At 39.5% G+C, this 57,671-nt stretch carries 42 protein-coding genes (2 of these 42 cut by a window edge); 19 read left to right on the forward strand and 23 right to left on the reverse strand.

From position 1 onward, the window contains the following. The 6 genes from MB14_RS10545 to MB14_RS10570 form a co-directional block, all read right to left on the reverse strand. Positions 1–538 carry the beginning of an aminotransferase class V-fold PLP-dependent enzyme gene (locus tag MB14_RS10545; RefSeq protein ID WP_062591500.1) on the reverse strand. Its footprint begins 548 nt before the window's first position, so 538 of the gene's 1,086 nt are visible here — the first part of the coding sequence; it begins with the start codon at positions 536–538; its stop codon lies off the left edge, out of view. Beyond that, complete coding sequence (locus MB14_RS10550) at positions 531–1,718, reverse strand: MFS transporter (protein WP_260310691.1); 1,188 nt, start codon at positions 1,716–1,718, stop codon at positions 531–533. Before MB14_RS10550 ends, MB14_RS10545 begins: the two co-directional genes overlap by 8 nt. A 555-nt stretch (positions 1,719–2,273) precedes the next feature. Continuing rightward, on the reverse strand, positions 2,274–3,584 hold the full coding sequence (locus MB14_RS10555) for a hypothetical protein (protein ID WP_132644012.1): 1,311 nt from the start codon (positions 3,582–3,584) through the stop codon (positions 2,274–2,276). Between the two features lie 25 nt (positions 3,585–3,609). Next, the gene (locus MB14_RS10560) at positions 3,610–4,218 is read right to left on the reverse strand and encodes a hypothetical protein (RefSeq protein ID WP_062591503.1); all 609 of its coding nucleotides are present in this window, start codon (positions 4,216–4,218) and stop codon (positions 3,610–3,612) included. Between the two features lies 1 nt (position 4,219). Then, positions 4,220–4,993 carry an anti-sigma factor family protein gene (locus MB14_RS10565; protein WP_062591504.1) on the reverse strand — a complete coding sequence of 258 codons (774 nt, stop codon included), beginning with the start codon at positions 4,991–4,993 and terminating at the stop codon, positions 4,220–4,222. After that, positions 4,983–5,603: an RNA polymerase sigma factor gene (locus tag MB14_RS10570; protein WP_246032587.1), complete on the reverse strand. Its 621-nt coding sequence runs from the start codon at positions 5,601–5,603 to the stop codon at positions 4,983–4,985. The genes MB14_RS10565 and MB14_RS10570 overlap by 11 nt, the downstream gene beginning before the upstream one ends. Before the next feature lie 337 nt (positions 5,604–5,940). On the opposite strand from MB14_RS10570, the gene MB14_RS10575 reads away from it, so the two are divergent. The 3 genes from MB14_RS10575 to MB14_RS10585 are packed head-to-tail and all read left to right on the forward strand — an operon-like array spanning position 5,941 to position 8,336. Beyond that, on the forward strand, positions 5,941–6,471 hold the full coding sequence (locus tag MB14_RS10575; RefSeq protein WP_062591505.1) for a YceI family protein: 531 nt from the start codon (positions 5,941–5,943) through the stop codon (positions 6,469–6,471). A gap of 4 nt (positions 6,472–6,475) precedes the next feature. After that, the gene (locus tag MB14_RS10580) at positions 6,476–7,738 is read left to right on the forward strand and encodes a hypothetical protein (protein WP_062591506.1); all 1,263 of its coding nucleotides are present in this window, start codon (positions 6,476–6,478) and stop codon (positions 7,736–7,738) included. Positions 7,739–7,790: 52 nt separating this feature from the next. Beyond that, positions 7,791–8,336: a YceI family protein gene (locus tag MB14_RS10585; RefSeq protein WP_062591507.1), complete on the forward strand. Its 546-nt coding sequence runs from the start codon at positions 7,791–7,793 to the stop codon at positions 8,334–8,336. Positions 8,337–8,343: 7 nt separating this feature from the next. On the opposite strand, the gene MB14_RS10590 is transcribed toward MB14_RS10585, so the two are convergent. Genes MB14_RS10590 through smc form a run of 3 tightly spaced genes read right to left on the reverse strand, consistent with a single transcriptional unit; the run spans position 8,344 to position 13,464 of the window. Continuing rightward, on the reverse strand, positions 8,344–9,198 hold the full coding sequence (locus MB14_RS10590; RefSeq protein WP_062591508.1) for a cyanophycinase: 855 nt from the start codon (positions 9,196–9,198) through the stop codon (positions 8,344–8,346). After that, entirely contained in the window at positions 9,195–9,896 is a 702-nt protein-coding gene (locus MB14_RS10595; RefSeq protein ID WP_084376043.1) for an SGNH/GDSL hydrolase family protein, read from the reverse strand. The genes MB14_RS10590 and MB14_RS10595 overlap by 4 nt, the downstream gene beginning before the upstream one ends. A 37-nt stretch (positions 9,897–9,933) precedes the next feature. Beyond that, the gene (gene smc, locus MB14_RS10600) at positions 9,934–13,464 is read right to left on the reverse strand and encodes a chromosome segregation protein SMC (protein ID WP_062591510.1); all 3,531 of its coding nucleotides are present in this window, start codon (positions 13,462–13,464) and stop codon (positions 9,934–9,936) included. Between the two features lie 69 nt (positions 13,465–13,533). Between smc and MB14_RS10605 the strand changes: the two genes are divergently transcribed. Further along, positions 13,534–14,004: a hypothetical protein gene (locus tag MB14_RS10605; RefSeq protein WP_062591511.1), complete on the forward strand. Its 471-nt coding sequence runs from the start codon at positions 13,534–13,536 to the stop codon at positions 14,002–14,004. On the opposite strand, the gene MB14_RS10610 is transcribed toward MB14_RS10605, so the two are convergent. From MB14_RS10610 to MB14_RS10620, 3 genes are all read right to left on the reverse strand, one after another. After that, the gene (locus MB14_RS10610; protein WP_062591512.1) at positions 14,001–15,299 is read right to left on the reverse strand and encodes a M56 family metallopeptidase; all 1,299 of its coding nucleotides are present in this window, start codon (positions 15,297–15,299) and stop codon (positions 14,001–14,003) included. The genes MB14_RS10605 and MB14_RS10610 overlap by 4 nt on opposite strands. 10 nt (positions 15,300–15,309) lie before the next feature. After that, positions 15,310–15,678: a BlaI/MecI/CopY family transcriptional regulator gene (locus MB14_RS10615; protein ID WP_053224333.1), complete on the reverse strand. Its 369-nt coding sequence runs from the start codon at positions 15,676–15,678 to the stop codon at positions 15,310–15,312. Positions 15,679–15,788: 110 nt separating this feature from the next. Beyond that, positions 15,789–16,451 carry a DUF4159 domain-containing protein gene (locus MB14_RS10620; RefSeq protein ID WP_062591513.1) on the reverse strand — a complete coding sequence of 221 codons (663 nt, stop codon included), beginning with the start codon at positions 16,449–16,451 and terminating at the stop codon, positions 15,789–15,791. A 138-nt stretch (positions 16,452–16,589) separates the two neighbouring features. Here MB14_RS10620 and MB14_RS10625 point away from each other — a divergent pair, with 138 nt between their 5' ends. Then, entirely contained in the window at positions 16,590–17,249 is a 660-nt protein-coding gene (locus MB14_RS10625; protein ID WP_084376044.1) for an NUDIX hydrolase, read from the forward strand. A 10-nt stretch (positions 17,250–17,259) separates the two neighbouring features. Here MB14_RS10625 and MB14_RS10630 read toward each other — a convergent pair whose 3' ends face one another. Both MB14_RS10630 and MB14_RS10635 read right to left on the reverse strand, forming a co-directional pair. Further along, entirely contained in the window at positions 17,260–19,755 is a 2,496-nt protein-coding gene (locus tag MB14_RS10630; protein WP_062591515.1) for a hybrid sensor histidine kinase/response regulator, read from the reverse strand. Between the two features lie 148 nt (positions 19,756–19,903). Further along, positions 19,904–20,485, reverse strand: a complete 582-nt coding sequence (locus tag MB14_RS10635) for an LOG family protein (RefSeq protein WP_062591516.1) — start codon at positions 20,483–20,485, stop codon at positions 19,904–19,906. Between the two features lie 376 nt (positions 20,486–20,861). Here MB14_RS10635 and MB14_RS10640 point away from each other — a divergent pair, with 376 nt between their 5' ends. The 3 genes from MB14_RS10640 (at position 20,862) to MB14_RS10650 (ending at position 37,944) form a co-directional block, all read left to right on the forward strand. Then, positions 20,862–24,734, forward strand: a complete 3,873-nt coding sequence (locus MB14_RS10640) for an ATP-binding protein (RefSeq protein ID WP_084376045.1) — start codon at positions 20,862–20,864, stop codon at positions 24,732–24,734. Positions 24,735–24,944: 210 nt separating this feature from the next. Continuing rightward, entirely contained in the window at positions 24,945–36,647 is an 11,703-nt protein-coding gene (locus MB14_RS10645) for a LamG-like jellyroll fold domain-containing protein (protein WP_084376046.1), read from the forward strand. Between the two features lie 838 nt (positions 36,648–37,485). Beyond that, entirely contained in the window at positions 37,486–37,944 is a 459-nt protein-coding gene (locus MB14_RS10650) for a hypothetical protein (protein ID WP_062591519.1), read from the forward strand. Here MB14_RS10650 and MB14_RS10655 read toward each other — a convergent pair. Genes MB14_RS10655 through MB14_RS10665 form a run of 3 tightly spaced genes read right to left on the reverse strand, consistent with a single transcriptional unit; the run spans position 37,919 to position 39,895 of the window. Beyond that, entirely contained in the window at positions 37,919–38,581 is a 663-nt protein-coding gene (locus tag MB14_RS10655) for an SCO family protein (protein ID WP_062591520.1), read from the reverse strand. The genes MB14_RS10650 and MB14_RS10655 overlap by 26 nt on opposite strands. Then, entirely contained in the window at positions 38,547–39,143 is a 597-nt protein-coding gene (locus tag MB14_RS10660) for a toxin-antitoxin system YwqK family antitoxin (protein ID WP_062591521.1), read from the reverse strand. Before MB14_RS10660 ends, MB14_RS10655 begins: the two co-directional genes overlap by 35 nt. Positions 39,144–39,148: 5 nt before the next feature. Further along, on the reverse strand, positions 39,149–39,895 hold the full coding sequence (locus tag MB14_RS10665) for a YHYH protein (RefSeq protein ID WP_062591522.1): 747 nt from the start codon (positions 39,893–39,895) through the stop codon (positions 39,149–39,151). A 209-nt stretch (positions 39,896–40,104) separates the two neighbouring features. On the opposite strand from MB14_RS10665, the gene MB14_RS10670 reads away from it, so the two are divergent. The 5 genes from MB14_RS10670 (at position 40,105) to MB14_RS10690 (ending at position 44,627) form a co-directional block, all read left to right on the forward strand. Then, a complete protein-coding gene (locus MB14_RS10670; RefSeq protein WP_062591523.1) occupies positions 40,105–40,500 on the forward strand; it encodes a hypothetical protein in 396 nt (131 codons plus the stop codon). An 87-nt stretch (positions 40,501–40,587) separates the two neighbouring features. Next, positions 40,588–41,511 carry an SRPBCC family protein gene (locus MB14_RS10675; RefSeq protein ID WP_062591524.1) on the forward strand — a complete coding sequence of 308 codons (924 nt, stop codon included), beginning with the start codon at positions 40,588–40,590 and terminating at the stop codon, positions 41,509–41,511. Positions 41,512–41,726: 215 nt separating this feature from the next. Further along, a complete protein-coding gene (locus MB14_RS10680; RefSeq protein WP_062591525.1) occupies positions 41,727–43,043 on the forward strand; it encodes a hypothetical protein in 1,317 nt (438 codons plus the stop codon). 138 nt (positions 43,044–43,181) lie between these two features. Further along, on the forward strand, positions 43,182–44,231 hold the full coding sequence (locus MB14_RS10685; protein ID WP_062591526.1) for a hypothetical protein: 1,050 nt from the start codon (positions 43,182–43,184) through the stop codon (positions 44,229–44,231). Between the two features lie 75 nt (positions 44,232–44,306). Further along, positions 44,307–44,627 carry a hypothetical protein gene (locus MB14_RS10690; RefSeq protein WP_062591527.1) on the forward strand — a complete coding sequence of 107 codons (321 nt, stop codon included), beginning with the start codon at positions 44,307–44,309 and terminating at the stop codon, positions 44,625–44,627. Positions 44,628–44,702: 75 nt separating this feature from the next. Here the strand turns inward: MB14_RS10690 and MB14_RS10695 are convergent, their stop codons facing one another. Beyond that, positions 44,703–45,422, reverse strand: a complete 720-nt coding sequence (locus MB14_RS10695; protein WP_062591528.1) for a DUF4397 domain-containing protein — start codon at positions 45,420–45,422, stop codon at positions 44,703–44,705. A 377-nt stretch (positions 45,423–45,799) separates the two neighbouring features. Here MB14_RS10695 and MB14_RS10700 point away from each other — a divergent pair, with 377 nt between their 5' ends. From MB14_RS10700 to MB14_RS10715, 4 genes are all read left to right on the forward strand, one after another. After that, positions 45,800–46,702 (forward strand): hypothetical protein, encoded by a 903-nt coding sequence (locus MB14_RS10700; protein ID WP_132644011.1) that lies wholly within the window; start codon positions 45,800–45,802, stop codon positions 46,700–46,702. Positions 46,703–46,705: 3 nt separating this feature from the next. Further along, positions 46,706–47,041 (forward strand): hypothetical protein, encoded by a 336-nt coding sequence (locus tag MB14_RS10705; RefSeq protein ID WP_062591530.1) that lies wholly within the window; start codon positions 46,706–46,708, stop codon positions 47,039–47,041. A gap of 208 nt (positions 47,042–47,249) precedes the next feature. Then, entirely contained in the window at positions 47,250–47,558 is a 309-nt protein-coding gene (locus MB14_RS10710) for a helix-turn-helix domain-containing protein (RefSeq protein ID WP_062591531.1), read from the forward strand. A 2-nt stretch (positions 47,559–47,560) separates the two neighbouring features. After that, positions 47,561–48,856: a type II toxin-antitoxin system HipA family toxin gene (locus MB14_RS10715; protein ID WP_062591532.1), complete on the forward strand. Its 1,296-nt coding sequence runs from the start codon at positions 47,561–47,563 to the stop codon at positions 48,854–48,856. A gap of 3 nt (positions 48,857–48,859) precedes the next feature. Here the strand turns inward: MB14_RS10715 and MB14_RS10720 are convergent, their stop codons facing one another. The 3 genes from MB14_RS10720 to MB14_RS10730 form a co-directional block, all read right to left on the reverse strand. Continuing rightward, positions 48,860–49,243 carry a cupin domain-containing protein gene (locus tag MB14_RS10720; RefSeq protein ID WP_062591533.1) on the reverse strand — a complete coding sequence of 128 codons (384 nt, stop codon included), beginning with the start codon at positions 49,241–49,243 and terminating at the stop codon, positions 48,860–48,862. Positions 49,244–49,310: 67 nt separating this feature from the next. Next, positions 49,311–49,904 (reverse strand): aspartyl/asparaginyl beta-hydroxylase domain-containing protein, encoded by a 594-nt coding sequence (locus MB14_RS10725; protein WP_062591534.1) that lies wholly within the window; start codon positions 49,902–49,904, stop codon positions 49,311–49,313. Positions 49,905–50,057: 153 nt separating this feature from the next. Further along, a complete protein-coding gene (locus MB14_RS10730; protein WP_062591535.1) occupies positions 50,058–52,022 on the reverse strand; it encodes an LruC domain-containing protein in 1,965 nt (654 codons plus the stop codon). A gap of 334 nt (positions 52,023–52,356) precedes the next feature. Between MB14_RS10730 and pnuC the strand changes: the two genes are divergently transcribed. After that, positions 52,357–52,962 carry a nicotinamide riboside transporter PnuC gene (pnuC, locus tag MB14_RS10735; protein WP_062591536.1) on the forward strand — a complete coding sequence of 202 codons (606 nt, stop codon included), beginning with the start codon at positions 52,357–52,359 and terminating at the stop codon, positions 52,960–52,962. Continuing rightward, on the forward strand, positions 52,928–53,935 hold the full coding sequence (locus MB14_RS10740; protein WP_221405483.1) for an acyl-CoA dehydrogenase family protein: 1,008 nt from the start codon (positions 52,928–52,930) through the stop codon (positions 53,933–53,935). Before pnuC ends, MB14_RS10740 begins: the two co-directional genes overlap by 35 nt. A 313-nt stretch (positions 53,936–54,248) precedes the next feature. Here MB14_RS10740 and MB14_RS10745 read toward each other — a convergent pair whose 3' ends face one another. Both MB14_RS10745 and MB14_RS10750 read right to left on the reverse strand, forming a co-directional pair. Next, positions 54,249–54,608 (reverse strand): GxxExxY protein, encoded by a 360-nt coding sequence (locus MB14_RS10745; RefSeq protein ID WP_375596895.1) that lies wholly within the window; start codon positions 54,606–54,608, stop codon positions 54,249–54,251. 265 nt (positions 54,609–54,873) lie between these two features. Then, on the reverse strand, positions 54,874–57,671 hold the 3' portion of the coding sequence (locus MB14_RS10750; protein WP_062591538.1) for a type I restriction endonuclease subunit R. The gene runs 196 nt beyond the window's last position; only the last 2,798 of its 2,994 coding nucleotides appear in the window; its start codon lies off the right edge, out of view; its stop codon occupies positions 54,874–54,876.

A 57,671-nucleotide genomic window follows, 5' to 3' on the forward strand; every position in this document is an offset into this window, starting at 1 on the left:
GTGTGAAATCAATGTCAATCACCGGAAATGCCGAAACGCCATCAACGGCAATAATGGCTTCGGGATGTGACTTTCTTACTTTATAGATTTCTTCTACAGGAAAAGTAACTCCAGTACTGGTTTCGTTTAGCGCAAAACTGATCAATTCGCTGTCTTGAGGAATATTGTCTGGGTTTACTTCGGGAATGGTTCCAAACTTGGATTCATTCTTAAAAGCTTGTTTGCCAAGATTTTTAGAAAACTCATAGAATCGGTTAGAGAAAGCGCCATTGCAGAAGTGATAAGATTTATCTACCACCAAATTTTGAATTTGTCGTTCCCAAATTTCTGTAGCTGAACTAAGAAAGAAGACGTGATAGTCTTCAGGAATATTCATCAAGCTCTTTACGTTTTCTATAGCATGTTGATAATAGGCGGCAGCTTGCTTGCTTCTATGATTCACCTCCATCACTTGCTCTTTAACGGCTTGCTTCAGGTGTTCTTCTACTGTGAAATAGAGGGCAGAGGGCCCTGGAGTAAAGAAAATTTTTCTAGCCATTGTGTTCTTCCTTTTTTAGCAACTCCAACTGTTGGTAATAGTGATTACGTACAAACAGAAAATAAAATGCTAACGGAAGCAAAAGTATTAAGCCGCAGATGAAAAACATCGTGTCGATGCCATAATATTCTGCAACATAACCTAGAGCTATTGAGCCTGCGCCAATTCCTAAGTCAACAGCAGAAAAGAAAGTTGCGTTTGCAGCGCCTCTTCTTTCAATAGGAACAATGTTTAAGGCCATGGTTTGAACAGTAGGCATAATCAATCCATTGCCCATACCTACTAAAACGCCACACATCATAAATGGCCAGAAAGTTTCTGTGTATTTGAGCCAAATCAATCCAATAATGGTAACCACCAAACCAATAACTACAATGCCCGTAGGGCCTTTTCTATCCATTACTTTGCCTACCAATAGTCTGGCTACAGCTACTCCAATGGCCATGAAAATGAAAAATAATGCGCCTTGTTTTAGACCAAGTTCATCACTGTAAATTCGGATAAAAGAAATGATGGCGGCATAGGGAAAAGCCCCCATGAACATTACTGCTGCAATACGATTTACACGGCCATCAAACATTTTTTTAATGCTAAGTTTCGTTTCTCCTGTTTTAATATTCGGTACTTTAATAATTAATGCGAGCACAAGCGAAGCAAAGCAAACAGCAAACGAAATATTAAAGAGGTTGGTGAAATTGCCTTGCCCCATAATCTGGTCGCCAGCGTAAGGTGCAAAAGCAATTGAGAAGGTCATAGCCAAACCGAAGTAGCCAATTCCTTCACCTCTTTTGCTTTCAGGAATAAGATCAGCCGCTATTGTGCTTCCACTAGTTGTAATCGTTCCCCAAGTAAAACCATGGAATACGCGGAGTATTAATAGAATAAAGAAAGTAGAGGATAAATGATAGAGCGCAAAGAGTATGGTGAAAATGGCCAAGGCCCAAAGATAAACCGATCGCCTTCCATAAGCATCTAACGCATAACCGCAAAATGGGCGAATGATTAATGCCGATAAAGCATATACTCCAATAATGTAGCCTACTTGATTTTTATTAGCTCCTAAAGCATCTACCGCATATACTGGTAGGGTAGGCAGCAGAAAATAGAAAGCTGTTGCCATTAAAAAATAGGAGATGAAATGAAGGACGAAATCCCTGGTTAAAATCTTATCGGTCTGCAAAAGCTAAATCTCTTTATGGATAATTGCCTTAAAGGCATTTGACAAAACAAAGAATAAATTATCACGAATGAAAACGGAAAGCTTCTCAAACGCATTTTTTATTGTTTGTTAGGGTATGACGTAAAATTAGAGGTTTGGGTAACAGCCAATAAAAAGGAATAGTTTTGTTTTTATGGAACAATTGGCTTCGTAGATTTGTATGTATATTCCCTAAGGGGCTCGGACACATTTTTGAACTTTACAAGTTAAACTAAAATTCCGGGTGATTCTCGCACAAAACAAGGCCTCACCTTGTTCCGTTTTTCGGTACAAGGCCTCGTTCGAAAGAACAGGATAACAGTGGACTGTTGCGGGCAAAGGGATAGCCCAAATCCTGTCTATTAAGGAGGTTCAAAAACCTCCGAGTTCTAAAGGGTTTATGAAAAGCTCCGATTTATCGGGGCTTTTTGCTTTTTATTGAAGCTGAGCTGTTGAATTCACTTGGCCCTAAAAAAGCAATAAGTGGCATGAAATTCATCATACCACTTATTACCTTGACCTTCTTTATTACTAAGGCTAATTTTTACCTTCTGCTTTACCGTTAAGTACTCTGACTTTATCGTAAACCGACTGTGCTTCTGTAGAACTCGGTTGAACAAAATAAATTCCTTCAGCGGATGAGTTAATACTTGAAGTCAGCTTCTTTACATCGATATCTTTCTTTAGTTGGTCTAAGCTGATACCACCTTTAGAGAATTGATCGATCTGGCTTTTGTTAACAGAGATTCTAACAGATTTTGGCAGCATATTTTTAGTGAAAAAGCTACTGAAGTTTAAGTTGAGAATGATCACTTCATCGCTTTTTACGCTGCGTAAAGTACGTCCGTAAGTAATCAGGCTTTCTTTGGCCAATTCAATCAAATCATCGAAAGACTCTTCAATTTTATTGAGTTGCTCCTCTTCTTTCTTCTTGTATTCCTCTTCTTTGACAACATCAGCACGTTGGCCACTATAAAAAGCTACTCTAGCACTATTACCTCCTGTATTGTATGATAAACCTATGTTGTACATTAAGCCAAAGCCTTCAAAATAGGTCCAGCTTGTGTTGCTTGTTTTTCTATAGGTTCCATCAAAAGTAGATGCAAAAAGGTCGTCAAGAATGCCTGCCATGATTTTAGTGTCAGACGATTCGTTGGTTTCATTGTCTATCACCTTGGTGGTTATTTTGCCTTTGGTAGCCTCAAAAGAAAGCTTGCCACTCAATAAATCTTTCAAATCTTTAAACTGAATGGAAGATGAGATTCGCTTTGTGTTTTTAGTGCCACGGCTTAAGAAAACGATGTTTTCACCTTGATTGGCCTGTTTGCTATTTTCATCAATGGGATAATATTTAACGTTCAGCATGATTTGCTCATTATCTTTTACTTCGGAAAGTATACTTCCATAATTCAATAAGAATTCTTTAGAGAGTTCTTTGAGCTGATTTTCTTTCTCCTTGTTAGCTTGGTCTATATTGATTTCCTTTTTATCACCTGTATTTTTCTCACCGGTGGCTATCATATTTAGCTGTGTAAAAAGGACACTCTCAGATAAACTGTTATCACCCACATTGAAAATCACTCCTTTTCCAGGGATGTGAATCCCCTTAATTTCAGTTGAAAGAGAAGAGTAACGTTGTTGACTAGACTCCTTGAACATATCATTCAACACATTTTGAAGAATGATAATGTCGCGCTCCATTTTAGGGAGTTTAGACAAGTCTTGCTCTTGAGAAGGAAATCCGCTTACCACTGTTGACCCAGTAGTGCTAACGAATCGTTGTGCATTTAATGAACCTCCAAACATCATAAGAGATGCTAAAACGAGTCCTTTGATTGTTGTTTTCATTTTCATGATTTTGATATTTTGATTGTTATTTCTTTTCAATTTTGATTCTGTCTGACAATTGACTTTCGTTGATTTCTCCTCTACTGAAAGCCTCTATGTCGCTCATTCTCCAGACTGCTTCTAGCTTGTATGTTCGCTTTGCTGATTTCGGAGAAGGAGGGAGTTCTTTTCCATCTACTTTTATTTTGCTGTCTTCGATGTTAAACACAAACCTGAATTCTTCATTTGGTTTTAGCTGAGGTAGATAGGAATAGAAATCCCTGATAAATTTCTTGGTAGCCTCTTCTAATCTTTTTTGTTGCAGGCTGATGATCTCATCGGTATAGAAGGTATCGAGTACCTCGTAATCATTGTTGCCGAACCTAGCGGATGCCGTAGCTATATATACGTTTGCATTATAAGCTTCAAAGTGAATCTCAATGCCTTTGCCGTCTTTGTAATCTCCTTCACTTTCTTTTATGTTATTCAATAGCACTGCATCGTCATAATGTTTGAGGAAGTTTTCAAAAGTGACTCTGGTAATTTCTAAGTCTCTTTTGATTGGGCTCAAGCCATTTTGTTGTAGTTGGGCTTGTGCGCTTATGCTTACCACCAGACCAAGGAGGTAAATCAGATATTTTGAGTTTTTGACCATTTTACTTTTTGTTTGGGTTGTTTGCGGCAATGATTTCTACTTTTTCAGAAAGCGTCAATATTGCATCTTCAATGTCCAGTTGCTTGTTGATGGTGGCATCTTCAAGATTGGTAAATGCAGCTTGAATGCTTCTTAAATCTTCGATGCGCTGACTTTCCCAATTGTTTGAAAAGGCGACAACAATTTCCCTCAGCATATCTCGATAATCGCCTCCGAGTTTATCATTCAGCGAAGCCATTTGATACATCAAATCATTTTTCTCTTGCTCAAATACCTTTTTGATTACTTCTTCGGAACTCATATTGGCCTGTAGAACTTGCATTTCATAACCGATACTGTCCTGGACAGATTTCAAACTGGTTTGCATATAATCGAGCATCAATTGGCGGTCATTATTTAAAATATCAGCGACTTGTTGCTCGGTGAGGCCATTTTGGATATCGCCAAAAGCCATTTGAAGCCCATCATTGTTATACTGAATTGAAAAACCAGAAGCCCAACCTGCTGTGATGATGAGGAGGATTGTAGCAGCTATGGCTACATATTTTCTCCAGTAGAGCCATTCACTATTCGTTTGTGGCATCATGAAAGGAATAGACTCGGGTTCTTCATCATTCAAATCGGCCATTACCATTCTAGTGGCTTCAAGTACTTGCAGTTCTTCTTTTAACTCAGGATGAGATTTTATATAATCATCGATCTGAGCTTTTTTCTCTGGACTGATCTCATCGTAGAGATAATCCATAAGATCTTCGTTTGTTGGTTTATAGCTCATAATGAATTGTTTCTTGGTTAATGTTCCATTGGGCCAGTAGCTTTTTTAAGGAGCCTAATGCATAATACAAGCGAGACTTGACTGTGTTTTCTGAAATGTCCATCGCCTCGGCAATCTCTCTTATTTTCAGCCCCTCATATTCTTTCATAATCACCACCAGTCGTTGTTCTTCTGGTAATTCGGCCAATGCTTTTTTCAATACTTGTTTTAATTCCATACTGCCGAATTCCTTTTCTGGGTCACTATTCCTGTCTGTCGATTCAGAATTCTGAATAAAGTCTTGGTCGGTTTTCGACTGCACTTTCATAAAAGGAAAAACCCATTTTGCCTTTTGTCTTCGGGCTTCTTCATGACAGTAATTAGAAGCAATCCTATAGAGCCAAGGTTTAAACCTGCGCTCATCTTGTAAGGATTTCAGGTTCTTGTTCATGCTGATAAAGGTTTTCTGAGTCACCTCCATTGCTTGATCATGGTCGCCAAAATACTTTAGAGCAAAGTTGTAAATACGCTTATACCATTGTTTCACCAGTTGGTTAAGCGCAATGGCATCCCCCTGTTTTGCAGCGGTAATCAAGAAGTTGGTTTGTGGCATCAGGTTGATTTCCTTCATTGGATTATCGTGTTCCTGAACTTATGATGAACTAAGTTTTTAAAAAGTTTGAAGGAAGTTAAAGAATCCTTATGAATTCAAAGCCAAGAAGAGGAGAGTCATTGTCTTAAAGTATTGAATTTCAGTGTAAGGCCGCTTTTTTGGGCAAAATGCCACTCTCATAATCATGACCTAGATCATGTTTTAAGGTGTTTAAAGTCACTGTGTACGTTGATACACATCAATCTAAATGGAATGCTAATTTTTGACCTTTGTATTGTTACTAAAACCTAGAACTATGAAGGTTAACACTACTATAAAATTCACAATAAGATTAATACTACTAATGCTTATGACAATGTCATATAGTGTTCTGAGTGCACAAGAACAATACAGTTTGGTAAAAGCCAATCAGAAATTTATGGTGAAGGGTACTTCATCATTGCACGATTGGCATATGGAGGCCACTGATGGCCAAGGCGAGTGTGTATTGACGCAGACTAGCGGAGTTATCAATATTCAAAAAGCTGAAGTAAAGTTTAAGGCAGAAGCCTTAGAGAGTGGAAAAAGAGGAATGGATAAAAATGCTTATAAGGCCCTCAAAACAGAAGATTTCCCTTGGATTGAATTTAAACTCTCGGCTTTTGAAGCAAAACAAGCAGGTAAAGGGCTTGTTAAGGGAGATCTTACTATTGCCGGATTCACCAAGCCAGTCACTTTTGAAGTTGAAACTGTTCAAGGAACAGGTACAATTACAGTATCAGGTACTTCTGCCTTTAAACTGACAGATTTTAAAATTGATCCTCCTACAGCATTAATGGGAACAATTAAAACCGGTGACGATGTCACTGTTGAATTCAATCTAACATTCAAAAACCAAAAACAATAAAGCCATGAAGAATTTTAAAATGACATTTCTTGCACTGTTTTTATTCAGCAGTGTAGCGAGTTTTGCTCAAGTAGATTTGCGCTCACCTTTACAGTATAGGAGAGATGCAGGAAAGAAAGGCATAAACGTATTTGAAACCTCAAAAGCAGATACCGTAATTTTTGAGGGAATTAATGTAAGAGTAGGGGGCGATTTTGCACTTCAATTTCAGGGCTTGAGTCATGAGAACTCTATTGTTGGTGATCCACTGGTTGATTTAGCCTCTAACTTCAGTTTACCAACCGCTAACCTGAACCTTGATGTTCAACTAGCAGATGGTATGCGCTTACATTTAAGAACCTATTTATCATCACGTCACCATACTGAATCTTATGTAAAAGGTGGGTATCTCCAAATGGATAAACTTGATTTTATCAAAGAAGGATTTCTTTCAGAATTAATGAAAATCGCGACCATTCGTGTAGGTATGGATCAGATCAATTACGGAGATGCACAATTCAGAAGATCGGATAACGCCATGACCATTTACAATCCATTTGTGAGTAACTATATTATGGATGCCTTTACTACTGAGCCTTTCTTTGAAGTAACATTACAGCCATCTGATTTCATTTTAGTTGCTGGTGTAACCAATGGCAGATTGAACCAAAGCCCAGTGAAAGGTGATGACGGTATGGTTATTTACAGTAAAGTAGGTTGGGATAAACAAATGAATGACGACCTAAGACTGAGATTGACAGGTTCATTATATTCAAGTTCAGACAAAAGCACTCGTGACTACATCTACGGTGGCGACAGGGCAGGAGGAAGATACTATAGCACTTTGGCCACAGTAGCTAACGGTGGTTCAGATTTCGACCCTAGATTTAACCCAGGCTTTGGTTATCAAACAGCCATTCAGTTTAACCCATTTGTGAAGTTTAAAGGCTTAGAGTTTTTTGGAGTAATGGAGTTTGTAAATAACGGCAACGATGCTGTTGGAGGTAGCTTTACTCAGGTTGGCTTAGAAGGGCTTTATAGATTTGGAATGAACGAACAATGGTACTTTGGCGGTCGCTATAACAATGTAAGTGGCGAGAAAAGCGATGTGGCAAGCACAAACGAAATTAGCCGAATGAATCTTGGTGGTGGCTGGTTTATGACTAACAACGTGTTAGTGAAACTAGAATATGTTAATCAAGAGTACTCTGGTGCTGGTTTTGCCAACAGCCGATTCCAAGATGGTAAGTTTAATGGAGTTGTTTTAGAAGCCGCAATTAGCTTCTAATGATCTGAACAATGATTGGATTTCACTTTTAAAAACATAAGCTTTAAGCTGAATGCAGAAACTAATCATTATAATACTTTTAGGACTGTTTTCTTCAGTAGCACTTACCGGACAAGAATATCTGGTAGTGATGAGGAAGACAGTCCTTATTAAAGGCAAGACCTCTTTCGGGAGGTTTTCTTGCACTTACCAAAATGAGCAAGATCAGGATACTGTTAGTTTTTCAAAAGTACCCAATGCAGAATCTTTAATGGATTTATCTATTCCTGTGGCCTCTTTTGATTGTGGGAATAGAATGTTGGATAGAGACTTTGGGAAAACATTAAGGTCTGAGGAATTCCCACACATCGAAGTAAAACTTGATGATTTTAAACGAATTGGTCAACAATACTTTGGGGATATATGGATTATGCTCACAGGTAAAAAAATGAAAATGGAGCATATTCCTTTTGACATTAATAAAGATGAAGAAGGGGAGTTTCTGTTCTCTGAAATCACCATTTCATTAGATTATTTCGATTTAAGCCCTCCTAAAAAGCTTTTCGGTTTAGTCAAGGTACAAGATGAACTGATCATTGAATTGAGTTTGAAGTTGTAATCAAGCTCTATCGGCCGCCCCTCACCACTTTTCTTTCAGCCATATCGTATTTTCGTCCTGCCCTAAGCACATGGAATTTCTGTTCTCCTTCGGCATTGGCTTCATATTTACCCGTAGTTTGGTTCCAATGTGTGCCATCGTATATCATAATATAGCTTTGGCCAATTACTTCGAATTCATTGCCAGAAACTAACATGGCGGTATCTTCATCCAATGCTACCCCTAATAGTTTTGGGTACTTGGCTAAAATTTCAAACATGTCGAACTGACGGTTTCTGGCCAAAGTATGTTGGTCTATTGCGATGTTTGAAATAAAGCCTAAACCTACTTCATGATCACCGATCATAATATTACTGCCTTTAGTGTCGCCACGAGCTAAATAGGAGCCTTGGATTGTTGCGCCCGCAGAGCTGCCCGCAATTACTCCGTCTCTCTTGAGTAGGTTAAAAAGCTTTTCGTGCACTTTGGTGTTGAGGTAAGAATCTGCCAACCTCCATTGACGACCTCCCAGAAAATAAACACCACCTGCGTGGTCTATCACTTTAGAAAAAGCTTCTGTGTCAGCTTCTTTAGGGTCGGTAGTATGAAGTACAGAAACTTTTGCCGCACCAAAGCCTTTCCATTGTTTTTCTAAGTTTTCTATTATTTCTGGAGTTATATCATTTCCTCCTGCCGTAGGAATCACCACCATATGTGCTTTCCCTTCACCACCTGCCAATTCAATAATTTTGGCATATACGCTTGGATCTTTTAGGGCGCCACCAGCAATAATCAGATGTCCGTTTTTTGGGCCTTCTGTAGTTTGGCTAAATACTGAAGCCGAAATAAGTAAGCAGAGAAGAATTGTGGTCAGTCTTCTCATTTCTTGAGCATTTTCTCCACCTTCTTCTCAAACAATTCAACCCATTTGGTATACATTTTACCAGAAGGGTGGAGGTCATCGTTTGCGATAAGTTCTGGGTAAGATTTCGCCATTCTGGAAATAGGGGTAATGTTGTAGTAGGCTACTCCATATTTCTTAGCAATATTCTTACTTACCTTGTTATAGGCATCCAATTCCTTTTTTATCTGATCTTCTTTGGCTGCTCCAAAGGGTGTTTTCCCGTAATCTGGAATTGACACTACAAAAACATTCTCTTTTTTGCCCCCGGCATACTTGATCGCGATTTGAAGTAGCTCTTCAAATTCAGGAGCAAAACTCTCTACCGATCTTCCTTGGTACTGGTTGTTCACCCCAATTAAAAGCGATACCAAATCATAGCTTTCCAAAAGTTCGTTATCTGCTTCAATGGCGGCCTTTAGGTCATCGGTTCTCCATCCTGTTTTAGCAATGATTTTTGGGTCTTTCATTGGAATTCCCTCATGGACCAAGCGTGCTGCAAGTTGCATAGGCCAGCGTTCCGACTCTGCCACGCTTTCACCAATGGTATAAGAATCGCCAAGCGCTAAATAGGTTTTAGCAGCGGTTTGGTTATCGGTTTTTTGAGCAGGTAATGAGTTCATGCTTAAAAGGGAAATGAAAATGACTAACAATGCTAATAGAGGAAGCCTTTGTTTCATAATGTTTATTTTTCAATAAAATTAAGAAAACTAACGACTACACCAACTCTCGTAGGTCTACAGGCACAACTCTAGAAACCCCTTGCTCAATCATAGTAATGCCATAAATTACATCAGTGCTTATCATCGTTCTCTTGTTGTGCGTAACTATAATGAATTGAGAATCGGCTGAGAATTTTTTAATGATCTCGTTGAATTTATCAATATTGGCATCATCCAACGGAGCGTCTACTTCATCAAAAATACAGAATGGAGCTGGTTTTAGCAGGTAAATGGAAAATAATAGCGCTGTTGCTGTTAGTGTTTTTTCGCCACCCGAAAGCTGATTAATACTCAGCGGACGTTTACCTTTTGGTTTGGCCATAATCTCAATGGCAGATTCTAATGGATTACTTGGGTCGACCAGTTTCAGCTCACAATCGTCTTCATCGGTAAATAATGACCTAAAAACTTTGATGAAGTTATCTCTGATTTGACCAAATGCCGAAAGAAAGGTTTCTCTAGCCACTGTATCAATTTCATCGATGGTTTGCAGTAGTGAGCCTTTGGCTTCAATTAAATCATTTTTCTGAACAGTGATGAAATCGTAGCGTTCTTTGATTTCTTCGTAGGCTTCCATCGCCATTGGGTTGATCGGGCCTATGCGTTCAATTTTGTCTTTTACTTTTTGAACCAAAGCCTGAAGTTCTTCCACTGGTGTGTGGTCTTCCTCTTCAACCTCTTCTTTCAGAAGTGCATTTAAGTCTATGTTGAACTCTACAGACAATCGCTCTTTTACAGCACTAAGTTCAAGTTTGGTTTCATTCAGTTTAGATTGAAACTCCATTAAAATAGTATCGGCTTGCTCGCGCTTTTGGCGCAATTCACGTAAGGTTTTATCCGACACATCAATGTTGCCGCGCTGGGCATAATATTCTTTTTCCGATTCGTTTACGCCTTTTTCGATGCTCTCTTTTTCATCGTAAAGCCCTATGAGTTCATCATCATTGCTTTCGGTGGTATCGATCAAACGCTTGATTTCCGTTTCGTTTCTCTCTAATTCTACCTGATTCTTTTCAATTCTTGACTTACTTCCGTCATAGGCAGTTTGCTTGTAGTCAATCTCTTGGGTAACAGACTGAAGCTTATTCTGTTTTTGATGGAATTGGATGTTTATTTCGTTGTATTTCTGCGACTTTTCTGAAAGTAGTTCGTTTTCTTTTTTGGCCGTAACCTCTAGTTCACCTATGCCTTGCTGTAGCTCTATATAACTTCTTTCCGCATCTTTTACTTCTGGTCTTAATTCAAGTAAATCGGCAGAAATATTATCAATGTTTCGGGTAATGTCTTCTCTTCGATTGGCGTTGCTGCTTAACATCTGACCAAGCTGTTCCTTTCTAGTTTTAACCGAAATGAACTCTTCGTTTACCTGACTATATTCTTTTTGTAGGCTGTCTATTTCAGTTCTGTAACTGCTCGACTTTAAATGGGCCAGTTCTTTCTGTTTTTCATCAAGCCTTTCTTTGACCTCGGCAATTTGAGTTTCTAGCTCTTTAATGGTTTTTTGAAGCTTTTCTAAGTTCTTAGCACGACCAATTCTCTTGCCCTCAAAAAGCCCCACAGAACCACCAGAAATGCTGAATTTACGCTTAGTGTATTTGCCACTTTCGGTAATGAAAACTGCATCTTCATCAATAGGGATTTCACCTGGACCACCAGCAATTACGAATACATTTTCCAGAATAAAACTGATCAAACGCTTATATCTCGGTTCGTATTCCACAATTTCTGTGGCTGGAACGGCATTTTGATAGAGTTTCGCTTGAGGGGCTTCATACCTGTCAAAAGCATCGAGAACGAAGAAGTTGGCTTTGCCTTTTGCGGCATCGCTAAGAATATTGACGGCCTCAAAAGCCTGCCTTTCATTGTCTACAATGTAGTAGTTCATGTAAGGCTCTAAGTAATTCTCTATTGTTATTCGGTAGCGATCATCACAGGTAAGAATATCGGAAAGGAGTGGGGCATTTTTGCTCCAACTGGCTTTCTTTTTTAAGAATTTTATGGCTTCCGGAAAACCTTCAAGATTTTCAACCAAGCTTTTGGTTAGGTTATACTCGTTGCGCTGCGAATCGAGTTTTCGGCTCAGTTTCGTTAATTTCTCACGAACTACATTGATTGTTTCTTCAGTACTTTCAATGGAAGTGCGCTGCTTTTCCTCCTGATTTTTCTTCGCTTCAAGGTCTTTTTTCTTTTGCTCAAGAATTACCCCGATTTCCTCTAATTTGGAATCAAAGGATTCAAGATTGGCAGATTGCTCGGAAGTATCGGAAGTCGTTTTTTCTAATTCTCTATTTAAGGTTTGGAGCTGAATCTCCTTGATTTCTATTTCCTTTTTAAGGTTATAAAGTGTCTCGCGCTTTTCGTTAAAGGCCTTACTTTTTTGGTCAAAACTGGCTTGTGCTTCTTGAGCCGCAGTGCGTTGTGCTTCAAAAGCAGCTTTTAAGCTTTCAATTTGAGAAGTGGCTGCTTTTAAATCCTTCTCGGCTATTTCTTTTTCATTTTTTAAACTTTCTAAACTGAAAGCCGCACGCTCGTTACTCTTTTTATCGGCTTCTAATTGCTCTCGAAGATTGTCGCTTTTGTCTTGAAGAAAGGTAAGCCTTTCATTTTTGATTTTCCTGTCGCTTTCAAACTGACGAATTTTATTTACGTGCTCGTTCAAAGTTCGCTGACGAGTGGAAAGTAGTTTTTCCTTCACAATAAGGTCGGCCTTCCCTTTTTCGATGGCCGCCTCTTGTGTTGACATCATTTGGTTGATCTCAACTTTTTTATCGTTCAGTTGCTGAATTTCTTTTTCAAGCGACTTTAGTTTGTTGTTCTGTGCTTCTACCGTTTTTCGAGTAAGTCGAACACTTAAGTTTTTATACTCTTCTTTATACTCGTAGTATTTTACGGCTTGTTTGGCCTGCTTTTCTAATGACTTGAGATTCTTTTCGATCTCAAAAAGTAAATCTTCTACCCGATCTAGATCGTCATCGGTATCTTTTAGTTTTTTGAGCGTTTCTCTTTTTCTCTTTTTGAATTTAGAAATTCCAGCAGCTTCTTCGAAAAGGTCTCTTCGAGAGTTTTCCTTATCGTTCAAAAGGTCATCGACCATTTTAAGCTCGATAATAGCATAACTGTTCGATGCGATGCCAGTATCCATGAACAACTCATTGATGTCCTTGAGTCGGCAGCTAACCCCATTTAATAGGTACTCGCTTTCGCCAGACCTGTAGTAACGTCTGGTGATGGTTACTTCTGTATATTCTGTAGGAAGGAGGTTCTTAGTGTTTTTGAAGCTCAATGAAACTTCGGCCAGTTGAGTAGGCTTTCTTTTCTTAGTTCCGTTGAAGATGATGTTCTCCATTTTTTCGGAACGCAGCATCCTTGTTTTTTGCTCGCCCAATACCCAACGGATTGCATCCACGACATTTGATTTACCACAACCGTTTGGGCCAACAATACCAGTAATACCTTCATCAAAATTGATGACTATGCGATCACCAAAACTTTTAAAGCCCTTGATTTCTAATTTTGTAAGCTGCATTGAGTGAGGATTGCGAAAAATCGACCTTAGTAAGCAAAATTAGAATTAATTCTTAGATTTGCTAATAGCATGGAATTTGACTCAGGAAACTTACTCTATATCGCTTTTGCTATTCTTTACTTTGTTTTTACAGCAAGAAAGAAAGGCCAAAAGAAAAATGCAGGTGAATCGTCTTCAGCACCGGAGAGGAGAGGGGATACCGTGGGGCCAGTCCCGAGCAATCAACAACCTACTTTTGAAGAATTGCTTGAGCAGTTTACTGGGCAACGTAAAGTAAAAGAAGAGCCTAAACCATTTATTGCTCAAGAGCCAACAACTAGTGTGATTGAAGAGGTTAAGCCAACCCAATCAAGAAAATCTATTTACTCCGAAGCAAATAAGATTTACGGAACTAAGAAGCGTACCGAAAGCCCAGTAGTTGTGTTTTATGAACCTGAAGAGGAAGATGTAGAAAGGACGGATTATGCCGCATTAATAGGCGATACAGACGGTGCTCGAAAAGCTTTTGTGATGAGCGAAATTTTTAACCGAAAGTATTAAGAAGCTTTAAAAGTTACTGGTATTTCAATTTTAGTTGGAATAGCAAATCCGCCTTTTACTCCTGGTGACCATTTTGGTGATTTTTTGATAGCATTCAATACCTGATTATCAAAATCCCTTCCTATTCCTTCTTCTAACTTTACATCCTTAATTTCGCCTAGTTCGTTTACAATAAACGAAACACTCACTTCTCCTTCCAATCGTCCTTGGGGTTTGGTTTCAGGATATTTAATGTTTTCTAGTAAATAATCTTTCCATTCATTGAAGCCATTTTTCGGAGTTGGTTTTACATCCTTTTCTCCAAAGCTTGCAAAAACATAAGCAGAGTCAGCAATGGTTACCGTTTCTGTTTTTAAATTAGCCTCGCAAGAAAAGATAAAAAATAACAAAGCTACTACCGGAATTGGAACCAATAATTTGAACCAATTGATTCTTCTTTGAGCGGTAATCATATTCACCCTCTTCAGAGTTTTGCTTTTAGCGAAGAAGCTTCCTTGCGGAATTCCCATTTTTTGAAATACAAGTTTCACAAGCAGCTTAGTATAAGCCACTTGTCCATTGGCTTTTACAGCTGTTCTGTCTGCTTCATATTCGTGAATTTCTTCAATTAAATTTCTATACAAGTAGATAAATGGATTGAACCAGAAAAACACTTTAAGAACTTCCATCAACATAATGTCATAAGAGTGTCTTTGTTTAATATGCACTTTCTCATGATCCAACACTTGTTTTTGTTCAGCTTCAGAAAGGTTTTGACTATCGTCCCACATTAGGTATTTAAAGAACGCGAAAGTAGGCATTGAACCTTCAGTCTTTACCATAAAGTAACCGTCTCTAAACCGAGTATTATGCCTTTTGTACCATAGAAACTCTTTGAATGATCTCATCTGAATAAATAGCCTTAAAGCTAAAGCAATCATTCCAATCATATAAGCAAGAATAACGGCTTCCCACCATCGTAAGAAAGGTTTTTCTGAATTTGCTGTTACGGTTACAGAGTAAAAACCCTTCGGTTCTATTATAGGCTCTTTGCTCACTTCATTGCTCACATTGTGCAATGAATTTAATACACTCGGGGTGTTTTCAGGGTTATACCCCACTTTAAGTAATGGAAACGATAAAGATATAAGTATGGCTGCCAATAGGTAGAATCTATTGTATTGGAAGCTACTCTCTTTTCTCAAAACAAAATGGTATAGCAAGTAAAATACTGCCAAACATGTGGCAGTTTCTAATGCATATAGAAGCGCATTATTTAGCGAATCTAACAATACTAAAGCGGGGTGTTTTGACATAACCTAGAGCTTAGTCTTCTTTTAAATCTTCTCCAACATGTTTTGCTAGCGACTCAAATTCTTTGATATCCATATCATTTTCTTGTGCGAAAAATGATACCAACTTTTGAAAGGAGCCTCCAAAGTAGCCTCCAATAAAGTTTTTAAGATAGAAGTTGCTGTAACTTGTTTTGTCTACCAAAGGAAAGTATTCATGTGTCTTTCCGTAAGCCTTATAACCTACAAAACCTTTTTTCTCTAAAATTCTAATAATTGTTGACACAGTATTGTAGGCAGGTTTTGGTTCTGGCATTTTTGAAAGCACATCTTTCACGAAGCCTCTCTCAATCTGCCATAGTATTTGCATCACCTGCTCTTCTGCTTTCGTTAATTCTTTCATAATCTGTAAATTAAAACACTCGAGTAATTCTAATATCAATAATAAAACTATTGCACTAGTTTTCCAACTAACGCAATAGTTTTTTAATTCTGAAATATAGTTTTGATAGTTTATTGAGTGAAGGCGTATGAGATGAGGTTTGCGCCCATACGTAAGGCCTGAAGCCTGACAGACTCAGGGTCGTTATAAATACGCTGATCTTCCCAGCCGTTGCCTAAATCGCTTTCATAAGAATAATAGCAAACCAATCTGCCTTCATATATTAAGCCGAAGCCTTGGGGCGATTTGCCATCATGTTCATGAATTTTGGGAATGCCTTTGTCGAATTTAAATTTTTGATTGTATACAGGGTGGTTGTGAGGTAACTCTATAAATTCTAATTCAGGGAAAACCTTTTTCATCTCTAACCTCACAAACTGATCTAAACCATAATTATCGTCAATGTGAAGAAAGCCGCCAGCGGTAAGGTAGTTTCTTAGGTTTTCAGCTTCTTGACTAGAGAATACAACATTGCCATGGCCTGTCATATAGATGAACGGGTATTCAAATAAGCTGGGGTTTCCAATTTCTACCACAGCATCTTGAGTGTCTATATTTGTTTTTAGATTTTCATTACAGAAAGTAGCCAAGTTGGGTAGGGCAGTTTTGTTTGCATACCAATCACCTCCGCCATTGTATTTTAATTTAGCAATTTTGACTTTAGCTTGTTGAGCAGAAGCTAGTACGCTAAAAAAAAGGAAGACGAGAGAAAAAAGAATTCGGTTGGCTTTCATAAGTTCGACTAAGCTTATTTTCTTTAAGAGAACATATTAGGGAAAATTCTAAATGAAATAAAGAAAGCGGGTTATAATTGAACCAACTTTTATACAAGAACGCTATATTCTCAACGAAGTTTACTCCAACAGAAGCAAATGAGGTTTTCCAACATCGATATAGTCGTAAATCAGCTGAGGGCTCGTCTAGATTTACCGTTGCCTGGAAGAGAGGCTCAAATAAGAATGGCGCCTACACCAATAGACGAGAATCGGTTTAGAGAAACCGCGAATAGACCTGCACGACCTGGAGGCGTGATGGTGTTGCTTTATCCTAAAAATGGAGAGTTGTATTTGCCATTGATGAAGCGCCCAGGTTATAATGGGGCTCATGGTGGACAAGTTAGTTTTCCGGGCGGAAAAGCGGAAAAACAGGATTCGAATTTAATAGAGACAGCCTTACGAGAAACAGAGGAAGAAATTGGCGTAAGGGCCAAAGAGGTTTCTGTTATTGGGCAATTGTCTGAGTTGTTTATAATTGCTAGCAATTTTAAGGTGCTTCCGACTGTAGGAGTGATTGATTATACCCCCAAATTCATCCCTGACCCTTATGAAGTGGAGGCTGTTTTAGAGGTGCCAATCTCTCAGTTTTATGACATGAATAAAAGAGGGGTAGAGGAAATGAGATTTGGTAAATATGTTATTCAATCACCTTATTTTAATGTGGGTGGACATTTGGTTTGGGGCGCTACTGCTATGATGTTGAGTGAGTTACTAGCAGTTATTGATGATGTGGAGCGTGATTTACTAACTTTTTAGCAAGTCATTTTTAAGGCTTCATTGCTTCTTTGTTCAGGTACAATACCAATTTGTTTAATAGCTCTTTTGGATCGAATGGTTTAGAAATAAATTCATCCAAAACGTATCTCTTAGGGTTTTCTTGAAGGTCGTTCTTAGAAAAGGCCGTCATTCCAATAATATTGGTTTTTCTATTCAGTACAGATTGTTCTCTAATCAGTGCAGTACATTCGAAACCATCCATCTCCTCCATATGAATATCCATTAGAATTAGGTCGAAAAGTTCTTCATTGCTTTTTTGAAACGCTTTATTACCACTTGAGGCTTCATGAAATTCAGCATTCCATTTTTGAAACAACCTGCTTAACACCATTCTGTTCATGTAGTTATCATCTACAACAAGTATTTTGGCTTGCTTTAGGTCGTAAATAGTGTCTGTTTTATTTGAGGCTAATAAGTCAAAAGTCTCAGGTAGTTTAAATTCAATTTCAAACTGAAATGAGGTGCCCTCGCCAACTTTACTTGTAACCGATACTTTGCTATTATGTAGCTCTAATAACTTTTTAGTAATTGATAAACCAAGCCCCGTACCACCGTATTTTCTTGTTGTATCGCTACTGGCCTGTTCGTAATCGTTGAAAATTTCACTGATTTTATCTTCAGGAATTCCAATTCCAGTATCTGTTACCATAAATTCTATACTTACCTTTTCGTCTTCAATCCCTAGTAACTCTGCACTTACCACTATGCTACCTTGTTCGGTAAATTTTAAGGCATTGCTCATCAGGTTATTGAAAATCTGAGTCAGTCTGGTAGGGTCACCAATAAGTCTGTTTGGGGTGTTTTCTGAAAGGTGAAAGTCTAGCGAAATATTTTTACTGTGGGCTTTAAACTTAAAGCTGTCTCGAATATTTTTGAGTAGATCGATCAATGAGAAATCAATCATTTCTAGCTTTAATTTTCCAGCTTCAATTTTATTGTAATCAAGTATATCGTTGATGAGCGAGCTAAGGTTTTCAGCAGAAAACTTTAGTGCATCAATATATTCTTGGGTTTCCTCATTTTCATTATCAATATCCATTAAATGGCTTAAACTAATAATTGCATTTAACGGTGTGCGAATTTCGTGACTCATTACAGATAAGAAGTCAGACTTTGATTTAGTAGCTTTCTCTGCTTCTAATCGTGCTTTTTTTAACTCAATATTCTGAACATTGATTTGGTGGGTTCTCTCCGCTACTTTTTCTTTTAGTTCTGCATTAGTCTTTTCCTGGAGTTTCTCATTTTCAACCAATTGTATCAGGAGTGATTCTTGTGTAATGGCGTGATTTTCAGTTAGTTTTTTCATTCTATGACCTAAGCCCAGAGCGAAGAATACTATTTCAACTCCTACAGCAAGCTGAACATAAGGAACAATTTTGGCGTCAAGGTCAAGGATGTACTGAGCCGAAGCAAACAATGCAATAGTGACTAGGAAAATAGAGCCAAGAGCGAAATAGCGTAACTCTAAGCTATTTAACCTTCTAAGTGATAGAATGAAAACAACTACACTTGCCGATATACCAATATTAAAGAGGTTATGAATAATAAGTCCGTTATATACATCACGCGTAATGGTAATGTAGATAGAGTTGAGAACGAAAGCCACTAGCATTACTCCAATAAAAACTTTGAAGTAATAGTCCCACTTTGGGTAATGTTCTTTTGTATTAAGAAAATGACGCGCAAAAGAAAAATAGAATACTGCCGAAAGATTGGGCAATAACCATAGTAAAGATATTTTTTCAGGATGCTCAGGAAAAATATAAGGATCTAGAAAGCCATGAAAAAAGAGAAAGTAAATAGTGTTTGTGATGGCATAGAAAGCGTAAAAAAGGAAAACTACTCTTCTAACGTAGGTATACAGAGAAATACCTAAGATGGATAAAATAATTAATAATCCAGTGAAAACCCCCTCTAATAAGGCCTTTTGTTCTGCTTGTTGCTGCCATTTTTCAAGTTGAACCGCTTTAAAGTCAAAGCGAGGAGGGTAGTTGTCTAATGACTTGGTTTTGATGAGAAGAGTGGCGTTTTCACCTACTTTTAAATCTAATTTAAATTGAGATTGGAATCCCTTTTTTATATTTCGCTCACTGACGGGCACAAAGTAACCCGCTTTTAAAGAGTCGAGCTTTTCGCCCTTTTCAACATAGACAGTTGAATAAGCATTGTCACCAGTGTATACCACTAAGCTCTGATATCGGTCTGAATAGTTTGAAAGAATAAGCTTAACCCAATAGGTTTTATCCGTTTCAAACAAGTCTATATCCGCAAGGCTAATGTAGTAGCTTGGCCCAAAATCCTTTACCTGATTGTAATTGAGGTTATTACTATCATCGCGAAACACCATTATCTGAGAAGGTGGGATGTACTGGGTTTCGCTATTATATATTCTATGCTGATACCAGTAGTCGGCAATGCTATCAGATTTCGCTAGGAGGGATTGCCCACTAATGAATAGAATAATAAGAATAGAAACCCTAAACATATAGTCTTTAACAAGGAAAATGGTTCGGTAAATCGGTATTCAAAAATGCTAATAATTTCTAGCTTTGTTAAATATCAATATATTTAATATCATAGAATATGATAATAAGCGAAATACTGTATTTCAAAGGGTTTATTGTGTTTTTGAACTACGAATACTTTAAAGCATCTTTACTCCAAGGTGCAGACTGATGTATAGCTTCAAGAACCTTCTCTGGGTCTTCAAAAGCATTCCATATGTTATTATGAATAGGTTTCATGAAATTCTCTTGAATCGAGAATTCCAACATTTTGATCAGGTGGTCATAGTAACCAAATGCATTTAAGATCACAATTGGCTTGGTAAAAATGCCTAATCTTTTGAGCGTCATGGCTTCCAGTAGTTCTTCCATGGTACCACATCCGCCAGGTAATGTAATTAACGCATCTACACCAACCATGAATTGTTTCTTTCGCTCGTGCATGTCGGCCGTGAAAATGAACTCATTGACGTCTTTATGATGAAACTCTACTTCCTTCATAAAGTGTGGCATAATACCAACAATTCTGCCTTTTTCAGCAAGTATTGTATCGGCAAGTTTACCCATTAAGCCACGACTCCCACCGCCATATACTACCGTTATGTTATTTTTTGCTAGTACTCTTGCTAGTTTTTCCGTAGCCTCAAAATACTTTTGGTCTATGTTTTCGCTAGAAGCGCAGTAAATACAAACCTTTTTAATTTTTTGCATAGAGCTTTAACACATAAAGTTTGGTTCAAGGTAACCAAAATGGTTTTAATATGTCATCTGTCTGAATTCGATTTGTTAATTTATAAATTTCGTTATTTATCAAATGGCTAAATTCAACTTACCAATTGGATAGAATGAAAATGAGCTGAGGTTCAATTTTGAAGAAGGTTTTTTATCGTTCTGTTTTTTTTTTAGGCAGTTTGTGAGTAAATAATTGACACTCTTTGTAAGTATTTCTCTTTACAATTACACTTTTATACTTCATTGATTTATGATCTCAGTAATTTTTTGGGAGTATCAATTATACCTTTAGTTTTACTGTAGCCTCACTCCTTTATGAGGTGGAAATTCAACCAAAACATTAATTCAGATATCCATGCGAAGTACCCTTCGATACTGGTTTTATTTATTCTTTTCATTTATAGGTATCTACAGTTTTTCTCAGGAACTAGAAATTAAACAAATAGGTACTCCCTTCATTAATACATATCTACCGACTGATTACCATGCACATGAGCAATCATATTCCTTAATACAAGCCAAGAGTGGGCTTATGTACATAGCTAATGTTACTGGGGTAATTGAGTTTGATGGCCAGAATTGGAGAGTTGACAATAGGATATCTGATGATTCTTTTAAAGATGTTGTTGAAGGGCCAGACGGAAGAATTTACGCCACAAGCAAAGCAGAATTTGGCTATTTTTCTTCAGACTTAAAAGGCGAACTAAAGTATACATCATTGGTTCCCAAAACTCCTTCTAGCTTTATTAACAACGGTTCAATGGAGCATGTGGATCTAGTAAATGATAAGTTGATATTCAAGGCTTTTCGTGACCTTTTGATTTATGATCCAGTTCAAGATACCATAACAGTGATTTCAAATATATCTGAGTTAGGGCAGGTAGAACAAATTGATGGTAAGTATTACGCCATTGATCAAGAGAAAGGACTGGTAAAACTTGATGATAATCGCCTAGTACAAATGCCTCTTGCTGACCGTATTTTACAACTTGGAGTGATTAAGATATTGCGTTTTGCCAACAACGAGTTGCTTTTCGTTACTCGAAGCAAGGGGCTCTTTAAATATGATTTCGAAACTTTAGTTGAATGGGATACTGAAGTTTCTGATAGGTTAAAGGATTCTTTTGGATATACAGGTCTGAATATTCAAGATAAATATTACGCCTTCGGAACAGACAATGCTGGGGTTTTTATAATAGATGCGGTAGGTAAATTGGTGCAAAAATTAGATAAAACTACTGGGCTGCCTGATTTCCAAGTGATGGACTTGGAGCTTGATAGTAACTATAATCTATGGGTTATTCAACATGGAGCAATCAACCAAGTAATTCTTAATTCACCAATAACTTCATTAGACGAAAGACATGGAGTGAATGGCTACGTCTTGTACATCTCTGAATATAATGAAGATTATTACGTGGCTACTACCACTGGAATGGCATATAAGTCTAAGGAAAGACCTTGGCAATCAGTTGATAATGAAAAAATATTTACGGCATTAGAAAACTATCCTTTTAGAACATGGATGTTTTTTAAGAAATCTGGCGATTTATTGGCTGCCACTAATACTGGTCTCCTTACGATAAACAAGACATCCTTTACAGAGATTTACAAAGGGGAAGCACTTTGGGCAGGGGCAGAAGTGCCCGGTAAAGATCAGATGATCATCGGAAGCGTAGAAGGACATTTGCACTTGTTTGAAAAACAGAATGACGATTGGAAATACATACACAAGCTCAAAGGGTTTGAACAACAAATGGATTTTCTTGAATGGGACGAAAGTGGAGACTTTTGGATGACTGATTCAGGCACTGGCGTTTTCAAACTTACGCTTAATGAAGCCAAAGATGAGGTGATTAACATAAAGTCATATGGAAAGCTTGAAGGCCTGCCCGATAATATTAGAAACAGAGTTTTTAGGCATTCAGACGGTCTGAAATTCGGTACAGACAAAGGGGTATATACCTTCGATAGCAAAAATGATCGGTTTAACCTTGTTTCGGAATTTAGTGAGGCCGACAGTTTTAATGTTTTTAGATTTATAGAGTTAGCCAATGGAAATATTTTTGCCTCACTTAATGGTTATGGTAAAGGTCTTTTCATTAAGAATGGTGAAGAGTACAAGCTGGAGGCACATCCTTATCAACGGATAATTAGCCATAATTCCGAGTATGCAACGGGCCTTGGTGGAAATGATATTTGGATTACTAGCTCTGGAATTAAGCACGTTTCAACAGCTGCTGACTTACCAAAAACTTTCCTTTTTAATACCAAAATCAGACAAGTAAGAATTGCTACAAACTTAGATTCGGTAATTTTTGGAGGTGGAGAAAAGCTCGTTAAAACTACTTTGTCGCCTGACCAAAATGCCCTTAATTTTAGTTTCTCTGCTTCATTCTATGACGCTTTGGATAAACTCGAGTTTCAAAGCCAGTTGGTAGGTAGTGAAGAAGATTGGTCTAACTGGTCTAGCGAAACAGTGAGAACTTTCACAAACCTTCCTTATGGTAGCTATACTTTTAAGGTTAGAGCAAAAAATGTTTATGGTGAAATAAGTGAAATCGATGAGTTTTCATTTAAAATAGAAACTCCATTTTACTTCACCTTTGGCGCTTTCGTGTTTTACACGCTTGTCCTTGGACTTATTGTTTGGTTCATTGTAAAGACAAATAACAGAAAGCTAATAGCAGAAAATGAGATGTTAGAGCATACTGTTAAGGAAAGGACTTCTGAAATCCGTGAACAAAAAGAAGCCGCAGAACGTGATAAAAAGCTGATACAAGAACAAGCAGATAAGCTTAGAGAACTGGATAAAGTAAAGTCAAGATTTTTTGCTAACATTTCTCATGAGTTGAGAACACCCCTAACACTTATAAATGCCCCCTTGGAAGCCTTAATAGCAGATGAAAGTATCACTGATGAGCGACTTAAGGAAACGCTCAATGTGGCACAAAAGAATGGAGAAAGGCTGAATCTACTGGTCGAAGAGATTTTGGACTTAGCCAAAGTGGAAGCCGGAAAACTGAAATTAGTAGAGAACCCAATGAGGGTTAAAGATTTCCTAGAAGAGCTGTTAATGGCATATACCACAGCCGCTCAGCAAAAGGAAATAGAAATGAAACTTTGCTTTCAAGCAGAAGAAGGTTTGGCTATTCTCTGTGATGGTAGAAAGTGTTCAAAAATTTTAAATAATCTACTTTCCAACGCTATAAAGTACACGCCTCTTGGCGGAATAATTCGAGTAGAAGTTGCAACAATGGGAGATAAGCTAATTATTTCAGTGGTTGACAACGGTGACGGAATTCACCCTAACGACCTACCTAAAGTATTCGACCGTTTCTATCAATCTGAGCAACCTGATAAGAAGGCCGAAGGGGGTACTGGGATTGGGTTGGCATTGGCTAAAGAGTTGGCCGTATTGCATGGTGGTGATTTGAAAGTTCAGAGTACTTTAGGAGAGGAAACTAAGTTTACATTTACCCTTCCGTTAAAAAGAGTTTCTGAAAAAGTATTGGTGCCTTTAACCAAACTGAACGGTAAGAAGATCGAGGAAGCACTAAAGCAAACAATTGATAGATATTCGGAACAATTCAATTTAGAAAAACCGGTTTTGTTGGTTACAGAAGATCATCCAGAAATGAGGGCCTTCGTTGCCAAAACCCTTCAGCCATATTTTGCAATTATAGAGGCTAACAATGGAAAAAAAGCATTGGAAATATTATTGTCAAAATCAGTAGATATTGTTATTTCTGATGTAATGATGCCAATAATGGATGGTTTTGAACTGTTAGAAGCCATTAAGAAGGACGAAAAATTAGCAGAGGTATCAGTTGTTATGCTTACTGCGAGGGCAGATACCGAGGATAAACTTCAAGCACTTACTCTTGGCATTGATGACTACCTGACAAAACCTTTTAGTGCTGCGGAATTTTTAGCAAGAATTAAGAATATTCTAGAAAACAGAATCAAGGTGATTAGAGAGTTGCGTAAAATTAAGAGGTCAGAAAGCACTAATTCCGATAATGAATTAGGTGTAATAAAGGAAGATTATGGCCTAACAAATAGAGAGACTGAAATTCTGAAACTCCTTAGTAAGCGTTACTCCAATCAAGAAATTTCAGACGCATTATTTGTTTCAACCAATACAGTGAAATATCACCTAAAAAGTCTTTACCTTAAGTTAGGAGTTGCAAATCGAACAGAAGTCTCGGCACTTTTAGAAGGATAAAGAAGGAATAGGGTTTGCCCTAATTCTGAAATCTAGTTTTTTTAAATATTTCGCTTTAAAAACCTTTATTTAAACGTTTACATACAGGGTTTTGTAAATACTACCCGTTTTGGGTAGGGGGGTAAATCCTATTTTTTACCACCTTACGTGTGCTTATGCGTTTTCTCTTCACCTAGCTAAGCATTTTTATTCAACCAAAACAACCTCGTAATGTTATCCTTTCAACCAAAGAGAGCCTCTGGGCGTATCTCCCGTCTGCTATTGTCTTCTGCCAAAGACAGCCGACATTTTAAAACTATTCTAAGTGTTGCAATCGCGATGCTTTTTACCCTTCAAACCTATGGGCAAGACCTTAGTGTCATTCCTATTCCAGTGGATCCTAATAATCCTTCCACTCCTTTTGTAGTACATGAGAGTGCCCCAATTACCTTGAAGGCCATTATTAGAAATGCTACTTGTACTTCAGGGTACGATGTTGCTTGGGATGTAAATCGTAATGGAAATTTCGATGATGACTATGTCCGTAGAGTCAACAGAAATAGCATTCATGAAGCAGATATTTCAAGGACCTTCTTGGTGCCGAATGTCCCAAGTGAAGAGGACATGAATATCAATGTACGTGTAAGGAGTGTATGCACTGGTGAAGAAAAATTCGGCACTTTTAGATTGAGAGTACAAGACTGGGCTCCTTCCAGTGATCCTCGCAGTTGGACAGAAGAGCAGATTGAGGTACTTAGCAATATCCAAATACAGGAAGCTATGGCTTTTGTTTTTCGTACAACAACCTGGTATAACGGTCTCAACAATACTCTGAATGCATGGGCCAATATTCCACAATCAAATCACAATAGGTTTGCTATAGAATTGTTTACCAAGAACGGGCGAATTCCTGCTTTTGAGCCTAGCATAGCAGCTCAATACGGGTTGAGTAGTGATAATATTTCCCGAAATGACCAGATATGGGCTTCCGATCCATATGCGAATTTACTTGGAAGACTACTTAATAGAATGGCTTCCAGAACTGCTTTTCAGTCTGGTATTCCGAGTATTGATGAAAATAATCTTGCTGGCTTCAATCCGGACGGCTCAGAGATATTGGGCACCAGGATAAGTGGCACCACAAATAACAGGGGCATTTTCTCAAATGAAGCTAATGGTGCAGATCAGGGCAGGGTAGGTATTACCGGTGATGCTTTATCTTCTATATCAAGCCTTTTGAAGACGGTACCTGAATTTACTTTCAGAACTGGAACTTTGAATGGATTGACATTGGCCCAGGTAGCTCAGGAAATAGTTGACTACTTAACTTTTGCCCAAATTGACGGAGGAGCAGGACAAGGTGGGTTTTATTATCAACCACTTAATGGCAATTATAACCATAATTACCCAAGACAAGATATTGCAATGGCAGTGTTAAAGGGATTAAGAGAAATTGAAATTCACGGGAAAGAGGTTGGTATTATTGTAAACAATCGAGTGAAATATCGATATCTTAATAATTTTGTTACTAATCAGCATAATGATGGAGGTGCACAGTGGACTTCAGGCAGACCAAATGGCTCGGTTAATTACACGGCAGTTGTAGTAGGTGTTGCTCATTGGTTGGGTATAGACCAAATGGATTTAAATTATGGGGCTGTACCGTTTCCAGGATATACGAATTATAGTAAAGGTCATTTTCAGCAGGCTTATAGCCGATATGTTGGGTTTTTGAATAATAAATGGAATACACCCAATAGAAAGACTGGGATTGGTTGGTCAGATATGTTTTATAGAAGCAATGACTACTTGGCTAACAATACGAGTCAAGCCTTTCCTATTACAAGCGATGTGCAATCCTATAACCTGTATAATGTAACAGACGGATTATTAGAAAGCAATGCTGACTTTAGCCTAAATAACAACCAAGACTGGCAGCGCGAGTTTCAGATAGCATTGATCAGAGCTCAGGGTAGAGCCTTGGATGTGAATAATCCCCTCGCTCAACTGAATATTTTTGGAAGGGTTTTCGATAATCAGGTTTATCACAACCCATCAACGGCCTATGGCGCACCTTATAATGCGACAAACATGTCAGCCATTGCCTTGTCGGTACTTGCCAATCCAGGCCTAGATAATGGCTCGGAAGTAGATACTGAACCACCTGTGGTATCTACCCAAAATATTACTGCTCAATTAGATGCCAACGGAAATGCCACTATCACACCTCAGCAAGTAGATAACGGTTCTATTGATAATTCTGGAGGTTCATTGACCTATGCTTTGGATCAGACAAGCTTTGATTGTGATGATTTGAGTACTGAGTGTACCTCTGGGTCGCTGAAAATTGATGGCCAAAACGATCAAATAATTTTACCAAACCAGATAGCGCTTGGCAATAGTTTTACCCTTGAGTATTGGGTTAAAAATAATGGTGCAGATGGTACATATGATAGAATAACAACAACCAGCCCAACCTATACTTTTGAAACGGCCAAGAATGGGGCTGGTCAGCTTTCGATTTATGGACTAGGTCGAGGTTGGATAAGCACAGGCGTGACCATTAGCAGTACAGGGTATGATCATATTGCTTGGGTATTCGATGGATCTACTGTAAGACTCTATAAGAATGGAGCGGAAGAATGGAGTGGTACAGGTTTCTCTCCTGATACTAGGTTAGCGGATTGGACCATAGGGAATTTTGTTGACGCGGCTAACTTTTCAATAGACGAAGCCCGACTTTGGAACAGTGCTCGAACAGCTCAAGAGATTAATGACAATGCTTCACCGTGCACAGCCGTTGATACGCAAGATTTAATATTCAGATTTTCCTTTGATGAAGGCAGTGGTACAACGGCTACTGAATCTGTAAGCGGAGCAGCTATCGCAATGGTTGGAGGCACCCCGGTTTGGGAAAATGACAATGTACAGGACAGTCCAGGTGTTTCGGTGACCCTTACTGTAACCGACCCATCCGGCAATACAGCAACCGGAACGGCAACGGTGACGATAGAAGACAATATTGCACCAACAGTTAATTTGAACGGAGATGCCGTAATCAACCTTAATCAAAATGAGACTTTCACTGAAACAGCCACAGCAGAAGATAACTGCTCGGCTACTTTAGATATTCAAGGAACAGTTGATACTGCAATAGCCGGTACGTATACCTTGACTTACAAAGCAGTTGATGGTTCTGGAAATGAGTCAGGTGAAGTAACAAGAACTGTGAATGTGGTAGAACCATTCACTTCGAATATTACCACATTCACCGACCCTACAGAATTGCAAAATGATGGACTTTTAGTGGCTGCGACAAACGTAGGTGCGAATGCTCAACCTGTTCAGGTGAATGGTATTTGTTTTGATAATACTCCTGGTACTTTAACTAACCTCAACAATGGAGGTGGAGATTTCTGTACTGATTGTACTCCTGGAACTCTCTTTGACGAATTGTTCAACGGAATTCTTTACCAACCCAATGGTAGCGCTTCGGCCATTACCCTTACTGGGCTTGTTCCCGGCAACAAGCATAGGCTGCAACTATTGATGTCAAATGATCACAATTCTACAGGTAACAATACTACTTTCCTTATTGAAGGAAACCCTGTCAACGTAAGCGGATGGATACCGAATACAGTAAACGCAACGCTGGAGTTTATAGCCAGCGGTTCAACAATGGATATCGGTTTTGCGGCCAACAATGGATCCACTGCCAATAGAGGTATCATCAGTGCTTACGTATTACACGACATTGATCAGGTAGGTACACTTTGTAACGAACCACCTGTTGCTTCTTCTGGAGGTGATATCACTGCGTCTATTGGTGAGAGTGCAACGGCTACCATTTCTTTCGATGGTTCAGGATCGTCAGATGACAATGGAATAGCCAGTTACGAATGGTTTGTGGATGGAAATAGCGTAGGAACTGGTGCAACTTTAGACACGGAACTGGGTATTGGCACTTTCTCCGCAGAACTCATCATCACAGATAGTTTTGGAATTACAGCATCTGAACAATTCTCCATTACGATAAATGATGCTACTGATCCAATAGTTGTGACTCAGGATATCACGGTAGAATTAGATGCCAACGGAAATGCAACTATCACGCCTCAAGATGTAGACAATGGTTCTTCAGACAATTCTGGGGGAACTCTAACTTACACATTGGATCAATCTAGTTTTGATTGCAATGATTTGAGCGCTGAGTGTATCTCTGGGTCTCTTCGACTTAATGGTGGCAACACTAGGGTTCTTTTACCTAATCAGATTGCGTTGGGCAACAGTTTCACTCTGGAATATTGGGTTAAAAATAATGGAGCAGATGGGGTCTTTGATAGAATAACCACAACGAGCCCGACCTTTACTTTTGAAACAGCCAAGAACTCTGGCGGCCAACTTTCTATATATGGATTAGGCCGAGGTTGGATAAATACCGGAGTCACCATTAGTGGTACAGAGTATGATCATATCGCTTGGGTATTTGATGGCTCTACCGTCAGGCTATATCAGAATGGGACTGAAGCGTGGAGTGATTCGGGTTTTTCAGCCGATACAAGGTTGGCAGATTGGGCCATCGGAAATTTTGTCGATGTCGCAAATGCTTCAATAGATGAGGTAAGACTTTGGGATTCTGCGCGTACTGTTCAGCAGATTAATGACAATGCATCACCTTGTGGCGCTATCGATACACAAGGTCTTGTGTTTGGGTTTTCTTTTGATGAAGGAACCGGCACCACTGCTACAGAAATAGTAAGTGGTGATGTGATTACGATTGAAGGTGGAGCAATTTGGGAAAATGACAATGTACAGGACAGTCCAGGTGTTCCGGTGACCCTTACTGTAACCGACCCATCCGGCAATAGAGCAACTGGAACGGCAACGGTGACGATAGAAGACAATATCGCACCAACAGTTAATTTGAACGGAGATGCCGTAATCAGCCTTAATCAAAATGAGACTTATTCGGAAACAGCCACGGGAGAAGATAACTGCTCAGCTACTTTAGATATTCAAGGAACTGTAGATACGGCAACAGCTGGCACTTACGTATTGACCTACAAAGCCACTGATGGTTCAGGTAATGAATCTGCTGAAGTGACTAGAACAGTGACGATACTTGACGTTACAGATCCAACAGTTATCACACAAAATATTACAGTTGAATTAGATGCCATTGGCAATGCCACAATCACTCCTCAAGACATTGACAATGGGTCTTCAGATAACTCAGGAAGCGTAACTCTAAGCCTTGATATTACAGAGTTCAATTGTAATAATTTAGGAGTCAATACAGTAACATTAACGGCAACTGATGCAAGTGGCAACAGTCAATCGGGTACTGCCACAGTCACTGTTCAGGATGTTACCGTGCCAAATGTCATCACACAAGACATAACAGTGTCCCTCGATGCTAACGGAAATGCCTCAATCGTACCTTCTCAGATAGATAACGGAAGTGATGATAATTGTGGGATTCAATCACTATTGTTTGGCGTTTCTGGAGATAACGGAGGTCAAGAAGTTGTGCCAGTAGTTAGCGGAACTAGAAATGGTAGAGAACTAACAGGAATTAGCTATACCTATGGCGGTGAAACTAAAACATTAACACCTGCCAATAGCATAGGATCCACGCTTATACTTTCAACATTAACCGCAGGTTCTGGTGGTGCGAATAGGTTTTGGGATGCTGACTTTAATACTGGTATGACCGAATCAAAAGCCTTAGGCGTACTAGGTGATCTTGACTTGGGAACAGTCTTACAAGACTGTAGTGACCCAGCAGGGGTACAACATGATGTAATGTTCGATACTCCAATTACCCCAGGTGCCGGACCTGAAATCTTTATTGTTCATGGAAGCTTAAAGCAGGATATTAAAATTTTAGATACTGATGGGAATGTTGTTAAGACGATTGATTTTGATATCAACGCAAACAGTTCACCAATTACTATTGGTGGAAGTGTATATGACAACAGATTCTATGGTTTCCATCTAAGAGATAATGTCAACTTTAGAGTGGATCAAGAAGGTACTCATGGAAGTAGTCAGAATCGAATTTTAGCTCTTGATATAAATGCGAGTGAAGTACCAGAGATAGGAGGGATTCGCTTTGGAGGCGGAAGTTGTAACTATATCTATGAAATTTTAGGCTTCCAGCCTGAAACAGCTTCAGCGCCACAATTAGATTTCTCTTGTGATGATTTAGGTATCAATACAGTAACACTTCAAGCTACCGATGGAAGCGGAAATGTTTCTACTGGTATTGCCAATGTTACGGTAATCGATGAAATTTTACCAACAATTACAATCAATGGATCAGCTACGGTTGAGCATGATGCCTTCACAACATATACAGATGCAGGAGCATCAGTTGTCGATAACTGTTCAGCTACTTTATCGACTATAGATAATGTGAGCGCGAATGTGCCAGGTTCTTATACAGTGACCTATACCGCTACGGATGCTTCAGGTAATGAAACTGTAGCAACTAGAACAGTAATTGTTCAGGATGTAACCGACCCGGTAGCTGTTGCTCAAGACATTACTGTTCTGCTTGATGCTAACGGAAACGCAACCATTACACCTGAGCAAATCAATAATGGTTCCTCAGATGATTCAGGTAATGTGACCTTGAGTATTGACCGAAGCGATTTTGACTGTTCTTCGCTTGATGGTGAGCAGAATAACTTTGCATTAAGGTTTGATGGAGATGACGAATATGTTTCGAGTGATAATAAACTAGGTATTTCAGGTAATATGTCTCGTACCCTAGAGTTCTGGATGAGAGTTGATGAACAGGACGGTTTCAATGAGCATATTATTAATTGGGGAGGAACCAGTACGGCCAGATCTTTCGGTTTCTATCAAAGCTTTGGTGCTGAGTTGAAATTCTATGGTTTCGGTAATCCTACTTGGGATCATGGCACTGGTTATATCATTGATCAAGATGAGTGGGTGCATGTGGCAGCGGTATATAATGGAACTACGGTTTATACTTACGTCAATGGAGAGCCTACTCCAGTACCAAGTAGGGATTATAACTTAAATACGGCCGATGGCAAACTAATAATCGCTGCGCGTGAAGACCTAGCGGGTGTTACCTTCTCATCTCTTGATATTGATGATGTAAGGGTTTGGAATTATGCACGTAGCCAAAGTCAAATAAAAGAGTCTTATCAAAGAGAAGTTGATGGAACAACTCCTGGTTTAATTCTTTATTACGATTTTGAAGATGGTACAGGAAGTCAGACTGTAAGAGATTTAAGCAACTCGAATAATAATGGTAGACTGTTTAATATGGAGCTGAATCAGGATTGGATTAACTCTGGTTCTCCTATCTATTCTGGCTCTAACCCGGTAATATTAACAGTAACCGACCCTTCAGGTAATGCTTCTACAGCCATAGCCAATGTGACGGTGATTGATGAAATCGCACCTGAAATTACGGCACCAGCAGACATTAATGTCTTTGCTACAAGTGCAGCAGGTGCAACAGTGAATTATACGGCTCCTGTCGGAACGGACAATTGTTCAGTAACCACTGCACTGACGGCAGGACTTGAGGATGGCGCTACTTTCCCAATCGGAACAACGGTAGTGACTTATACAGCTACCGATGGTTCAGATAATGCTACTTCGGCTTCATTTAATGTGACTGTCACTGGATTGCCACCAGGCATTGTGGTGCCAGCAGACATTAAAGTAAGTAACGATGCAGGAGAATGTGGAGCGGTTGTAAACTATGCAGCTACAGAGATCACGGCTATTCCAGAATCGACCATTACTTATGATATTCAACCAGGTAGTTTCTTTGCACTTGGTAGCACAACAGTAACCGCTACCGCCACCAATGCGGTTGGTACTTCAATAGACACCTTTACGGTGACCGTTGTGGATAGTGAAGTTCCCGAAGTGATCACACAAGACGTCACGGTTGACTTGGATGTTAATGGAAACGGAAGCATCACACCAGAACAGATCAACAATGGATCTACGGACAACTGTTCTATTGCCAGTTACGCCCTTGATATCGATTCATTTGATTGCTCAAATGTTGGTACTAATACAGTGACTTTGACAGTAACAGATGTCAATGGCAATTCATCCACTAACACTGCAACAGTAACTGTGAGAGATGTAATTGCAGCCGAGGTAATCACTCAAAACATCACGATCGACCTAGATGCGGGCGGCAATGCTAGCATCACAACGGGTATGATTGATAATGGAAGTAATGATGCCTGTGGAATCGCAAGTTTCAGCTTAGATAAAATGACTTTCGATTGTACAAATGTAGGGGTGAATACAGTAACCTTAACAGTAACCGACAACAACGGTAACGTGAGCAGCAACACTGTAATGGTAACTGTGAGAGATGTAATTGCAGCCGAGGTAATCACTCAAGACATCACGATCGACCTAGATGCGGGCGGCAATGCTAGCATCACAACAGGCATGATTGACAATGGAAGTAATGACGCCTGTGGAATCGCAAGCTTTAGCTTAGATAAAACGACTTTCGATTGTACGAATGTAGGAGTGAACACAGTGATCTTAACAGTAACCGACAACAACGGTAACGTGAGCAGAAACACTGCAATGGTAACTGTAAGAGACCTAATCGCAGCCGAGGTAATCACTAAAGACATTACAATCGACCTAGATGCCAGCGGCAATGCCAGCATCACAACGGGCATGATTGATAATGGAAGTAATGATGCCTGTGGAATCGCAAGCTTTAGCTTAGATAAAACGACTTTCGATTGTACGAATGTAGGAGCGAACACAGTAATCTTAACAGTAACCGACAACAACGGAAACGTGAGCAGTAATACTGCAACAGTAACTGTAAGAGACCTAATCGCAGCCGAAGTAATCACTAAAGACATTACAATCGACCTAGATGCCAGCGGCAATGCCAGCATCACAATGGGCATGATTGATAATGGAAGTAATGATGCCTGTGGAATCGCAAGCTTTAGCTTAGATAAAATGACTTTCGATTGTACGAATGTAGGAGCGAACACAGTAATCTTAACAGTAGCCGACAACAACGGTAACGTGAGCAGCAATACTGCAACGGTAACTGTAAGAGACCTAATCGCAGCCGAAGTAATCACTAAAGACATTACAATCGACCTAGATGCCAGCGGCAATGCCAGCATCACAACAGGCATGATTGATAATGGAAGTAATGATGCCTGTGGAATCGCAAGTTTCAGCTTAGATAAAACGACTTTCGATTGTACGAATGTAGGAGTGAATACAGTAACCCTAACAGTAACCGACAACAACGGTAACGTGAGCAGCAATACTGCAACGGTCACTGTTAGAGATATAATTGCTCCTACAATAATCACCCAGAATATTGAAGTGTTCTTGGATGAAAATGGAGCTGCCAGCATTACACCAAGTAGCGTGAATGACGGTACATTCGATAACTGTACTTTCGATTTGAGTATAGACAAAAACACTTTTGACTGTTTCAATATTGGAGAGAATACGGTGACCTTAACGGCAACCGATGCCAGTGGTAATAAAACAAGCGCAACAGCGATAGTAACAGTTACTGATGTGATTTTACCAACTATTGTAGGTACTAACATTGAAGTGTTTGTGAACAGCGAAGGTCAGAGTGCTATTACTGTTCAGGATGTTGATGGAGGAACATTTGACAATTGTGGAATAGCGTCTGTAACGATTGATATCCATAGCTTCGATTGCTCAAATTTAGGTGCCAATACGGTAACACTTACAGCCATTGATGTTAATGGAAACGTAAACACCGGTACGGTAACAGTCACCGTGACGGACATCATTGCACCAATAGTAAACGCTCAAGACTTAATCGTAAATCTTAATGAGAATGGTAGTGCATCGGTATCTGCTGATGACTTACTAATCTACAGTGAAGCAGACCTAGAGAGAGATACAGAGTGTGAACTGTCAGGGGCGGAAGGTCATGCCATGTGGTTGAGCAAATACCTTCCTTACGACAATGAAGAAGGAATGGTAATGGGAATGAGTTCAGATATCGAAGTGGCCAATTTAGCCACTCATTCAAGAGGCTGGAGTTGGTGGAACTGGGGCAACAAAGGTGGTCACGATGATGATGACGATGATAAAGGTGGCCGAGATGATGACGATGATGATAACGGAGGCAAGAAGCCTAAAAAGGACAAAGCTAAAGATGCTAGATTCGAGTTTGATGCAGCCGGAGGCAGCATAGTAAGAAGTCTAGATGGTAAAACGGCAACGGTGACGGGTACCCTTAAAAACATAGAAGACGATACAGACAAATGGACTGTAAGTCTGATGTTAACCGGGGGAGCTGATTGGGAGACATGGAGCGACAAAGGTGGCAAGTGGAAAGGAAACAAGTATACAGTAAGGAATAATTATAGAGATTGGACCTACTATGAGTTGGCCAGTGGAACCTTGACCGGAAGAGGTAGAAACACAGGTGAAATTATACAGCTAGATCATGCTCCAACAGACCATGAATATGGCTTCCAATTAGGAGATGCGGCCAATGATAAGAATGGCAACTACGGTTTAAGTGGCTGGATTTCTTACACAAATAGAGAAGGTAAGAAGCAACAAGGAGACTTCAACTTTAATGTGTCAGACTGTGGACTAGTAGCAGTGCCAGCAGGAACAGTTTATACTTCAGACAACTGTGGTATTTCAAGCACAAGTGTTGATATCGATAGCTTTAGCTGTACCGACTTAGGAACAAATACAGTAAACGTATCCGTAACCGATCAGAGTGGTAATATCACTACAGTGCCAGTAACAGTAACTGTTCAGGATAATATTGCACCAACCGCAGTAGCCTTGGATTACGTCACCGTGAGCCTAGGGGCAGACGGAACTGTAATGGTAGATCCATCGATGTTGGATGGCGGCAGTTATGATAATACTGACTGTATCACATTCAGCATTGATAGAATGAACTTCGATTGTGATGACATAGGAAGAGGTGATTCATTCTACACTTATGAGGAAGAAGAGAGTTGTAGAAATCATAAGCATACACATGGTAAAGGCCATAATTATGGAGATGATGACGATGACAATGATCCTGGTAAAGGCAAAGCCTACGGCCATAAAAAGTCTAAGAAGACGAAGCTGAAAGGCCATAGGGTAATGTTGACTGTGACTGATGCTGCAGGCAACAGCGATCAAGTAGAAACTTACGTTGTTGTTGTAGATGCCTTAGGTCCTGTGATAGCTGAAGGTCCAGTAATGGTAGTAGTGTATGATGAAACCTACGGAAGAGGCCGAAGAAGTTACACTAAGAAGAACACAGAGTATGTGAAAGACGATGACATTGAGCCATTGGTGAGCGATAACTGTGAGGTGTATAAAATCGATTTCCCAAGAACTAAATATAGCAGCGATGACGCAGGCATGAACCAGTTAGAGGTGACGGCCAAAGACAAGAGCGGCAATGTAACGGTGGGTATGGTGAATGTAGAAGTGATTGATATTACAGACTTAGGCAAATACGTAGAGATGTGCTATAAAGGCAGGTCTGTCAGAATCAAGAACAGTAGTGTTCAAGATTACCTTAGAAAGGGAGCGAGCTTAGGAAGTTGTGGAGCAAGTATGAATACACAAAATCAGAGCTTGGCTTTTGGTGAAACCGAGGAGCGTTTTGTAGCCGAGTTAAACATCGAAAGCTATCCAAACCCAACAACTGGCTTTACTACTATAAGTATCAGCAGCAATGTAGAAGGTCCGGCCAAAGTAGGCTTGGTATCCACATCAGGAGTAGAGATCGAGGAAATTTATTCAGGAGAACTACAAGCGAATGAGAAGTTCGAAGTAGGCTTTGATGGTAGCAACTTACCAAGCGGAGTATACATTGTAAGGTTAGTAACAGCAGGCCAAGTGAAGAACCTCAAACTGATGATTAATAAGTAACAAGGTAGGGAAGAGGTTAGGCAACTGCCCCTTCCATTAAGATATCTGTATTGGGACATCCCAACGACAGTGTTTAGGTGAAAAGTAAAACCCAGAGCGGACGGTTCTGGGTTTTTTGTATTTAAAGTGCTTTTCTAATTATCTGAACCGTATTTTTTTAAACAACTACCCTTTTCGGGTGGGAAGGTGTAGCTTGTTTTTTATCAAATTGCATGTGCTTAGACTTTACTCCAGTATCAAGAGAAACTCTAAAATAAAATTTTTGAACAATCACACTTTAAGTTTGTGAAGTCCATGTCTATGTATACGAAATAGTCATGATTTAAAGAGGATAAATTTTTGATTAAGAACTAATGAAATAGGGGGAGTGATGTTTCCTTATTGGAATCGAAGAAAATAAAATGGAAGGATCTAGAAGTAACAGGAATATATCAAAAAGGAATATTGACTTGGTTTTGCAATTAATGGTTTGGGTGCTGTTTTCTATTACCCTATTAAGCGGGTTGTAATTTTAAAATAAAAGGAATTAAAGAATCTGATGCATGTAGCTATAAAGTTCGCACGCAACAATGTTTAGGTGAAAAGTAAAACCAGGGTATACGACCCTGGATTTTTTTTCTATCAATTATCATAAAAAACCACCCAAAAGGGGTAGGTCTTATCTGTCCTTTTATTCCGAGATTGCCGCTGTAGGATTACCGAATTTATACCGATTTTGACTTATTGAACAAATGAAGCTGTCTATGAAAAATATAGGTTCAGGGCTCTGGAAAGATCACAATATGGTAATAGTGTTTTTTATATGAATTAGTAAAGTGGCGTTACTTTTATTGAGGAAATGGTATCATCTCTAATTATTGCTTTGGCAGGTGTTTTTGGCCTTTTTAAGGTTAAAAAGGCCAAAAGCCAGTTTACCAAACTTGTAATTGTTTTACTTGGCTTCAGTGCAATAGCGTCTATTGTTAAATACTATGAGGTTTCAACTTATGCCCCCGTTGCTATAGGTTTTTTTTCGTTGCTGGCTAGCTTCGAATCTACCAGTTCATTTTCAATGAAAAAGCCCCAGATAGCGTTTTTTGTACTCAGCGGTTTTGGCTTTTTTATATTCTCAATGGCCTCAGTACTTCCCTTAGAAATATATATAATTGACTGGCCATTCCTGATCTTATTCTTTATCGGTTTGGGTTATCATTGGTACAACCACGGGAAAAAAATAAAATCAAGAATGGGGATTCTTATTGTTTGGTCTGGATTAGCAATTTCATGGCTTTTCACCCTAATTGCTTCAATGTTTTAATATCAGTGATTAAGCGATCCATTTCTAATGGAATGGTGCCATTATACACGCCACGAATTCTTCCTAAACCATCCACCAAAATAAAGTTTTCAGTATGAAGAAATTCATTTGAATCTTTATCCAAACCGATTTCCTTTTCAGCAAAATAAGACTGACGAGCCAGTTGGTATATCTCCTCAGTGTGGCCTGTAAGTAAGTGCCATTTACGGTTCTCTATTCCATGCATTTCTGCATAAGTCTTTAAAACAGAAACTGAATCTACCCAAGGCATTACAGAGTGAGATACCAACATAACCGATTTATCATTGATAAATTCTGTTTGAACCTTTTCTAAATTCGAAGTCATTTTTGGGCATATGCTAGGACAAATGGTGAAGAAGAAATCGGCTACGTATATTTTTCCAGCCAGGCTTTTATTGTTAATCACCTCTCCACTTTGGTTCTGAAAACTGAAGTTTGCAATGGTGTGAATTTCGGAATATTGAACTTCTTCTTCACCTATCCATTCTGGTGTAAAGTCTGCCGAATTATAAAAGGGGAGAGGAGTTCCTTCGGTTTCCGTGTTTTGGTTCGTGCAACCAAAAAGAAATAGAAGGCTCAAGTTAATAAGGTAAAGCGCTAAATGTTCCTGTTTCATTATCTACTGATTTACAATTTTTTAATCCGATTAGACCGTAACGATGGCCATCTTTTACCACATAATTGGCCCGAACGCTGCCGTCTGACTCCCACATTTTTTGAGAACCATCTTCTTTACCTAAAGTGTAGTTGAAGAATTTATAAGGCTGTCCGTCTATTTGCCATTCCTTGGCTTCTCCATGATGAAGCCCATCAACAAAATGGAATTCAAACTTCTTATTTCCATTGGGCCACCAACCATAGTGGGTACCTGTTTTCTGGTTTTTGCTATACCACCTTTCTTCCTTAAGGCTACCGTCATCATAAAATTGACTGGATTTGCCTTCGCGAAGCCCTTCAAAATAGGTGCTTTTAGACTCTACCTGGCCGTTGGAATAGTAACTAACCAAGTGACCAGAAAAGGGTTTGCCATCTAAAAGCATAAAGGCACCGTTTCTTTTTAGGTTTGCTTCATTGGTGTTAACAATCACATCTGGAATTATCGGATTGTCATCAAAATCCGTTATGGTAGCTTTATAAGTACATAGCATAAGCCCGATATAGAGTATGATCTTTTTCATGTCGATTAGTTAGAAACCGTTCCTGCTACACCAAAAAAGCCACTTCCATTAATATATGGGTCGGCATCTGTAATGTGATAATGGTAAATTCCATTTGGGTATTCAGTCGTTACATGGCTATGTCCATGATAATCATCTACATCAGCATTGGTTACTCTAATTCCGTTTTCTACCGGACCATAAACAGGAAAACCGTCTAACAGCCAGCCTAAAAGCTTATCGCTGCCAAGCGTAGCCGTCAGATAAAGAGGTTCTTGGTGGTAATGATAAGTGCCAGACTGCTGCGGATGGCCAAGGTATTGATCGAAAGAATCAATCTCATTGGTCAGCGGTTGGTTTGGCCCAGCGTATTGGTTAAAGAAAACTACGCCATTTACAGAAACTCCTATAGCGCCCAAAGGCGTAGCTTGTTTATTGGTCGCCTCTGTTGGGTTTAAGGGAATCCTTAGCGTAATGCTTTGTTCCACAATTCGGTTTGGGTTTATTTTAAAATTGCTGTTGCTACCGTTGTAGGCCTCATACCTGTCGTCTGATTGTGCAAAGTATGGGCTCGGATGATTGGGTACGTCATTGGTTTCAATCACTACATATGAGCCGTTAATATATACAGTAACATTATCAGTGAAACTTTGAAAAACTGCGGGCAATTCTTGAGTAGTTTCTTCCTCCTCTTGAGGAGAATCGTCTCCTCCGCAGCTAAAACTAATAAGAAGAAAAAGTGCCATGCCAGATTTAAGGATCATAGATTTCATAAGTATTTATTTATTGTACAGTAGCTTTGATGCCAAGGCGTAAAATAACTTGCGGGTAGTGCGATTTTTTTCAATTTCGAATTATTCACCCTAGCGAATAAACCGATGAGCATGAATTCATTCAGTTTTGTGTTCGAAAAAGAGTATCATGGTTTTTGTAACTCTGGTAGTTGCAATGGCGTATTGCCTTTATATCTAAATATAGACTGATGATTTTAGAAGTGGCTGGTTTTTTATCGAATGCATTTTTGTTAGACAAGGATTTGCACAAAGAGGAGTCAACTGTTGTTCGCAACCTCAATAAAGAAAGGCAGCTGGCTTTAGCCTCTGGCTTTGGTACTTTCAACCTAGCTGAAATTAAAACTCAACGGTCGAATTTTAGGCAGTTAACCACTGGGGATTCTGTAAAACTTAAGCTCCATTCAGAATTTGACCAGATCTCAGTAGAATATAATGGAAAGGAAATAGGTATTGTTTCTGAGTCTTATTATCGTCTGAGCGAACTAAAGGGAGCATTAGAGGCGGGTAATGATATAGATGTGAAATGCATTCGAAAGGATTTAGTAGTAGCTGGAACTGTAAGTTTTTCTTTTGAGGTGAAATAGCTTTATATAATTTCTTCTTTAGCGATTCACCCATCTATTCATACATTTTATTTAAATTCAGTGGTGTAAACCAACACTCCTGAACCCATGCCTAAAATTGATTTGAACCGAAGCATTGAAATAAATTCTTCTCCTGATAAGGTTTTTAAAGCATTAAATGATTTCAACCATTGGCCTGCATGGTCGCCTTGGCTTATTCTGGAACCAGAATACGAAGTGAAGGTAGCCCCCGATACCAAATACTATGAGTGGGAGGGTAAAAGAATTGGTTCTGGTAACATGCGCATCACAAGCGAGGTAGAAAATAAATCTATCAATCTTGATTTAACATTTTTAAAACCATGGAAATCTAAAGCCAAAGTTCGATTTGAGTTGGAGCCCACTTCTGGCGGCACAAAATTGACTTGGTTTATGGATAGCAGCCTGCCCTTCTTCATGTTTTGGATGAAGAAGATGATGCTTGGGTTTATAGGTATGGATTATGAGCGAGGCTTAAATCTTTTAAAGGATTATGTTGAAGACGGTGAGGTCCATTCTAAACTCGACTTTAGAGGTGAACAGGCTTTACCCAAAGTACAATACATTGGCATCCATAGTCATTCAACTATTGATTCCATTGATCAGGACATGAAACGGGACTTTGGTAAAATAGGTGAGTTTTTTAAGGATAAAGAAGACCTTATTGCAGGGAAAATGTTTTCGATCTACCATAAGTGGGACTTTGCAAATGGTAAGGTCGAATATACTTCTGGACTTGCTGTAAAGTCAGTTCCACATGATTTGCCTTCGGGAATGAAAGTAGGCGAAATTCCGGCAATCAAAGTATACACCCTTCGCCATACTGGCCCTTATAGACATTTAGGTAATGCGTGGTCGGCCATGTATAACTTGCATAGGGCCAAAGCAATTAAAACGGTAAAGGGAATTTCTCCTTTTGAAGAGTATGTAAATATGCCAGGTAGCGTGCCAGATAATGAGTTGATTACTGATATTCATTTTGCAGTGAAGTAAATTCACTAAAAACATAAGGTTAAGCCGAGTTAGTAAAGTTATCAATTTGCTGATTCGGCTTTTCTGTTTTCTATCGAATAAAAATGGAGCGCATTTTTGGCCTTTTTAAGTGAAAGCACTACACTTGTATGATTTTTTAAGTCAGCAAGCTGACATGGTAATTTTAATAACCTCTCCATTTAGTTTTCTTCTCATTTAATATTCAAAACAATAAAATGAAAAAAGTATTTTTCGCAATGATGCTATTGTGCAATTGGGCTATTGCTCAAAGCAACGCGCAAGAAAATTCAAAAGGAACAATTGGGATCAACTCTCAATTTTCATACAAAATGTTGGACCCTAGTCAGAACCTCAGGAAAGTAAATATCCTATTAGAGGAAAGACAAAAAGGAGCTTTAGAAGATAGAAGCTTAACCATTGGCACCTCTCTGATTTCTATTTTTGATTACCAAAGATCGAATGAGGATTCAAAGTTCGCTTATCTCATGCGCCACCCAACATCTACAAATCAGATAGGGAAAACAGTTACTGAGGCGGTAATTCATTCTTTTCAGATTTCAACAACTGGAGCCATCAATAATTGGATTACAGTTCATGCTGAATTACTGTATAATCCAGAGCAAAGCTTTGGGCAAGGAACCATCACAACCTTAACTAGGAACCAGATTCAACTTTACAAAGCATTTTTGGTAATGGGTGATTTGAATAAATCTCCATTTTATGGTGCTATTGGCAAAATGGATGCACCTTTTGGTCAGGTGGGAAGCGTGAGTCCATTTTCTAATTCTACTACTTGGCATGCCTTCGGTGGTTTAGGTTATGGCTTACAAGTGGGGTATAGAAAAGGAGGAATTCATGCTAAATTTATGGCTGTGCAAGGTGGTAGCCAGTTCCGTGCCTTGGCTACTCCAGTAGGTAATGGTTCGAATGTGCCTTCTAAAATCAACAACTTTGTATCTGACATTAACTATACAATGAATTTGAGTGAAGAAACCGAACTCAATGTAGGCGGTTCGTTTGTGTTTGGTAGTGCGTATTGTCATGCATATCCTGTAACACATTTCAACCCATGTCAAGATAATAATCCGGCTTATACCGCATATGGTAACTTAAAAATCAGCGATAAATTTGTAGCACAAGGTAGTTTTGCTAAAACTGTAAAAGTTTGGCCCGGCACCTTTAATCCAAACCCACCGCTAGATGTGTTTCCAGCTTCAAAAGTCTCTTCTTTTGATATTGGAGCAAAATACAATTTCAACCCAGAAAGCAATGTAATATATACGCTGTCAGGCGAGTTTTCGAAATTTATTGCCGGACCTGAAGGAGCGCCATGGGAAAGACAAAATCAGCTTGTGATTGGTTTTGCGGGCATGATCAATCGTTCTTGCAAACTCTTTTTCGAAGCTTTTAGAACCGATGGCTATGTGCCTTTGAACTTTGTAAGCGGAGGTAATTTAGCGCCAGGAGAAACGCATAGTGTGAGAGGTTCATTTAGTCATGGTGTGGTACTTGGTGGACAAGTGATTTTATAAGATTAACCATCCATTTAGAAAAGCACTTTCAATTAAAACTGAAAGTGCTTTTTTTGTTTAAGGGTATGAGAATATACCCACACCACGGTATAGTCGCTTGGGCATAACTTCTAGAAATTTAACTCAAAAAAAGAACGTATGGCTTATACAGAAGTGGAAGTGGATTTACTTCCGGAGGAATTGAAGAAAGCAAAAACCAATTTGATTGGGGTTTTAATTTTTATGCTCATTTTCTTCGCGTTTATAAAGTTCTTTTTCTGGGATAACCTTCTTTCCGAAATCGATGAAATGATACCTATTATCATTTTTGGAGTGTTTTTTCTCTTGTTTTTAGCCGTTCTAGGCTACATAATGAGAGGTTTCATTTTGGATTTCATCAAAAAGAAGAAGCAAATTCTGACGGGTACTATTACCGATAAACACATAGACATTACCACCTCGCATAGTTCTAGTGGAGGGAGTAGAGGCAGTACCCGAAGTAAGACTACTACACGGAGAACATATTACCTATATTTTGATGACAAAAAATTACCGGTAGATGCGATTATTTATGGTCGTATGTCGGTAGGTATGGAAGTAGAGATTCATTATTCCAAGTATTCTCAAACCGTTTTTTATAACAGAGTAATTGCCGAAGCAGAAATCAGTGAGGATAAAATTAAAGCCATTGTTCCTGATGTTGATAAGCATCAAAACTTCGTGCCAAAGGAACGAGAGTTACAAATGACCAAAGCTGATTTTGAGCTTCTAAAAAAGGCTAGAAATCGTGCAATCAAAAACCGCATTTGGGTAATTGTTATTTTGGGATGGGTAGTTATCGGCTCCTTGTTTTCTGGGCTTTGGCTTATACCTATCATGATTTTTCCTTTTACCATTTGGTGGTTTTTGGCTTTCAGAAAGATGATTAAATACATTTTGGCCTATAGAAAGGAAGTGAACACTGGAATGAAAATCGTTTATTCAGAATTGGTGTTAGACAAATTTAGACAAACTGGAAATACAAGAGGGTTTTTCATCCGCACCAATAATCAACTCATTAGTGTAAACGAGAGTAACTATGAACAAGTGAAAATGGGCGATCTTATTATGGTGTTTAAAGGTAAAGCTACGGGTTGGGTGTTTGGGTTTATGACTTCCGATAATGAATTATATGAAGTAAAAAGTGACGCAAAGCTCAAAAAGAAATAGACCGGTATTCTGTCGTGGGTTAGAAAACATTTGTTGTAACTTGATGGTTATTCCTAAAACATTAAATTTTAAGCAATGAAAAAATTATCTATCTATTTCACTTTTGGGATAATACTATTAATGTTTGTTCCAAGCCAGATGAGCGCTGCAACTATAAGCGATCCAATCACGGACAAATCGACCGAGAAGTTAACCCATGAAGAAATGCAAGCTATGGTGGTTCGCTTGAATGAAATTAAAGACATGGACAAATCCAGTTTGACCAGAGAAGAAAGAAAAGAACTGCGTAAAGAAGTACGTACTATGAAAAAAGATATTCGCGATAGCGGAGGAGGAGGGCTTTACATCTCTTCAGGTGCTATTATCGTCATTCTCTTGTTGATTATTATTCTTTAAAAAATTAGAACTGATAAAAATAGAAAGGCAACCCAACTTGGGTTGCCTTTCTGCTTTCTAATCTACTGAATTTTATTAGTTTACAATTATTTGTACACTTAATGTATTGCTGTTGCCTGCTGGCGGTGTATTATACCCTCGTAGAATAATAGTGTAGTAATATCCGTTCTGAAATTTGATGTCTGGTACATTTAGCTCAATCGTGTTGTCATCCGGAGATGTAACTTTTAGGTCGTATTCTGCCGCGGTAAGTTCCATAAAGTCAGAAGCATCCATAAAGTTAGAATCGCTAAATAAAGGATCAGTTTGACCATCAGCTGTAACTTGTAATGTTGGTGCATCTGGTGATAAATTTACCAGCCTTACTTTAGCATTTCCATTACTTGGGGTGTCTGAATTGTCTTCTAACTTCAACACTTTCAAATCATCATATTCCCCTACGGTAAAGATTGAATAGGTTCTTCCAGCGCCTATAGTCAAGGTAGTATCGGCTACTATGTTATTGGCATTTGCTGGGGTAAATTTAAAATTTCTACTACCTGTAAAAAACCTTAAATACCCTGTGTAATCTGCGTAATCAAAAGAGTAAGTGTTCAATTGCCTGTTATCAATTTCGATGTCTAAGGCTGGGGCGTTGGGCGATGCTTGATAAAGTGAAACATAAGCCACGTTTTCAGGAATACTATCCCCGTCATCCATATTACAGCTAGAAAGTATAAATACTGTGGCAACCAACATCATCATACTCCTCATCATTCCTTTAAACGGAATCTCTTGCTTTGCATTTAATTTCATAATTCTGAATTTTTATTTGATTTAGGTTATTTATTATGTTGTGCCCACTGCAATAGTAGGCAAATGTTCAGTATTAAAACCACAAGTTTAATGCCATGGTAAATTCTCTGTTGAAGTGAATTTACCCTAATTAAGTCTCCAGTTCTGTGTGGAGTATAACGTCAACTTATGTAGTTTTTTCTACAGTGCTAATAGACAAGAGTAAACAATCAAAGGTTGGAACTTACTTTGAAATATGGGCTTCGATTCTATACCCTCCAGAGGGTATGGCTTATGCCACTTGGCTGGTATTGAGTCGCCTCATAATTGACAGTAGATTTGATGTTATGAAAAGATGACTCAGGTATTAGTGTTGGTCATCGGATAAACATGTTTAAATGGGAAGGGTATCAAATCTATCGATGGCGTTACTGGTGATAATGGCCAATACTGTCGCAGCACAGTTTTCTAAATCTATAACGGATCTTTCATTGAATGGGCAGGTGGTAGAGAGCCAAATTCACTGGTATAGGTACGACAGGGAGACTAAAACCATTACAAAAATAAGAGAGACTTATGCGCTTTTTGATGAGGCAGGTAGGCAATTACAAGACAAAACTTCTGAAGTGCTGCAGGATAGAGTGACAGAACATAGTTACACTTGGAACGGAGATGGATCAACAAGCGAGATGCTCAATGAGGTAAGTTTTGCGGGTGATAAAAATAGTCGCTTTGCAAAGTTTAGCCATGTACGAAGTGCTGGTAAGTGGATGACTTATGAAATTTCAAGTGCCGATACAGCCCAAGTATTTCAGTATGTGACTGGCTCTCCTGAAACACCAAAAATGTTGATCGTATTTAATGGTAAAAGGATTAAAAAAAGAATTGAAGACCATAAGTATTACCCAAATAGCACTGTTCCCAGTAGCATTAATATTACTCATGTTGAAGGCGATCGAAAGCTTGGCGCGGAGGAGATTGTGTTTGACGAGAATGGTTATAGAAAAAGCTATGAACTTAAAGGTGAACAGAAAGAGGTTTTATTCAGAGATGAACATAATGCTATTGTTAAATCCGTGATGGAGGCAAGAGGTAAGCAGTACACCAATTCTGAAAGTATTTATGAGTACGATGGGCAGGATAACTGGACGAAGGTTTATCGAAAAAGGCTCGATCAAGAAGGAAAGGTGATGGAGGAACTTTATGGTTTTAAGAAAACTAAATTATGGTGGAAGGAGCCTACTGGTTCTTTGGAGCCAGATTATACATTTATTAAGAAGACTAACCCTATAAATAAGTAGAATATGCCGGGTATACTCTCATGGGTGTTGGTTTTTGCGGGGCTTTCAGTGCTCTTGTTACTCATTTATTATTTTCGTTCACCTGAGAAGGCCACTCCGAACATACATCGAGCGATTCCTTTTGTTACGGCTGCCTTAGCCATTTGGTCTTTGGTTACCAGCTGGATGTGGTTTTATTATTTCAACTTAGTGCTTAGCATGCCCGCACTATTGATTGCGATTTCGCTTAACTTTTGGTCGAGACATAAGAGGCTTGATGAAAGATTGGTAAAGTTGAACTGGTATATAATCGGTGGTGCTATTTTGTTGAGTCTTTTAAGCTTTATCTTTTTTTCATGAGATAATTGGTCCTATTTATCCGTTACTTTTTTACATTAACTGAAACCACATAAAACCTACTATAGTAGGTTTTATGTGGTTATTTTATATTTAATACCTGTTATTATAGGTTTTTTGAAAATGAACTTTATCTTTGTTTAGAACGTTAAACCTATGAAATTAGGTTTTATGCGTACATTTGTTATTTAAAACCTACAAATTTAGGTGTATGAACTGGAAGAGGATGACAGATCAGGCCATTGTCGATGAGATGGGCAGGCGGGTCAAGCAGTTAAGATTGCAGAAAAGGTACACTCAGAAAGAGCTTGCCCAAAATGCTGGTGTAAACATTAATACGATTCAAAATCTCGAATATGGGCGTTCTGTTACTTTATCGGTATTAATTCAGGTGCTTCGTGCACTCAAATCTCTCGATCAGCTTGATTACCTCATTCCTGAAGTGGAAGAAAGTCCGATGATGGTAATGGAGCGTGAGCTTAAACCTATGCAGCGGGTACGTAAATCTAAAAAGAAATAACCATGCTAGTATTAAGGGTAAAAATTTGGGGCGAACTAGTGGGCGCTGTGCTTTGGAACGAACAAAGGCAGCTGGCTTCTTTCGAGTTTGCTCCTGAGTTTGCAGAAGGTACTACCGACTTGGCGCCACTCACCATGCCTTTGGAAGATATTAAGCGAGGTGAGCGCATTTTTTCATTCCCCAATTTAGAGAAAGCCACTTATAGCGGTTTACCGGGCTTACTTTCCGATTCTCTCCCTGATGCTTTTGGAAATCAGATCATCCGTTCTTGGTTGGCTTCTCAAGGGAGAGCTATTAACTCCATTAACCCCATTGAAAAATTGGGTTATGTGGGTATTCGTGGCATGGGGGCACTGGAGTTTGAACCTGCTACTACGCCTTTCGGAACGCAGGTAAAAGATATCGAAGTGGAATCCTTGCTTTCGCTAACCAATAAGGTGTTGGAAGAAAGGCAAGCGGTAAACCTTAATCTAACGGCAGATGAGGAGCAAGCCATGACCGACTTGATTCGCGTAGGTACTTCGGCTGGTGGTCAGCGACCCAAAGCAATTATTGGTTTCAACCCCAAAACGAAAGCGATTAAATCGGGGCAGTTTACTTTGCCTAAGGGCTTTGAATATTACATGCTAAAATTTGATGGGGTAAAGGAAGGGAGTTTGGGTGACCCAGCGGGTTATGGACGTATAGAAATGGCTTATCATTTAATGGCGAAAGATTGCGGCATCGACATGATGCCTTGTCAGCTTTTGGAAGAAAATGGCCGAGCGCATTTTATGACTCAGCGTTTCGATCGGGGAGAAGAAGGAAAGAAACTGCACATGCAAACTCTGTGTGCCATGGCACATTACGATTTCATGATGCCTGGGCTATATGGATATGAAGATGCTTTTGCCGACATGCGTGAATTGCGGTTGCCATATCAGGATTTTGAGCAACAGTATTTGCGTATGGTGTTCAATGTAATCGCGAGAAATCAAGACGACCATACCAAGAACATTGCTTTTCTATTGCCTCAAGGCGGAGAGTGGAGACTGTCACCAGCCTATGATGTCAATTGGGCCTATAACCCTCAGGGCGATTGGACCAGTCAGCACCAAATGTCGATTAGAGGAAAGCGTGATAATTTTACGTTGGACGATCTATTGGCTTTTGCCAAGGAGAATTCCATCAAGAAGCCTCAGCAATTAATCGATCAGGTGACTTCTGTAGTGAATGATTGGCCGAAATATGCTGCTCAAACTGGGGTAGATAAAAATAGGGCTTCAATCATTAGCAAAACCCACCGAAAATTGAAATAAGGTTTAGATTTGCTCCAATTTGATATGCACGGCTAGTAAGGTTTCGTTACCCAAAACTTTAGCACAATGCCCATGCTTTTCAGTATCGAAATGAATATGTTCGGGCAGGTAATCCTTCGCAATAAACATATGGCCAGCACTAAAGTCTTTATGTTCTCCATTTCGAAGTGTAATTCTTAAAGTGCCGCTTTGCACTAGAATTAAAGTGGGGTCGCCTGCCACATGCCAATCACTTTCATAGCCTGCTTGACTGGTTCGGATTCTTAGATTCTGGGCATCAATTCGCTCGGTTAAAACCATTCCACCTCGAACATGTTGAGGGAAGGCTTCTTCCGAAAAAACGGTAACGAAATCTTCATTCACGCTGATGGTAGGGATATTGATCATGGGTTGAAGAAAGCGAAAAAATCTTTACGCACATAGAGACTTCAACCCTTTGAGAAAATGTATTTGTTTAATCGTTTGTAGCTGCTTTTTGGATAAGATTTCTTAACCAATCATTCGGAGCCATATCAATGGTGAGGTTGATTCTGTCGGTTGTGCTGCCATTCACTACTTTATGTGGGTCAGTGAGGCGTAAATACCAGCATTCACCAGGCTGCATGGGTACAGGGGTTCCGTTTAAGAAGAAATCCACTTCATCACCCACAAGTATAGGAATGGTTAAGCGCACCACTGATCTTTCAACTTCTAAACCTAAAGTGGGGTCGGTATGTTCTTTTACTTCATTTCCAGCTGCCAATCTCAAAACTCTCACTAAAGTGACACGGGTATGTTCCTGAAACTTATCGATAATACTGGTCAAGTATGGGGTTGAAGCCATGGCAGGAATATTTAACCATTCTGTCCAAGTACCATCCGCATAATCATCGGCAGGAGGAGGTAAAGGGAGAGAAGGATCTACCTGATGCGCAGGGGCTCGCAATGGAATGACATTGTAATAAATAAATTCGTTCATGCCCAAGGTTTTCACCTCAGCTTTCATTTTTTCTACATCAAAAGTAAAGGGTAATCGAACACGATCATTGGCAACGGCAGCTACGGACATGGTTTTTATACTTAGGTTGTGAATAAAACCTTAAGTAAAACTTTTTTATTAATTGATTCAATTAAAATGATGAAAATATAAGCGAAAGCCCCGGTGGCTTTCGCTATAGCTTTTTGTTTTTAAGACTCGTGGTCAAATCTTATTTCGTTTTTATCAATTAATAAAATAGAGCTTGCTTGTATTTCGATAGCCAGAATTGTCTCCATACCAATCGCGATAAGTTGTACCTTGGCTTAATCCCCAATCTACAAATTTGTTATAGCCCTGATCTATTCTAGCTTTTTCAATTGGGTATCTGAATTCATGAATAATATGGATTGCCCAAGGCAAATTGTTGCTGTCCTGATAGGTTTTTCCTGCAGCTAAATTCGTGTCGTCATATTCCGTTCCGAATAGACTTTCGTTTGCTAAAGAAGTAGGCATTTTTCCAGCCAAATGCAGTTCAGTTCCTCGGTCATAACTTGAGAAAATAAATGGGTTGAAAGGAGCATCACCGATCAATTCAGGATCAATTGGGTTGTTAAACTCTACCACCACCTCAATTTCGAATGGAGTAACTTTAGTTTCATTTGGATCTGTATTGATGAATTTTGCTCCCGTGGCTGGTTTCATATGATTGAAACTATCGTTGAAGACGATGATTACAGTCTTATCTTGCTGATCTTCTAGGCCTTTGGCATTCAGGGAAGTATTATTACCAGCCGTTTTATGCCCTGTTACCGATTCCACTAAAGTGGGGTTAACATCTAATTCTATTCCAAACCCGCTATGATTTGCCGCGCCAACCGCGCGAATGGTAAAGTTCATGATAAATCTCACACTCTTATTTTTACTATTCAATACATTGGTATATCGGTACCCAATCACCATGTCATTGAAGTCGTAATCACCTTTTAAAGGCCATAAATCTTCAAAAGCGAAGGAACCCATTCCTAATGCAGAAGGAGTGTAGGTGTCGACTGCTGCCTCTGGATCGTTAGGGTAATCATCTAACTCATCAATAACTCCATCATTATCGGAGTCTTGCTGACTTAAATCGGTTGTTTCACATCTCCATGCAGTAAGGTCATTTATCTTTTTGTCGAAAGTCTTAACAATTTGATAAGCGCCATCTTCTTTACTGATTTGGATTAAGTTTGAATTAGCATCATTGGTACCCACGAAAATACGGTCTTGTCTGTCGATGGCCATAGAAGTAAGCTGGAAAGGGAAGTTTTCCGCACTAATTCTTATGATTTCGGCAGTCTTGTTTGTGTCGTCAATCTCGGTGAACTTATACAAGCCCGAAAAACAAGCCAAATAGAGTTCGCCAGCCGAATCAAATGCCAAGTCACCTCCGCCACTGTTGTTGATAAAGCCATTGATTGTATATTCTGCAACTACATCATTGGTTTCGGCATTAACCTTATAAAGGAGTTCTTTATTGCCCATGTAAAAAAAGCCATCTTTGTATTCTAACCTTGGGTAACTTCCATTAAATGGATTACTGTTGTGCTTGACAGTGAAGGTTCCATTGGCAATGTCGTAAGCATATAATGTCTTGTTTACATTGTAATACATAATTCCATTCTTTTGATCTAAGGCATTGGCAATTGATCCTCCACCTTCTAACTGACTCAAATCGGTTGGGTTAAAGGCATCATCCGATACATCAATCGTAAAGAAATCGCCATTACTATTTACGGCATAGAGATGATCGAAACAGCCTTCATTGCTATTAGCTGCCGCTGAACTGATATTGACATCGATGGTCAGGTTTGCACTACTTCCTTCAATATTTAATAGGTAATCCTCCGTACCTCCCGCGTCAGATTTTAGTACATGCATATCTTCTACAGAAGAGGGAAGCCACTGACTTACATTAAGTCCGTTGGTTTGTTTAATATAAGATCCCAGCATTTGACGTTCTCCATTATATAGATAGTATAGTTCGTATTTGGCAGGAGTGGTGTTGTAATCTTGTATGCTTAGATTAACCTTCTTTGAGGTTTCAAAATTGAAGTTTTGGAAGGAATAATCGCTTAACGATTCCGTATTTTCAACCGCTTCTTCGAAAGAAGGTTCTTCAATACATGAAACGACTGTCAGGATGAATACTAAGTACAAGAGCTTTTTCATATTTCACTAGATTTGGGTCAAAAATCGATACAACGAGGGGGAGAAAGCTGATTTTTCGATGAGTGAACTCTTTATTCCGTTCAGTGGTGAGGTTTGACGGTAAACAACATGGCTAGTTTTACACTTCTCTAATAAAAACTCTTGAATCCTTTTCTACTAGGTTGCTGTGGCCTACATTTGCCCTTAAGTGGGGTGCTTGCTAAGTGGCAGGCTGAGATGATACCCAGGAGTTCTGCTCCGCACCTGATCCAGATAATGCTGGCGTAGGGATTTAAGGTTATTACGGTCTGTAATGACCCGGTTCATCTCCTCATTTCATTGAAAATAACGAACAATGATAGAGGAATTTCTAACAGAACTTACTTGGCTTGAAGGCCTGGGGACACTTTTTGGTATTGTGCAGGTGATACTCGCACGCCAAAATAATATCAATACATATTTATTCGGAATAGTGGCCATACTAATGAGCATGTGGGTACTTTACCAAAGTGCATTGTATGCCGATATTTTGCTGCATATGTATTATTTAGTCATGAGTATTTATGGCTGGCTATATTGGAAATACGGCAAACAGAAGGCAGAAGCTCCAATCAGTAACTCTACTCAGCAAGAACATCTTAAAGCGGTTCTCATAGTGCTCGGCTGTTTTGGACTAATGAGTTATTGGCTCAAATTTCATACGGATTCTGATGTGCCCATTTGGGATGCAGCTGTAAGCGCTTTTGCTTGGGCGGGTATGTGGCTGATGGCCAAACGCAAGATTGAAAACTGGGTTTATTTGAATATTAGCAACATCATTTCAATTCCGCTTTTGATTTATAAAGACCTGTATATCTACGCAGGCATGTCGGTGTTTCTGTTTATTATGGGTACATCGGGTTATTTGAAATGGCGCAAATTAATGAGTGAAGAAAAAGGAAATGCATATGCAACAGCTTAAAGAATGGTGTAGTGATGCACCTGTTTTTAGACCAGAAGTGCTGGACTGGATCGCCAAAGAAAACCTATGGAATATTTGGGTGCCGAAGAGATTTGGAGGAAGAGAAATGTCTTTAACTGAAGGTTTGAAGGAACTTCAATCATTGGCCAGAATTGATGGCAGTTTGGGTTGGACAGTGACGCTTTGTAGTGGAGCCAATTTCTTTATTGGAAACCTTAAGCCCGAAGTGGCAAAGGAACTTTTCGCTCAGCCTGCAATTTTTGGAGGAAGTGGAGGTATGTTCGGTACCGCTGAAAAGGAGGGGAGCAGCTACCAACTGAACGGCACTTGGCGATATGCAACGGGTGCGCCTTATTTAACGCATTTTACTTTAAATGCTAAAATTGTAGAAAATGGTGTTGAACAGGTAAATGAAGACGGTTCACCCAAATTTCTCTCATTTGTAATTCTGGCCAGCGAAGTACAAATCATCAATGACTGGAACACCATGGGGCTAAAGGCCTCGGCTACGCATTCTTTCGAAGTGAAGGATGTGGTAGTAGGAGAGGAATACAGCTTTGTATATAATCAGTTTCATTTTCCCCAGCCTATTTTTAAAACGCATTTTTCTGTCTTTGCCGACCTCACCCTTTGGGTAAACTACATTGGTATGGCAGAACATTTTTTGGCAGAGGCAGAGGTAAAAGATGAAACTCGGTTGACTGACTTAAAATCGGTAATTGATGCTGCAAATCAGCAAGTCTATGCTTTCGCTCAACAAGTAGAAGATATGACTGCACAGAATAATAAGTTTACTGAGCCCTTTATTCAGGAAGTGCACCAAGCCGCCTCCATGTCTGTCAAAAGCTTATCGGCAGCGATTATTGGTTTACAGCCCTATTTAGGTGTCAATGCAAGCAGAGAGGATGCTGTGCTCAACCAGATATTTAGAGATTATTTTACCGCTACCCAGCACCATATATTTACGAGGTAGGTTTCTGCTATCTGTATCAGAGATTAGATGGATTGAGGGATTACGCTGATTTGGATACTAAGCCCACCTTTGTTGTGTGTTTGCGCCAATAAACAGGAATAGGTGTCTGTGCCATCCTTTAATCCTCATAAACATGCGTTCTACCTTTATTGTCTGTATCGCAGATTGGTTGGATTTCTGGATTGCGCTGATTTTTAAATTGATCAGACTGATACAAATATCTGTGCTATCCTTTAATCCTCATAAATCTGCGTTTCTAACTTTTTTTTGTCGGTATCGCAGATTAGATGGATTATTGGATTTTACGGATTAGCTAAGGCTTGGTAGTATCGGCTTTGTCGTCAAGGTTCATAACAAACCTCTTAAAGAAGAGACTCTTCTCCCCAAAGTTGATCAACAGGCCAACTTCATAACGATAAGCCCTAAGGTAGTTTAAGATCTGAGCCCAATGAACCTCTTCAATTTTAGTTGTTGCTTTCAATTCAACTAAAACCTTTCCTTCAACTATAAAATCTGCTCTTCTGGTACCTATTGGTTCTGGGCATTCTCTATAAAAGATGTACTGCTCTTGTTCCCTTTGGAAATTAAGGTTGGCCTGATTGAATTCATAAGCCAATGCTCGCTGATAAATCACCTCTTGAAATCCATTTCCTAAAAAAGAATGGACTCTCATTGCTGCACCAATTATTTGATGGGTGAGGTCTTTGAATTGATAATTTTCACTAGGCATAGTTCAATATAAACAAAAATATGTTTTATGTCAGTGTCGTAGACTCACCTGATTTGTGTGTTGAAGGACTCTGACTAATCCTTTAATCCTCATAAATCTGCGTTTCTACCTTTTATTGTCTGTATCACAGATTAGATGGATTTTGGGATTGCTCAGATTATAAGGTGGTGTAGAGAAGGTTTAGGCAAGAATCTGCGTTCCAAACCCATCACCCCTGCATCGGCCAATCGCTGTACTGCCCTTCGGCTTGTTCGATTACTTCTTGGAGCAATTGGTCTAGGGCTGAGAAAGGGACTTTTCCTTTGAGCTCTTTTTTGACGGCTAGGCGAATGGCGGCTCGGGCGTCTTCTTTTTTGGCCCAATCGAGTTGAAGGTTTTTCTTGACTGAGGCGACTACTTTGTGCACCAAATCTTGGATAGGTCCTGCTTCGTTGAGCAGCTTTTGGTTGGCTTCTAGCAAATCGTAAAAAGCCAATTCATCTTCCGTGAGGCCGAGTTCTTTGGTTCTTTTGTCATCATTTTGAAACTCGGTCGCAATGTCTAGCAAGTGCTTAATGGCCGCGATGGAATCCAAACTGTTTTTGTGGTATTTGCCCAACACCTTATCCAGTTCATCTTTCAGGCTGGTCATTCTGCGGATGTTCTTCGGCATTCTTACCTTAAGCTCATCGTTGATGATGCGCCTGAGCAGTTCAATTTTAATGTTTTCGCCTCCTTTGTCTTTCACCATGGCCTGAAAAGCATCATCGATAATCGAAATGTCTATTCTGTCCAAGTCATACATTTCTGCCAAGTCCACTATTTTGTGCGACTCAATGGATTGACTGATCAGGTCTTTGATGCGATCGTTCTTTTTGCGTTGTGCGCCAGGAGGGAACTTGATTTTTCGGATGATGTCGCGGATTTTCTGAATCATGCCCACTTCTTCCTGAATAGGCCAAATGCGTGGGTCTGAGTTGGTCATAGCGACTAACTCTGACAGTTTCCTTTCTTCTAGCAGGAACTTGTCGGTGATCGGGTCGGATTGCAGCAAGTCGTTCACCAAGTTATTCGACCAAGTGAGTTTTTCCGAAGCGGACAATGCATTAATGGCTTCCAGATCAAAGCCACCCATTAAGGCTTTTACTTCTTCGAATTGGGCTAGGCACATTTCCACGGCTACGTCCATATCGATGGTGGGTTTACCGCCACCTCCGCTGCCTGTGTATTTCTTGGTGGCTTCGGCCAAAAAGCCCGAAATACCGATGAAATCTACCACCAAACCATTGGGCTTGTCGTGGAAAACCCGATTGACACGTGCAATGGCCTGCATCAGGTTGTGGCCTTTCATTATTTTATCTACGTACATGGTGTGGGCGCAAGGCGCATCGAAACCCGTGAGCCACATGTCACGCACAATCACCATTTTTAGTGGATCATCTGCGGTTTTGAAACGCTTTTTGATCGCTTCCATATTGTCTTTGGTGCGCACATGCGGATTCCATTCCTTAGGATCTTTGCCAATATTGCTCGTCATGATGACGGCTATTTCGGGGCAACCTTCCAAGGCAGTAAGCGCATCGTACATTTTCACGCAGTTTTTTCTGCTCATGCACACAATCATAGCTTTGCCGTCTAGCGAGGCAATGCGCGCATTAAAATGGGTGAGAATATCGGTGGCTACGCGCTTTACACGGTCTTCTGCACCAGCCGCATCTTCTATCGCTGCCCAAACCGCATGCGTGCTTTCATCTTCGTCTTCCGCTATCGCTTCCAGTTCTTTGGTGTATTCTGCCTTAATATTGAGCGGCACCATTTTGGGTTCATAATAAATAGGTACGGTGGCACCATCTTCCACCGCCTGTTTGATGTCATAGGTGTGAATGGTTTCGCCAAATACCAATTCGGTATCTGCGCCTTTGCTGTCTACGGGCGTTCCTGTAAAGCCAATAAAGGAAGCGTTGGGCATGGCAATCCTGATGTTTTGGGCAAAGCCGCCATCTTTAAACCCGTATTGGGTGCGATGGGCTTCATCGGCCATCACGATCAGGTTATAGCGTTCTGAAAGTATAGGATGCGCCAATTCTTTGCCGCCTTCTAACTCTTTGAGCCTGAATTTCTCGATGGTGGTGAAAATCACGCCTCCGCCATCGGTGCTGAGCAATGCCCTCAGTTCATCTGTAGTTTCGGCATGTTGCACTTCGCCCACCAAATCTTTGGCCAGCACGAAATTCTCATAAAGCTGCTGATCTAAATCGGAGCGGTCTACTTGAATGACGATGGTGGGGTTTTTCATTTGCGGCAGCGAACGCAAAATGCCCGTGAGTATGGCCATTGAAATGCTTTTGCCCGAACCTTGGGTATGCCAAATTACGCCCAAACGTCCATCGCCATGGGGTTTGATGTTGGCGACAGCACTTTCTACGGCTTTATTGATGCCCCAAAACTGATGGTATTTCGCGCCTTTCTTGATGATTTTACCATTGTGGTCTTCATGGAAAATAAAGTTCTTGAGGTAATTGAGCAGGGTGGCTTTTGGAAACAAACCATTGAGCAGGGTTTCTAACTGAAACTTCTTTCTGTTTTCTACATCATCTCCCTGCATGCTCTTCCAAGGGGCGAACCATTCCATAGACGAGTTGTACATGCCGTGCAGGGTTTCCATGCCATCGGAAACAACGGTGATGGCGTTGTAATCGAAGAGCTCGGGAATATCGAGGATATAATGCCCAATTTGGCCGAGGGCATTGTCTACGCCTACTTCTGGGTCGAACATATTTTTGAATTCGAAGACGATGAGCGGCAGGCCATTGATGTAAATCAGCAGGTCGGTTCTGCGGTTGTTTTTACCTATAAACCTGACTTCATCGGCACAAATAAAGCTGTTGGCTGCTGGGGAATCGTAATTGATAGGGTAGAGGTGCTTGGCCAGTTCCTTGCCGTCCGCAGTTTTCCAGCTGATGTCTATGCCCTGCGACATTTTGCGGTGAAACTCTTGGTTGCGGTGGTCAAGGTCCATGCTGGCCT

Origin of the sequence: Roseivirga ehrenbergii (assembly GCF_001593005.1) — a bacterium.
GTDB classification, from domain to species: Bacteria; Bacteroidota; Bacteroidia; order Cytophagales; family Cyclobacteriaceae; genus Roseivirga; species Roseivirga ehrenbergii.

Excerpts from the sequence above, each read along its gene's own strand:
- MB14_RS10680 (WP_062591525.1), top strand. The coding sequence starts at position 41,727 with ATGAAAAAAGTATTTTTCGCAATGATGCTATTGTGCAATTGGGCTATT.
- MB14_RS10715 (WP_062591532.1), top strand. The coding sequence starts at position 47,561 with ATGCTAGTATTAAGGGTAAAAATTTGGGGCGAACTAGTGGGCGCTGTG.
- MB14_RS10745 (WP_375596895.1), bottom strand. The coding sequence starts at position 54,608 with ATGAGAGTCCATTCTTTTTTAGGAAATGGATTTCAAGAGGTGATTTAT.
- pnuC (WP_062591536.1), top strand. The coding sequence starts at position 52,357 with ATGATAGAGGAATTTCTAACAGAACTTACTTGGCTTGAAGGCCTGGGG.
- MB14_RS10635 (WP_062591516.1), bottom strand. The coding sequence starts at position 20,485 with ATGCAAAAAATTAAAAAGGTTTGTATTTACTGCGCTTCTAGCGAAAAC.
- MB14_RS10655 (WP_062591520.1), bottom strand. The coding sequence starts at position 38,581 with ATGAAACAGGAACATTTAGCGCTTTACCTTATTAACTTGAGCCTTCTA.
- MB14_RS10660 (WP_062591521.1), bottom strand. The coding sequence starts at position 39,143 with ATGAAAAAGATCATACTCTATATCGGGCTTATGCTATGTACTTATAAA.
- MB14_RS10675 (WP_062591524.1), top strand. The coding sequence starts at position 40,588 with ATGCCTAAAATTGATTTGAACCGAAGCATTGAAATAAATTCTTCTCCT.
- MB14_RS10570 (WP_246032587.1), bottom strand. The coding sequence starts at position 5,603 with ATGAAGGAAATCAACCTGATGCCACAAACCAACTTCTTGATTACCGCT.
- MB14_RS10730 (WP_062591535.1), bottom strand. The coding sequence starts at position 52,022 with ATGAAAAAGCTCTTGTACTTAGTATTCATCCTGACAGTCGTTTCATGT.
- MB14_RS10585 (WP_062591507.1), top strand. The coding sequence starts at position 7,791 with ATGCAGAAACTAATCATTATAATACTTTTAGGACTGTTTTCTTCAGTA.
- MB14_RS10665 (WP_062591522.1), bottom strand. The coding sequence starts at position 39,895 with ATGAAATCTATGATCCTTAAATCTGGCATGGCACTTTTTCTTCTTATT.
- MB14_RS10640 (WP_084376045.1), top strand. The coding sequence starts at position 20,862 with ATGCGAAGTACCCTTCGATACTGGTTTTATTTATTCTTTTCATTTATA.
- MB14_RS10710 (WP_062591531.1), top strand. The coding sequence starts at position 47,250 with ATGAACTGGAAGAGGATGACAGATCAGGCCATTGTCGATGAGATGGGC.
- MB14_RS10605 (WP_062591511.1), top strand. The coding sequence starts at position 13,534 with ATGGAATTTGACTCAGGAAACTTACTCTATATCGCTTTTGCTATTCTT.
- MB14_RS10620 (WP_062591513.1), bottom strand. The coding sequence starts at position 16,451 with ATGAAAGCCAACCGAATTCTTTTTTCTCTCGTCTTCCTTTTTTTTAGC.
- MB14_RS10580 (WP_062591506.1), top strand. The coding sequence starts at position 6,476 with ATGAAGAATTTTAAAATGACATTTCTTGCACTGTTTTTATTCAGCAGT.
- MB14_RS10670 (WP_062591523.1), top strand. The coding sequence starts at position 40,105 with ATGATTTTAGAAGTGGCTGGTTTTTTATCGAATGCATTTTTGTTAGAC.
- MB14_RS10610 (WP_062591512.1), bottom strand. The coding sequence starts at position 15,299 with ATGTCAAAACACCCCGCTTTAGTATTGTTAGATTCGCTAAATAATGCG.
- MB14_RS10625 (WP_084376044.1), top strand. The coding sequence starts at position 16,590 with ATGAGGTTTTCCAACATCGATATAGTCGTAAATCAGCTGAGGGCTCGT.
- MB14_RS10705 (WP_062591530.1), top strand. The coding sequence starts at position 46,706 with ATGCCGGGTATACTCTCATGGGTGTTGGTTTTTGCGGGGCTTTCAGTG.
- MB14_RS10725 (WP_062591534.1), bottom strand. The coding sequence starts at position 49,904 with ATGTCCGTAGCTGCCGTTGCCAATGATCGTGTTCGATTACCCTTTACT.
- MB14_RS10720 (WP_062591533.1), bottom strand. The coding sequence starts at position 49,243 with ATGATCAATATCCCTACCATCAGCGTGAATGAAGATTTCGTTACCGTT.
- MB14_RS10685 (WP_062591526.1), top strand. The coding sequence starts at position 43,182 with ATGGCTTATACAGAAGTGGAAGTGGATTTACTTCCGGAGGAATTGAAG.
- MB14_RS10555 (WP_132644012.1), bottom strand. The coding sequence starts at position 3,584 with ATGAAAACAACAATCAAAGGACTCGTTTTAGCATCTCTTATGATGTTT.
- MB14_RS10575 (WP_062591505.1), top strand. The coding sequence starts at position 5,941 with ATGTCATATAGTGTTCTGAGTGCACAAGAACAATACAGTTTGGTAAAA.
- MB14_RS10650 (WP_062591519.1), top strand. The coding sequence starts at position 37,486 with ATGGTATCATCTCTAATTATTGCTTTGGCAGGTGTTTTTGGCCTTTTT.
- smc (WP_062591510.1), bottom strand. The coding sequence starts at position 13,464 with ATGCAGCTTACAAAATTAGAAATCAAGGGCTTTAAAAGTTTTGGTGAT.
- MB14_RS10590 (WP_062591508.1), bottom strand. The coding sequence starts at position 9,198 with ATGAGAAGACTGACCACAATTCTTCTCTGCTTACTTATTTCGGCTTCA.
- MB14_RS10695 (WP_062591528.1), bottom strand. The coding sequence starts at position 45,422 with ATGAAATTAAATGCAAAGCAAGAGATTCCGTTTAAAGGAATGATGAGG.
- MB14_RS10560 (WP_062591503.1), bottom strand. The coding sequence starts at position 4,218 with ATGGTCAAAAACTCAAAATATCTGATTTACCTCCTTGGTCTGGTGGTA.
- MB14_RS10615 (WP_053224333.1), bottom strand. The coding sequence starts at position 15,678 with ATGAAAGAATTAACGAAAGCAGAAGAGCAGGTGATGCAAATACTATGG.
- MB14_RS10700 (WP_132644011.1), top strand. The coding sequence starts at position 45,800 with ATGGGAAGGGTATCAAATCTATCGATGGCGTTACTGGTGATAATGGCC.
- MB14_RS10630 (WP_062591515.1), bottom strand. The coding sequence starts at position 19,755 with ATGTTTAGGGTTTCTATTCTTATTATTCTATTCATTAGTGGGCAATCC.
- MB14_RS10595 (WP_084376043.1), bottom strand. The coding sequence starts at position 9,896 with ATGAAACAAAGGCTTCCTCTATTAGCATTGTTAGTCATTTTCATTTCC.
- MB14_RS10565 (WP_062591504.1), bottom strand. The coding sequence starts at position 4,993 with ATGAGCTATAAACCAACAAACGAAGATCTTATGGATTATCTCTACGAT.
- MB14_RS10690 (WP_062591527.1), top strand. The coding sequence starts at position 44,307 with ATGAAAAAATTATCTATCTATTTCACTTTTGGGATAATACTATTAATG.
- MB14_RS10645 (WP_084376046.1), top strand. The coding sequence starts at position 24,945 with ATGTTATCCTTTCAACCAAAGAGAGCCTCTGGGCGTATCTCCCGTCTG.